42 protein-coding genes and 1 pseudogene are annotated in these 43873 nt (G+C 36.7%); 26 read left to right on the top strand and 17 right to left on the bottom strand.

Annotated elements, in window-relative coordinates; translation table 11 throughout:
- Window positions 1-188: 188 nt before the first annotated feature.
- A complete protein-coding gene (locus C8D70_RS19815; protein WP_110368426.1) occupies window positions 189-755 on the bottom strand; it encodes a hypothetical protein in 567 nt (188 codons plus the stop codon).
- 6 nt (window positions 756-761) lie between these two features.
- Window positions 762-2009: a peptidase T gene (gene pepT / locus C8D70_RS19820; RefSeq protein ID WP_110368427.1), complete on the bottom strand. Its 1248-nt coding sequence runs from the start codon at window positions 2007-2009 to the stop codon at window positions 762-764.
- Between the two features lie 187 nt (window positions 2010-2196).
- Between pepT and C8D70_RS19825 the strand changes: the two genes are divergently transcribed.
- Window positions 2197-3045: a hydroxymethylglutaryl-CoA lyase gene (locus C8D70_RS19825; protein WP_076595109.1), complete on the top strand. Its 849-nt coding sequence runs from the start codon at window positions 2197-2199 to the stop codon at window positions 3043-3045.
- A 113-nt stretch (window positions 3046-3158) separates the two neighbouring features.
- The gene (locus C8D70_RS19830; RefSeq protein ID WP_076595108.1) at window positions 3159-3995 is read left to right on the top strand and encodes a sulfurtransferase; all 837 of its coding nucleotides are present in this window, start codon (window positions 3159-3161) and stop codon (window positions 3993-3995) included.
- Between the two features lie 52 nt (window positions 3996-4047).
- Here C8D70_RS19830 and C8D70_RS19835 read toward each other — a convergent pair whose 3' ends face one another.
- From C8D70_RS19835 to C8D70_RS19850, 4 genes are read right to left on the bottom strand one after another with little or no spacing between them, the layout of a single operon-like run.
- A complete protein-coding gene (locus C8D70_RS19835) occupies window positions 4048-4374 on the bottom strand; it encodes an SUF system Fe-S cluster assembly protein (protein WP_076352964.1) in 327 nt (108 codons plus the stop codon).
- Window positions 4375-4377: 3 nt separating this feature from the next.
- The gene (locus tag C8D70_RS19840; RefSeq protein ID WP_110368428.1) at window positions 4378-5079 is read right to left on the bottom strand and encodes a 3'-5' exonuclease; all 702 of its coding nucleotides are present in this window, start codon (window positions 5077-5079) and stop codon (window positions 4378-4380) included.
- A 15-nt stretch (window positions 5080-5094) separates the two neighbouring features.
- Entirely contained in the window at window positions 5095-5442 is a 348-nt protein-coding gene (locus C8D70_RS19845; RefSeq protein ID WP_110368429.1) for a tRNA-binding protein, read from the bottom strand.
- Entirely contained in the window at window positions 5439-5948 is a 510-nt protein-coding gene (locus C8D70_RS19850; RefSeq protein ID WP_110368430.1) for a hypothetical protein, read from the bottom strand. The genes C8D70_RS19845 and C8D70_RS19850 overlap by 4 nt, the downstream gene beginning before the upstream one ends.
- Before the next feature lie 290 nt (window positions 5949-6238).
- Here C8D70_RS19850 and C8D70_RS21145 point away from each other — a divergent pair, with 290 nt between their 5' ends.
- From C8D70_RS21145 to C8D70_RS19915, 13 genes are all read left to right on the top strand, one after another.
- Complete coding sequence (locus tag C8D70_RS21145) at window positions 6239-9913, top strand: hypothetical protein (protein ID WP_228408069.1); 3675 nt, start codon at window positions 6239-6241, stop codon at window positions 9911-9913.
- A gap of 29 nt (window positions 9914-9942) precedes the next feature.
- The gene (locus tag C8D70_RS19860; RefSeq protein ID WP_110368431.1) at window positions 9943-11520 is read left to right on the top strand and encodes a hypothetical protein; all 1578 of its coding nucleotides are present in this window, start codon (window positions 9943-9945) and stop codon (window positions 11518-11520) included.
- Between the two features lie 119 nt (window positions 11521-11639).
- Complete coding sequence (locus tag C8D70_RS19865; RefSeq protein ID WP_110368432.1) at window positions 11640-12146, top strand: hypothetical protein; 507 nt, start codon at window positions 11640-11642, stop codon at window positions 12144-12146.
- Window positions 12147-12229: 83 nt separating this feature from the next.
- Complete coding sequence (locus C8D70_RS19870) at window positions 12230-12469, top strand: hypothetical protein (protein ID WP_110368433.1); 240 nt, start codon at window positions 12230-12232, stop codon at window positions 12467-12469.
- A gap of 32 nt (window positions 12470-12501) precedes the next feature.
- Window positions 12502-14967, top strand: a complete 2466-nt coding sequence (locus C8D70_RS19875; RefSeq protein WP_110368434.1) for a hypothetical protein — start codon at window positions 12502-12504, stop codon at window positions 14965-14967.
- 6 nt (window positions 14968-14973) lie between these two features.
- Window positions 14974-15408: a hypothetical protein gene (locus C8D70_RS19880; protein ID WP_110368435.1), complete on the top strand. Its 435-nt coding sequence runs from the start codon at window positions 14974-14976 to the stop codon at window positions 15406-15408.
- Window positions 15409-15532: 124 nt separating this feature from the next.
- Complete coding sequence (locus C8D70_RS19885) at window positions 15533-16114, top strand: hypothetical protein (RefSeq protein WP_146212908.1); 582 nt, start codon at window positions 15533-15535, stop codon at window positions 16112-16114.
- A gap of 7 nt (window positions 16115-16121) precedes the next feature.
- Window positions 16122-16367 carry a hypothetical protein gene (locus tag C8D70_RS19890; protein WP_110368437.1) on the top strand — a complete coding sequence of 82 codons (246 nt, stop codon included), beginning with the start codon at window positions 16122-16124 and terminating at the stop codon, window positions 16365-16367.
- 34 nt (window positions 16368-16401) lie between these two features.
- The gene (locus C8D70_RS19895; protein ID WP_110368438.1) at window positions 16402-17091 is read left to right on the top strand and encodes a hypothetical protein; all 690 of its coding nucleotides are present in this window, start codon (window positions 16402-16404) and stop codon (window positions 17089-17091) included.
- Between the two features lies 1 nt (window position 17092).
- Window positions 17093-17527, top strand: a complete 435-nt coding sequence (locus C8D70_RS19900) for a hypothetical protein (RefSeq protein ID WP_110368439.1) — start codon at window positions 17093-17095, stop codon at window positions 17525-17527.
- A 28-nt stretch (window positions 17528-17555) separates the two neighbouring features.
- Entirely contained in the window at window positions 17556-18221 is a 666-nt protein-coding gene (locus tag C8D70_RS19905; protein WP_110368440.1) for a hypothetical protein, read from the top strand.
- A gap of 12 nt (window positions 18222-18233) precedes the next feature.
- Window positions 18234-18413, top strand: coding sequence for a hypothetical protein (locus tag C8D70_RS19910; RefSeq protein WP_110368441.1), 180 nt, complete (start codon window positions 18234-18236; stop codon window positions 18411-18413).
- A gap of 286 nt (window positions 18414-18699) precedes the next feature.
- A complete protein-coding gene (locus C8D70_RS19915) occupies window positions 18700-19179 on the top strand; it encodes a transposase (RefSeq protein WP_228408070.1) in 480 nt (159 codons plus the stop codon).
- A gap of 559 nt (window positions 19180-19738) precedes the next feature.
- Here C8D70_RS19915 and C8D70_RS19920 read toward each other — a convergent pair.
- The 8 genes from C8D70_RS19920 to C8D70_RS19955 all read right to left on the bottom strand — a co-directional run bounded on the left by C8D70_RS19920 (window position 19739) and on the right by C8D70_RS19955 (window position 27532).
- On the bottom strand, window positions 19739-20929 hold the full coding sequence (locus tag C8D70_RS19920; protein ID WP_136522047.1) for a hypothetical protein: 1191 nt from the start codon (window positions 20927-20929) through the stop codon (window positions 19739-19741).
- Between the two features lie 648 nt (window positions 20930-21577).
- The gene (locus C8D70_RS19925) at window positions 21578-22588 is read right to left on the bottom strand and encodes a trypsin-like serine peptidase (protein ID WP_076595097.1); all 1011 of its coding nucleotides are present in this window, start codon (window positions 22586-22588) and stop codon (window positions 21578-21580) included.
- A 73-nt stretch (window positions 22589-22661) separates the two neighbouring features.
- Window positions 22662-23507, bottom strand: coding sequence for a caspase domain-containing protein (locus C8D70_RS19930; protein WP_110368442.1), 846 nt, complete (start codon window positions 23505-23507; stop codon window positions 22662-22664).
- Window positions 23508-23770: 263 nt separating this feature from the next.
- A complete protein-coding gene (locus C8D70_RS19935) occupies window positions 23771-24415 on the bottom strand; it encodes a response regulator transcription factor (protein WP_076595095.1) in 645 nt (214 codons plus the stop codon).
- Window positions 24412-25182 (bottom strand): sensor histidine kinase, encoded by a 771-nt coding sequence (locus C8D70_RS19940; protein ID WP_110368443.1) that lies wholly within the window; start codon window positions 25180-25182, stop codon window positions 24412-24414. Before C8D70_RS19940 ends, C8D70_RS19935 begins: the two co-directional genes overlap by 4 nt.
- 11 nt (window positions 25183-25193) lie before the next feature.
- On the bottom strand, window positions 25194-25838 hold the full coding sequence (locus C8D70_RS19945) for a hypothetical protein (RefSeq protein WP_076595093.1): 645 nt from the start codon (window positions 25836-25838) through the stop codon (window positions 25194-25196).
- A gap of 12 nt (window positions 25839-25850) precedes the next feature.
- Window positions 25851-26405 carry a hypothetical protein gene (locus tag C8D70_RS19950; RefSeq protein ID WP_076595092.1) on the bottom strand — a complete coding sequence of 185 codons (555 nt, stop codon included), beginning with the start codon at window positions 26403-26405 and terminating at the stop codon, window positions 25851-25853.
- Between the two features lie 302 nt (window positions 26406-26707).
- Window positions 26708-27532 carry a universal stress protein gene (locus C8D70_RS19955; RefSeq protein ID WP_110368445.1) on the bottom strand — a complete coding sequence of 275 codons (825 nt, stop codon included), beginning with the start codon at window positions 27530-27532 and terminating at the stop codon, window positions 26708-26710.
- Window positions 27533-27761: 229 nt separating this feature from the next.
- On the opposite strand from C8D70_RS19955, the gene C8D70_RS19960 reads away from it, so the two are divergent.
- Both C8D70_RS19960 and C8D70_RS19965 read left to right on the top strand, forming a co-directional pair.
- Entirely contained in the window at window positions 27762-28880 is a 1119-nt protein-coding gene (locus tag C8D70_RS19960) for a sensor histidine kinase (RefSeq protein ID WP_110368446.1), read from the top strand.
- Window positions 28877-29641, top strand: a complete 765-nt coding sequence (locus C8D70_RS19965; protein ID WP_076595089.1) for a LytR/AlgR family response regulator transcription factor — start codon at window positions 28877-28879, stop codon at window positions 29639-29641. Before C8D70_RS19960 ends, C8D70_RS19965 begins: the two co-directional genes overlap by 4 nt.
- Before the next feature lie 224 nt (window positions 29642-29865).
- Here C8D70_RS19965 and C8D70_RS21230 read toward each other — a convergent pair whose 3' ends face one another.
- Window positions 29866-29997 carry a hypothetical protein gene (locus tag C8D70_RS21230; RefSeq protein ID WP_262484559.1) on the bottom strand — a complete coding sequence of 44 codons (132 nt, stop codon included), beginning with the start codon at window positions 29995-29997 and terminating at the stop codon, window positions 29866-29868.
- 44 nt (window positions 29998-30041) lie between these two features.
- Here C8D70_RS21230 and C8D70_RS19970 point away from each other — a divergent pair, with 44 nt between their 5' ends.
- From C8D70_RS19970 to C8D70_RS20005, 8 genes are all read left to right on the top strand, one after another.
- Window positions 30042-31163, top strand: coding sequence for an efflux RND transporter periplasmic adaptor subunit (locus tag C8D70_RS19970; RefSeq protein WP_110368447.1), 1122 nt, complete (start codon window positions 30042-30044; stop codon window positions 31161-31163).
- Window positions 31164-31193: 30 nt separating this feature from the next.
- A complete protein-coding gene (locus tag C8D70_RS19975; RefSeq protein ID WP_110368448.1) occupies window positions 31194-34352 on the top strand; it encodes an efflux RND transporter permease subunit in 3159 nt (1052 codons plus the stop codon).
- Window positions 34339-35754, top strand: a complete 1416-nt coding sequence (locus C8D70_RS19980) for an efflux transporter outer membrane subunit (RefSeq protein ID WP_110368449.1) — start codon at window positions 34339-34341, stop codon at window positions 35752-35754. Before C8D70_RS19975 ends, C8D70_RS19980 begins: the two co-directional genes overlap by 14 nt.
- A 253-nt stretch (window positions 35755-36007) precedes the next feature.
- The gene (locus C8D70_RS19985) at window positions 36008-36586 is read left to right on the top strand and encodes a DUF4840 domain-containing protein (protein ID WP_076595085.1); all 579 of its coding nucleotides are present in this window, start codon (window positions 36008-36010) and stop codon (window positions 36584-36586) included.
- Window positions 36587-36692: 106 nt separating this feature from the next.
- Window positions 36693-37259, top strand: coding sequence for an RNA polymerase sigma factor (locus C8D70_RS19990; RefSeq protein WP_110368450.1), 567 nt, complete (start codon window positions 36693-36695; stop codon window positions 37257-37259).
- Window positions 37252-38640 carry a porin family protein gene (locus C8D70_RS19995; RefSeq protein ID WP_110368451.1) on the top strand — a complete coding sequence of 463 codons (1389 nt, stop codon included), beginning with the start codon at window positions 37252-37254 and terminating at the stop codon, window positions 38638-38640. The genes C8D70_RS19990 and C8D70_RS19995 overlap by 8 nt, the downstream gene beginning before the upstream one ends.
- A 40-nt stretch (window positions 38641-38680) precedes the next feature.
- Window positions 38681-39643: a T9SS type A sorting domain-containing protein gene (locus C8D70_RS20000; protein WP_076595082.1), complete on the top strand. Its 963-nt coding sequence runs from the start codon at window positions 38681-38683 to the stop codon at window positions 39641-39643.
- Window positions 39644-40064: 421 nt separating this feature from the next.
- A complete protein-coding gene (locus C8D70_RS20005) occupies window positions 40065-41600 on the top strand; it encodes a YifB family Mg chelatase-like AAA ATPase (RefSeq protein ID WP_110368452.1) in 1536 nt (511 codons plus the stop codon).
- 299 nt (window positions 41601-41899) lie between these two features.
- Here C8D70_RS20005 and C8D70_RS20010 read toward each other — a convergent pair whose 3' ends face one another.
- Window positions 41900-43126 (bottom strand): spondin domain-containing protein, encoded by a 1227-nt coding sequence (locus C8D70_RS20010; protein ID WP_110368453.1) that lies wholly within the window; start codon window positions 43124-43126, stop codon window positions 41900-41902.
- Between the two features lie 236 nt (window positions 43127-43362).
- Between C8D70_RS20010 and C8D70_RS20015 the strand changes: the two genes are divergently transcribed.
- The gene (locus C8D70_RS20015) at window positions 43363-43614 is read left to right on the top strand and encodes a hypothetical protein (RefSeq protein WP_110368454.1); all 252 of its coding nucleotides are present in this window, start codon (window positions 43363-43365) and stop codon (window positions 43612-43614) included.
- A 76-nt stretch (window positions 43615-43690) separates the two neighbouring features.
- On the opposite strand, the pseudogene C8D70_RS20020 reads toward C8D70_RS20015, so the two are convergent.
- Window positions 43691-43873: pseudogene (locus C8D70_RS20020) on the bottom strand (IS256 family transposase); the annotation flags it as partial.

Here is a 43873-nt window from a genome sequence, read left to right on the forward strand (position 1 = left end):
GGTTAAGTCTTCTCCATTTTTAAAGGACTTATAGAAATCCTTGTTGTTTAATAATTCTTCTTTGTCGATCATAACTATATAGGTTAAAAATAATAAAAAGTTATTTCCGTAAAATTTTTTGAGCTATGAGGGCTCAAAATTTTCCAGAATAACTTTTTAACTTACACAGTTAGTGAAACACTACCATATTATTTTCTGAAGGACATTGTTAAAGGAACAGAAACATTGGAAGAGACTGGTTTCCCTTTGTCTTCAGCGGGTTTCCATTTGCCTTTATCTTTAATGCGGTAAAAAGCGGCTTCAATGAAAGCGTTTACATCTTCATTATTTCCTTTTACATTGGGATTAAGAGCGTTCCCTTTAGAATCTACCACAAAACTTATTGTTGCTTTGTAGGTTTCCGAAGAAAAGTTCAGAAAGTCAAGATCTACAGCTTCATATAAAAGTTTTTGAAAAGCGGCTTTACCTTTATCATATTCTGCTTCTTTACTCACTTTTGTTTTCGTAGGAGGATCTGCAGTGATCATTTTCTGATCTTCAAGAGAAGCTTTATCCAAAGCGGTCTTGTAGGCAGTTATTTTATCCTCTGTCAAAAGCCATTCTTTCTTGGTTCTTAAATCATTAGGCTTAGGATATTTATTATACAGAGCCGTTTTCTTTCTTTCATAGCGTGAATCTGCCCTTTGAAATTCAGAAATCTGGGCACTGCTGAAAATAAAAGAGAAAATGAATACTGATGCTAAGACCTTTTTCATGATTTATTACGCTTTAACAATATTAATAATAACTTCAGTTGCTTTTTCCATACTTTCCAAAGCTACATACTCGTATGGTCCGTGGAAGTTGATTCCTCCTGCAAAAATATTCGGGCAGGGAAGTCCCATATAAGAAAGCTGAGCGCCATCTGTACCTCCTCTGATTGCTTTGATCTTAGGCTCTATACCTGCTTCAGTCATTGCTTTTGCAGCAAGATCTACAATGTGCATTTTACCTTCAAACTGCTGCTTCATATTTCTGTATTGCTCTTTGATCTCTACTTCAGCAGTTCCTTCACCGTGTTTTTGATTAAACTCGGCTACTTTTTCCTCCATGAATTTCTTTCTGGCTTCAAATTTATCTGCATCATGATCTCTGATGATATATTGAAGTTTAGCCTCAGAAATATCAGCTGTAATATCCATTAAGTGGTAGAATCCGTCGAAACCTTTTGTTGTTGAAGGAGTTTCGTTAGCAGGAAGCATTTGAGCAAATTCAGCAGCTAAAAGAGCAGCATTGATCATTTTTCCATAAGCATAACCAGGGTGAACACTTAATCCGTGGATTTTTACAACCGCTCCTGCAGCGTTAAAGTTCTCATATTCAAGTTCCCCCACTTCTCCGCCGTCCATAGTATAAGCCCATTCTGCACCAAATTTAGCCACATCAAATTTATGGGCACCTCTTCCGATTTCTTCATCTGGTGTAAATCCTATAGCAATTCTTCCATGTTTGATCTCAGGATGCGCAATAAGATATTCTGCGGCTGTTACAATTTCAGCACATCCCGCTTTGTCATCAGCTCCGAGAAGAGTTGTTCCGTCAGTGGTAATTAATGTCTGACCAATATATTTTTTTAAGCTTTCAAATCTTGAAGGAGATAATGTGAATCCTGTTGTCTGGTTCAAAAGAAGATCATTTCCATCATAATTTTCCCAAACCTGAGGTTTTACATTTTCTCCGCTAAAATCCGGTGAAGTATCATAATGTGAAATAAACCCGATAGTAGGCCTGTCATCATTTTCAAGATTAGAAGGAACATAGCCCATGATATAGCCGTTGCTGTCTATAGAAACATCTTCCAGGCCGATGGTCTTCAGTTCTTCAGTAATATAGTTGGCAATATCCCACTGACGTTCAGTAGAAGGTGTTGTTTCACTTTCTGCATCACTGGTTGAATATATTTTTACATAGCTAAGAAAACGGTTCAGTAATTTTTCTTTCCACAAAGGGTTGAATTCTATTGTACTCATCAGATATCATAAATTTTAACAAAGTTAGCAAATTTGATGCTGAGAATACGTTATTTGCGATTTAATATAAGGTATTGAAATTATAAATCAGATATAAATCTTTGAAAATCAAAATAGTGTTAGCTTTGTATGTACAGTATACTAAGTAGTTTAGTTTTATTATATTTGAGAAAATCAAAAAGTAAAAATGTTTCTTACCGAATGTCCTAGAGATGCAATGCAGGGATGGGGAGAATTTATCCCTACCAATAAAAAAATAGATTATATCAACTCCTTAATGGATGTTGGCTTTGATGTATTGGATTGTCTGAGTTTTGTTTCCCCGAAAGCGATTCCGCAGATGGCTGACTCTGATGAGGTGGCAAAAAATATCGACAAATCACGCTCCAAGACCAAAGTTTCTGCAATTATTGGTAATTACAGAGGTGCGGAAAAAGCATTGAAACATGAGTCTGTAGATATTCTGGGCTTCCCGTTTTCTATTTCTGAAACTTTTCAGCACAGAAATACCAATAAAAGTCAGGAAGAAGCTTTTGATGAAATCATTAAAATGCTTGAACTGGTAAAAAGTGAAGGAAAACAGCTTAATATCTATTTTTCTATGGCTTTTGGAAATCCATATGGTGAGGTGTGGAAGTGGGAAGATGTTGACCAATGGGCACAAAAATTCTCAGATATCGGTGTAAAAGATATCTTATTATCAGATACAACCGGTGTGGCCACTCCTGAAACCATTGCCCTTTTGTTTGAAAAAATACCTTCAAAATATCCGGATATCAACTTCGGAGGACACTTTCATAATCGTTATGAAGATTCCTATTCAAAATTAAAAGCCGCTTACGATCAAGGCTGCCGAAGATTTGACAGTGCTATCAAAGGAATCGGAGGATGCCCTATGGCTAAAGATGATCTTGTAGGAAACATGCCTACAGAGCAGGTTATCAACTTTATGAGCGTTGAAAAAGCAGAACATAAACTGAACCTGCTCAACTTTGAAAGTTCTTATAACAAGGCGAAGGATATTTTTCATTTTTAAATAGGAGTGAAGAATAAAATAATCAATAGGAGCGGGCTTTAGCCCGCTTTACTATATTGAAATATATATGGCTTTAGCCAAAACATAATTAAATTAACCCCAAAATCAACAAAATGTCTCCAATCATCTCACCAACCGAACTCAAAAAGATTCCAACCGAAAATCTTGTTATTCTTGATGCAAGAACAGGAAAAGACGTAAAACAAATTTACCTTGATAAGCACATTAAAGGAGCAAGATTCATTGATCTGGATAAAGATCTGGCTGAAATAGGAGAGAATGCAGCTTTTGGAGGGAGACATCCGCTTCCTTCCGTGAGAAAGTTTGCTGAAACACTTTCAGATCTTGGAATTTCAGAGGGTAATCATATTGTTGTATATGATGATAAAAATGCTTCGAATGCAGCAGCACGTGCCTGGTGGATGTTAAGATCTTTCGGATTGGAAAAAGTTCAGGTTCTTGATGGCGGAATGCAGGCTGCAGAAAAAGGAGGGTTAGAATTTTCTTCAGGAGAAGAGATCTTTGAGAAAACTTCTTTGATTGAAAAAGATCATTGGAGTCTGCCGGTTTCGAGCCTGGAAGTTGTTGAAAGTGAATTGAAAAACAATTCTTCTACGGTGATTGATGTAAGAGACGCTTACCGCTATAAAGGTGAATCTGAACCGATTGATCTGGTAGCGGGGCATATTCCGGGAGCGGTTAATATTCCTTTTTCTGAAAACCTGGATGAAAGCGGGAACTTTCTGAGTCCTGAAATCTTAAAAGAAAAATACAGCAAATTATTACAAAATAAGCCTGATCATCTGATCATTCATTGCGGATCGGGAGTTACTGCCTGTCATACTATTTTAGCTCTGGATTACGCAGGGTTTCCCATTCCGGATTTGTATGTAGGCTCATGGAGTGAATGGAGCAGGAGAGACGGAAAGGAAATCGCAAAAGATATTTAAAATAAAAACCCCAAAAATAATTTTTCGGGGTTTTATATTATTAAGGGTAATTTTAAAGCATTCCCAGCTCAAACTTCGCCTCTTCGCTCATCATATCCTTATTCCAGCTTGGTTCGAAAGTAAGCTCTAAATCTACACTTTTTACGTTTTCTACTTCAGCCACTTTATCTTTTACTTCCTGAGGAAGTGTTTCTGCAACAGGGCAGTTGGGAGTAGTAAGGGTCATTATAATTTTTACGTCAGCATCATCGGAGATCTGGACATCGTAAATCAGCCCTAATTCGTAAATATCTACCGGAATTTCAGGGTCATATACGGTTTTTAGCACACTAATGATTTCCTCACCAATGTCAGCAATTTGATCGTCTGTAAATTTCATTTTTTAATCTAGATTGATATTCCTTTTCAACAAATCTTCCTGACGCATACGCCGGAAAATATTTGCCAAAGTTAAGACATCTTTTTCACAATAGTCAACAATTCTCTGCAAGTCTTTCTCTATGTAGTAAATTGATGAAACCATTGAGCCGTCAATATCATCCTTCGGAGTAGGAATACCAAAGACATGAGCCAGTAATTCCAGGGATACAAAACTTTTATAATCACCGAACTTCCAGAGTTCCATTGTATCGATATGCGGAATTTCCCAGGGCTTTTTCCCAAACATCTGAAACGGTGCAGGAGGCTGCATTCCATTGATAAGATAACGTCTGGCAATCCATGGAAAATCGAATTCTTTTCCGTTATGAGCACAGAGAATCACGTTATAAAGCCTTGGGCTGTTGAAGATTTCTCCAAACTCCTGCAGCATTTTCTTTTCGTCATGCCCGGAAAAACTCTTTATTTTTAACGTTTCATTCTTTTCAACCATTCCGATGGTGATGCAGATGATTTTTCCAAACTCGGCCATGATGCCGGCTCTGTCATAAAACTCTTCTGCAGTCACTTCTTCCTTTCTCTGGAATTTTGTCTTTTTATCCCACAGGTATTGTTCTGTTTCGGATAACTCGTCCCATGATCCAGCCTGCGGAACGGTCTCAATATCAAGGAATAAAACTCTTTCTAAAGGGATGTTTTGTATCATATTGTGTTTTGTTGTCTATCCTACCTGCATTCCATTTTTTGTAGGCAATGAGGGGGTCAAAAGTGTAACATCTTTTTTGTCTTCTCCATACAGTCCTAGCACAAGACATTCGCTGAAGAAATTGGCAATCTGCTTTTTAGGGAAATTCACTACTGCTAAAATCTGTTTACCAATAAGTTCTTCTTTTTCATATAGAGAAGTAATTTGGGCGGATGATTTTCTGATTCCCAAATCACCAAAATCTATTTCCAGCTGGTAAGAAGGGTTTTTTGCTTTTTCAAAATCATTCACTGAGATTATCGTTCCGCATCTGATGTCTATTTTTTCAAAATCTGCCCAGGTGATATCTGGTTTTACTGTCATGGTAATTCGTTAATTAAATGTTCTACTTCTGTTTTCTGTTCTGCATATTTTTGTTGTAATACTGAGCCTTCGCCCATTCTTTTGTAATATTCCAGGGCTTTACCGCCAAAGAATTTTTTATGAAAATCCGAAACTTCAGGAATCTGCGGAAAAACTTTGTGAAAAAGCATTTCATAATACGCCTGAAATTCTCTTTCATTTTTGTCTTCGATAACTTGTCCCGGAGCTTTTTGTCTGACATGAAGCATTTCGTGGGCAACCATATTCAGAACAAGGTTCAGGTCAAAATCAAACAAATTTTTGGGGATCATTACAGTCTGTGGCCCTCCCATCTCCCCTTCTGCTGTAAGAAGCATTGAAGTAGGAGAAAGTTCTTCTCTAAAGCCGAACCCTGCAAAATTTTCATGTTCCAGGTCAAAAGAATGGATCAGGTATTTGGCTGCATCCAGAATCTGGTTGTGTTCTTTGTAAGCTTCAAGGTGTAAGTTGATCTGTTCAAAATTCATCTGAAATATGTTTTAAACAAATGTATTAAAATATTGAGAATACTAAAATGGTTTGTACCAAAGCCTTAGAATAGAAATGTGAAATTCTTTTTTATACGTCAAGTTCTGTCGCTTCCGCGATGGATATTTGCTTCAAGAAAAAACACAGCGTATGAAACTAGACTTCAAAATTCCAGGTGGACATCTTTTGCCGGAAACCACCTAAAAAAATAAGGCTAAAACCTGAAGACATTCTACTAAAAAGACCTTCAAAATCTTAACCTTTATAAATCAATACAAAATTACACAAAATGAACGATATGGAAAATAGTACTACAGATGTTCCTGTAGAAAATACACCATCACAAACACTTTTCAGATTTGTAAGCCTGAGAAGCCCTGAACTATCTGATGATACGAAGAAAGATAAAAGATTCATTGTTATTCCTCAGGATCTGAAAAATGATAACGCTTTTTATGTCCCGGTTGTTAATGGAACCGGAGCAAAACAAAAACTACTGAAAACATGTGCCGCTAATTATGCAAATAATTCGGAACGTATTTCAACGGACCCAAACAGCCCGAATAGTTTGGAGGGTTTCAAAAGAACCTATAAGGCTTACTATGTTTTTGGAACCTGGTTAGCAAAAAATAAAACGACATGTACTTATGAACAGGTAATTGCTAAAAGAGCCGTTTTGACAGATCCCCTGGCTACTCCTGCAACTCCTCCTCTGATCAGTTTATGGAATAATCTGATTTATCAGGTGGTAACTCAGAAAGATTTTTACGTTAAGGAAGTGGTCATGCAGGTGCTTCTGGCTCATCACATTCTTTCTGTTTCTGGCGAAGAGGAAATGAAGACAGCACTTGGGGCAAGAGTTGTTTTGCCTAAAGAACTGATGATGGATGATAAGACTCTTTCTCCCTTGCAAACTTCTTCAAGAATGGCTTCTGAAGGCCCTAAAGAAACTTTCCCAACACAGGAAATGCAACAGCAACAGCTTATCTCTACAGCAAAGATTAAACTGGGAAGATATGAAGCTTTAAAGAAAAACCTTTCCAGTATCGAAAGATTATATAAAGCAGAATATCAGAAAGAATATGCGGCAGCAGAAGAAATTCACCAGAAAGCAATAGCACCTCTAATTGAGCAGTATAATAAAGACCTAATCGCAAATAAGGATAGATACTGCCAGGTACGAAATCCGGATATTAAATATGATCCGGCAGATCCTTGCCAGCGAATTCCGGAAATCCCTAAACCGCAATTACCTAAACTTAATTTTCAGTTTAGACAGGAAATAGAGGCAGATTCTCTATTAAGAGCCATAAAGCCGGAAAATTTAGATACATTATTGGATGTACTGGGGTATGATTTTCAGAAAGATGCAGGAGAAGAACGCTCAGCTTCATTAAACTCTGCAGACCTTAATATTTTGCTAGAGGGTAGAAATACCTTTTCCGAGATTGATATCTTAGTAAAAGAAGCGGTTGAAAAATCCAACAATATTATTGTGGAAAATACTAATACGGAGCATGAAAGATATACCAGTATAGGAGGAGTTCTTATTCCGGTAGCAAGAACAGTGGCAGTTCCTTTTACCTATCAGATTTGTCCCAAATATGTTCATAAAGGATTTACTTTTGACATCGCACTTACCGTTCCGGATTCATCCTGGGAGGTTAGCAATATCTCTTACAATCTTACTCCAGGCAACGGTTCAGCAAACATCAATAGTGATTATTATGTAAAGTCCAGATCAGGAAATATTATTTTTCTCAATGATCTTTGTATGCCGGGATTAGACTTTAATACAATTCAGGATGCTTCTATAAGTGTTAAAATTATGTTCACGAATGGAAAGCTTGCCAATATGTATGCCAGTAAACTGCAGGCCAGAGCTTGTCTTTCTGATAACTTCTTACTTGAAGTAGATGAGGAAGAACCTGTAGATACTGAGGATGAAAATACCTTTATTCCGTCAGGATTCGGATTTAAACAAATTGGTATTGCAGACTATTTGAAAGTGGAGCAGACCACCCATGCCTATGTTGAAGGCGAAGTAGCCCATATTGAAAATATTATGGCCAGAGAGTACCGAGAAAAATCAACCAGAAGACTTAGGAGAAGTGAAAATACTACAACTACCTCCTCAGATACGGAAAGAGAAAAACTTACGGATACAACTACTGCAACCAGATTTGAAATGCAGAGTGAGATTGCCAAAATGATGCAGGAATCCAGAGACACTAATGTACAGGCACATTTCGATGCCAAATGGGACATGACAGGAGGAGGATCTATCAGTACAGGGATTGCAGGAGGATATGCCACTCATTCATCTAAAGAAGAAAGTACAAGACAGGCGCTTACCCAGGCTCAGGATGTTACTGCAAGAGCGTTAGACAGAGTCGTCACAAAAGTTCATGAGGAAAGGATTGAAAAGATCATTGAAGAGTTTGAAGAAAACAATAAGCATGGTTTTGACAACACAAAAGGAGATAAGCATGTAGTGGGTGTTTACCGATGGGTAGATAAACTGATGAAGAATCAGATCTATGATTATGGAAAACGGATGATGTTTGAGTTTATGATTCCTCAGCCTGCAAAACTGCATACACTGGGAATGACATTGAATGATTCTGCAACAAAAACAGATCTTGTAAAACCAGAAGACCCAAGAAATGCAAAGAATTTGCCCCTGGAAAATTATATTTCTTTAAATAATGAAGTTACGTTAAACTACTGGGTAAGTAAATATAATATTGAAATTGATGAGAGACCGGCAGAATCTTTTGCTATAAGCAAATCATTCAGTGCTCGTGATGGTAACTTTAATGGCAATGATGGTGGAAATATTCAGATTGTAAATGGAAATGGAGAAGTAGAAATTCCGGAAGGGTATTTATTAAAAGAAGTTGATTATGTTTTCCAAACCTATCCACACGGCTTTTATGGGCAACATCAGGCTTTCGTGACCATCGGAGGAGTGTCTGCTGAGTGGATTGACACCACATACAGTACACAGAAAGGAGGAAAAATTAAAGACCTGGATATCAAAAATAAGCTAGAGTTTAGTTTTGGTACAGGAGAAAGTCCAATCATACAGGGATCTCTGAAATTGAATTTGAAACTTACTCCTGAAGCAAGAAATGCATGGCTTCAAAAAACATTCAATGCTATTATTGAGGGATATGAAAAAGCATTAGCTATTTACGAACAGAAAATAGCAGACGAAAAAGCTGCCGGTATCCAGATTAAAGGATCCAATCCAGGGTTTTATCGTCAGATCGAGAATACAGTACTTCGTAAAAACTGTATCTCTTATATGATCAACAGAACTGCCAACTCTACCCATGGCTATGGAATGGCGGGGCTAACTACAGGAAGCACTTTTATGGATTATGAAACAGACCTTTCATCAGATCTGGATAAATACACAGCCTTCCTTAAGTTTATGGAACAAGCCTTTGAGTGGGAAAATATATCCTATTATCTGTATCCATATTATTGGGCTAATAAAACAGAGTGGTCTAATCTCTACCAGGCCGAAGATGTAGATCCGTTATTCAGAGCATTTTTACAAAGTGGTATGGCCAGGGTGGTTGTTACGGTACGTCCTGGTTTTGAGGATGCGGTACAATTTTACCTTGCGACCGGGAAGATCTGGAAAGGCGGAGAAGTTCCTGTCATCGGAGATGATCTTTATCTATCAATTGTGGATGAATTGAAGCAGCCAAAAGGTAAAAAACATGGAAAACCATGGATCACAAGACTTCCTACTCCTTTGAACATCCTTCAGGCAAAAAGTATAGGATTAAAGGTTGCTCATGCCCTGCCATTTACGGAAGAAAATCCAGATGAATTTGAAGTTCCTTCCGAAGTAATTACTGAGGATAGATTCAATTTTGAACCCAATGACAACCTTCTTGGAGTAGAATCACTTGAAGGTCAGAAAGTCATTTCAGGAGACTGGAAATAACATAATTATTAATCTAAAAAAATAAAAAAATGCCAATTATAGGAAAAATTATAAGAGTAAGCGAATTACCTCCCATTGGAGAAAGGGAAAAGAATGCTATTTATCAGGTAGCAGCTCCGGGTTCTCCATCTTACACAGATTATGCTGTTGATGAAAACGGTGATTTAAAGACCCATGCAGTTGTTGATGGAACTATTCCTCTGGAATTATCTGATAATCATGTCAGTATTTCAAATGCAGATCTTGTAGCAGAAGGAATGGCAAGCCAGGCTCAATACAATGTTAAAACAAAGGAGAAATTAGCTAAAAAATTAGAGATTCCTTTAACAGACGGAAATGCTCAGGATTATCCTAAAATCATAGGATTGAATGATAATGGAAATGTTGCCAAACTTCCTGCAGGTGATCTGGGGAAGAATATGATGAATGCAAATCTGTCCAACAGTGCAGTAAGAAGCCATACTCTTAACGCCTCATTTTCGATAAATACCTTAGGAAACCCTTATGTATTATCCGGGCTGCCCAATAAGAATTCTGACACCACTAATTTTCAAAAAGTTGTAGTTCAGAATACCGATGGCTTAAACGCTATTGTAGACAGTAAAAATCTACTGTTGGAAATGCCCAATCAAATGACAGAAGCTGAGAGAGCAGCATGGAAAACTAAAATGAACGGAGGATGGAGCACAGGAACAATGAGTGTTGCAGTCATATCTCCTCCGATTGTGGATAAAACAGACCGTCCGTTTTGGATTAATCTGAAAGGTGCCAACTTAAATCTTCCTTCCACAGGTTTTAAAGTGGAGCTATGTACTCAGGATAGTATTTCTGCGGATACTGCTACTGTTGTTGCCGTCATCCCTGGTTCACAGGTTCAGTTGTATACTAATGGAATTGATCTGACCTTCTATTACAATTTCAAAAATATTCCGGCAGGAGAATATAAAATAAGATTGTGGAATGGGGTAGCATGGTACTTAACAAGTTTTACCATCCGTGTGGCAAGCCAGATCCAGCGTGTTCCTCTCAATAATATTGTTTGGGAACAGAAAATATACAATAATGCTGTATCATCCGCCATTACGCAGGCAGGAGCCGCTGTAAGTTACAGTTCTGACAGTAATGTAAAGACTCCTGCCGATGATTCAAGTTTCATCGCAGCCAGAAAGACAAATCAATTGATTGGTGCAGATGAAGATTTTTACATGAATGTTGAAATTACAGGTAAAACAGCAACGATAAGTGGACCAAACGGCTTTGGTACGATGACCCATTTTGTAGGATTAGTAAATGCCGCCAATGGAGTAGATCTCTTAAATCAAACGGTTGCGAATATCAGGTTGGTTCAGTCCTACTGGTATCCTATGTGTAAAATATTCCCTGACAATTCAGCAGAGACAGTAACTACTGCGGAGCCTACCTATGCTCTTAGTGCAACATTTATAAGACGTGGAGGAAGCTGGACCGTCATTGTCAACTTCAATAACAAAACGGTTACCTATAACAAAACAGGGTATACAGGCCCGGTTGCCTTCGGAATGTATAACATGAATACAGGCGGAAATACAGGCGTAAGTGCCAATATCGTTGAACTGTACAAATTGTAACAAGTATCAAACTTTAAGATAAGATCAATAAAAGGCAGAGCCTGAAAATTCTGCCTTTTCATCAAGCAGTGTCTACGAATTGATAGATACTGATATTTAACCAACAAAATTTTAAAACAATGAAAGAAAAATTATTACTACCTGAACAGGTACAGCAGCTTTTAAACGAAATCAATACAACAGATCTTAACCTGGGTGAAATCCAGATCTCTGAACATCCTATGCTTCCATCATTTAACCGATTTATCCGAATCAATAAAATGGTAGTAGATACAGAGCTTCCAAGAACCTACCTTTTCTATCAGCAGGTTTTAAGGAACAAAGAAACCAATGAAATTGAACCTTCCAACCTTCCGACTCCGGAATGGATGATCGGGGAAGAAGAATGGTCAAGTCTGAGAGACGAAAGCTTTAACAGAATACTTGTTCCTGTAGTAGATGAAGAAACGCAGAACCCTGTTCCGGATGAGGAAGGAAATCCTAAAACATCTATTGTCAAAGTGAATACTCACCATTACATGCTTTGGCTTGTTAAGAATAATAAAATCGGTTTTCTGGATCTTCTGAAAAGCTATTTACAGGAATTTGTGGAGTTGAAAAGTAATGAACTCAATAAGCTGTCTTAGATACCAACAGGTTATTTAAATGACTTCAATAACTATTTTACTGGCAGGGCCTTAAAGCCCTGCCTTTATAAAAAAGGAAAATTATGGAAACACTTGAACTTAAAGAAACCAGCAGTAAAGAATGGCGTAAAGAGAATATGATCCGATTAAAAACATATCTCAATAAGAATATTGAGATTGTTGATCTGGTACAGTACAAACTTAAAAATACAAGGCTTCTGTTGAATGAAAAATATTATTTGGAGCTTTTGATATTGGGCGAAAGCCAAACCAAAAAAATTCACCGAGAATATGACCATCAAAGAACTTTTTCCTTTGAATGAATTGGAATGTTTAACAACTAAAAACAAAGAAAATGGAAAATTTTGATGACGAATTCGGAGATTTATCCGGATATAAAATACTCTCCTTTGATGAAGTAACCCAAGGGTTTGAAGGCAACAAAAATCCGTTGCAGGGAATAAAGAATCTTTCAAAAAATGAAATTGAGTATAAAGAAGACCCATATATTAATCTAAATCACCTTCTGGATGATATTAAGATTAGTAACAATGCCGGAAATGGTTCTCCAATGCAGTATACTTTTAATAAATATTTTCAGAATACTGCGCAATCATACATTATGGCAGGAGAAAAGCACATTGATGTTTCTGCAAAAATAGGATTGAAGAATGGAAGCATAACAACCTCTCAGAAATTATCAAGGGATAGGCCTTATATGGAAGTGTATTTTGATGAGGAGGACAGACTGACCTATTCTTTAACATTTCTGTACACAGATACCCGTCAGACGGGGATTGAGCTAAAAACTCACACTTTTACAGACTATAAAAATCTTCTTTTATATCTTGGCTACGGTAATGTAGAAACAGAAAGAGATGCCTCTGCGTTTTTCATCAGAGAATTTACAAATTTTCTGAAAGACTCTGAAAATGCGAAAGATCTTTATAAAGTATATTGGGATCTCCCTGAAAGTTTTATTAAGCATATTTTCCTTTCTACGGATACCGTAGCAAAACATTTGAGAATTCTTACTAAGGAAGATAATACCGGCTGGTTTAGCTGGACAAAAGACACCAGTTCACTTTTGGTGAAAATTTTAGCGATGTTCAGAAACTTTAAGGAAACCGGAGATTATTTCTGGAAAAACCCGAAGTTTATCACAGAAATTTATGATGATCTGGACGGTACTTCCGAAATACTGGGGATGCGGTTTCTGAACAGGCGTATTTTTGCCTCAATGCTTAATCATTATGCAAAAAGTGCTTCCAATGCGAAAGCAATAGTAACCAAAAATGCACTTTTCCGGGGAAAACAATATTTTGTAGAAACCAATATCACAGAACTGAATGACACACTGAACACCATTAAAGGAATCTTAAGTTTTGATTGGGACTTCGATTATAAAAACAGCATTTTCCTCCAACAGAAAAGAATCGTTACAAAAACGATTGAACAGCAGGAAACCGATGAATTCGGAAAAGGCGGGGTAACGACGGAACAGACCAAAACTGAAACCGAAGACATAGATCCCGGCTATCTTTACCACCCGATGCATCTTGTACATTATATGGACAGGGATATAGAAGGAGGAAAGGCACAAATGGTAACCGCACTTTTTATAAAAGCCATTGCAGATGAGAAGGAATGGGAAGAAGTGATGCACAACATCCGCGTAGGGGCAGATATTATAGCTATTATTGCAGGAATTCTGACCATGGGACTTACAGGGGAAGTCTCTGCAATAGCAATAGCGGATTTAACTCTGGCAAGCATTGATCTGTCTTTGATGGATGAGGACGTTAAAAAATGGCTCTCTCAATCTCCGGAGGGTAAATGGTTTGTTGAAAACTGGGATGTTATCTATGGCCTGATAGGAGCCGGAATCTTAAGTGCCGTGCTTATAGAAGGCATCCTTACATACGGGCCCGCTCTTTTGGAAAAGCTGAAAAACCTGAAAAACCTTAAAGGAAATTATCTTATTTTTACGAAACAGCTAGAAAAATTAATCACTGAGCTGGATGCCTACCAGGCTAGAAATGCTGCCAATGTTATAGAAGAAGTAACTTTAGTAGGAGAAAAGAATGGGCTTTTGAAGAAACTTCTGAGGTTAGTATCTTCTCCTGAAGAAAATTTACAGTTTATTGTAGAGGATATTGCCAAAAAAGGGCTTTCTGTAAGAAAAGTAGCAGAGAATGAGTATGAAATTCTTTATAAGGGTCAGGTTCTAAAGACAGGAAAAGATTATGAAGCAGGAGCTTTTCTGAGGAAGTATTTTTGGAAAAGTGCAAAAAGTACAGAGGAATTGCTTAACCAAGAACTTTTAAATGTTCTTAGGAAATTAGAAACATTTACTATAAGTCGCAATTTTAAAGGTATTATTTATGAAATGACAAAGAAAGGAAATACAATTATTTGGAGGTTTGCAGACGATTTGTCTACATTTCCTAATAGAGCAGATCTTTCAGAGGATGGGTTTATTAGCTTTAATTTCAGGATACCAGACAGACTTTTAAAAAAGCCTTACGGTGGATTTGGACAAAAATTTTTAGACGAAAGTTTTGAGATTTTTGATGATTCTATTAATGGAGCTGAAGCATATTGGGTAGAATCTCCACAATATCCAGGAGGGTCATCATTAGGCTATAAACAGTTTTATGAAACTTTTAATAAGACAAAAGATGAGATTAAATCTTTGAAATCTACTAAATTTTATGAGATAATGAATAAAAAAGGAATTTCTAAAATCACGAAAGAAAGTGTAGATATAGGTGAATATGATGACGTTTCAATAATAATATATAAGAAAAACTTTAAATAATAAAAAATGGCCAGAATAATAATTTTAAAAAATGGGAAAAGAAAGATTGATGCTGGAACAGAATGGGACTATGAGAGATTTAAAGCAATACATGGTTATTATTCAATAATCAATTTAATGTTGAAGCTTTTAGAAAACGAGCATAAATTATTTCGAAAAATAAGGAAAGAAGAAAATTTCATTTTGAATGAGGAAGAGAAAGGTATTCTTGCAAAAAAATTGGAAGAATACATAGAAAAAGACATTAGAAATTTTAAAGAAGCTCAAGATAATGATATCTATATAAGTATTCCATATAAAAATAGAATGTATAAAGCGCCTGTTAAACAGAACAATTCAACATTAGAAAAGAAACTGACAAAAGCAATATCTCTATACAATCAATTTAATGACCCAGAAAATTCTAATATTGTAGAGTTTAGATTTAATGAAGGAAAATAATTGCAACCGCTCTTTTTAAGGGCGGTTTTTGCTTTTAAATTTCCCGTTTTCCCCGTTCGCAGAGATTAGCAGAACCATCGTTTCTAAAATAGGAAATAGAGAGTTACGACAATCATCAAATAATTTGGATGAATTGTATAACGCCGCAAGAATTGCAAATAAAGAGCTGGAACAAACCACTAAGAAATTTGCCAGGGAAACAGGAGGAAAACCTGGATTAAGGCCGAAAGAGATAAATAATGGATTGAAGGGAAAAGAGAGAGCTTTAGAAAAAATTAATAGTGATTATATTAATCCTGAAACAAAGCTACCTGAGGCTGATAGATTGGTGGATATTGCAGGGAGTAAAATCGTATATACTAAAGTAAAGGATTTGTATGCTGCATTGGAGAAATTTAGTGGTGAATATAAAATCTTGAAAATAAAAGACAGAATACAAAAACCCTTAAACGGCTATCGGGATATTTTGATGAACATTGAAATGAAAAACGGACATATTGTAGAGTTCCGATTACACTTGAAAGAAATAGATGACGTTGCTGGTGGTATTGGACATAAGTTGTATGAGGAAGTTAGAACTATTGAAGCTAAAGTAAATATTGAAAAGAGAGATTTAACTTTTAATGAATTGAATAGAAAAATAAACTTAGAGTTAAGGATTAAAGAACTTTATGAAACTTCTTGGAAAAAAATAATTAATAAATAACATTAGTATGGAATATAAAACAAAATTTTGCATTGTTGGTTCAAGACCTGTGAAAGGTGTCAGAAATTCAGAAGGTGGATTAGGTATATATGCGTTTAATTGGGAAACAGGTGAGTTTGAGATCAATTATGATTATATGCAAAGAATATATATTGGAGATATTGATAATGGAGAAACTGTAGAAGTTACTGAAGAAGAATTCAATGCCTATGTAGAAAAACTGAGAAAAGGAAAAGAAAAAGGACTTGATTAAACCTTAAAACCCCATTCTTGAAGATCAGTAGAGAATGGGGTTTATTGTAGAGGATATTGCCAAAAAAGGGCTTTCTGTAAGAAAAGTAGCAGAGAATGAGTATGAAATTCTTTATAAGGGTCAGGTTCTAAAGACAGGAAAAGATTATGAAGCAGGAGCTTTTCTGAGGAAGTATTTTTGGAAAAGTGCAAAAAGTACAGAGGAATTGCTTAACCAAGAACTTTTAAATGTTCTTAGGAAATTAGAAACATTTACTATAAGTCGCAATTTTAAAGGTATTATCTATGAAATGACAAAGAAAGGAAATACAATTATTTGGAGGTTTGCAGATGATTTGTCTACATTTCCTAATAGAGCAGATCTTTCAGAGTATGGATTTATAGAATATAATTTTAAAATTCCAGATAAACTTTTAAAGAAACCTTTTGGAGGGTTTGGGCAGCAATTTTTAGATGAGAGTTTTGATATTTTTGGAGACTCTATTAACGGTGCAAAAGCAAGCTGGAATGAAAATCCAAATTATCCAGGTGGATCTTCTTTAGGATATAAACAGTTTTGGGAAGTTTATAATAAAACACAAAATGAAAGTGAAGCTCTCAAAGCAACTACTTTTTATAAAACAATGGCTAAAAAAGATATTTCAAAAATTGAAGAAGGATGTATTTCTATAGATCCTGAAGATAATAGTATATATGTAAGAATTTATCACAAAAATTTTAAATAAAATGGCAAAAATAACAATTTATAAAAATGGAAAATTGGCACTTTTATCTGGATTTTCCAAAGATTATGAAAAATCAAAAAAAGATACGGGAGCATATTCAATAATAGACTTAATGATTAAACTTTTAGAAGACAAGCCTAATTTACAAAATAAAGTTTTACAAGAACAAGATTTCGTTTTAAACAAAGAAGAAAAGGATATTATTGCAAAAAAGATGGAAGAATATATAGATAAAGACCTCCACAATTTTAAAGAGGCAGATGAGACAGAGGTTTACAAAAATATAATCTATAAAAATAAAACCTACAAAGCGCCTTTCAAGAGAAGTTATCTATCTTTAGAAAGAAAACTTATGCTAGCAATATCTTTATATAATAAATTTAATGACCCGGAAAATTCTAATGTTATAGAATTTAGGTTTAATGAAGGAAAATAATTGCAACCGCTCTTTTTAAGGGCGGTTTTTGTTTTCTAAATTCCCAGTTTTCGCGGAGATTAGCAGAACCATTGTTTCTAAAATAGGAAATAGAGAGTTACGACAATCATCAAATAATTTGGATGAATTGTATAACGCCGCAAGAATTGCAAATAAAGAGCTGGAACAAACCACTAAGAAATTTGCCAGGAAAACAGGAGGAAAACCTGGATTAAGGGCGAAAGAGATAAATAATAGATTGAAGGGAAAAGAGAGAGCTTTAGAAAAAATTAATAGTGATTATATTAATCCTGAAACAAAGCTACCTGAGGCTGATAGATTGGTGGATATTGCAGGGAGTAAAATCGTATATACTAAAGTAAAGGATTTGTATGCTGCATTGGAGAAATTTAGTGGTGAATATAAAATCTTGAAAATAAAAGATAGAATACAAAAGCCCCTAAACGGCTATCGGGATATTTTGATGAATATTGAAATGAAAAACGGACATATTGTAGAGTTCCGATTACACTTAAAAGAAATGGATGATGTTGCTGGTGGTGCGGGACATAAGTTATATGAGGAGTATAGAACTTTAGAAGCTGTATCAAAAACAAGAAGTTTAACAGATGATGAAGTAGCCAGAATGATATTTCTTGACAAGAAACAATTTGACTTATATGAAGCTGCTTGGAAACAGACTATTAACAAATAAAATTAAATAAAAATGAATAAAAAAGAATTTTATAAATATGGAACAAGACCTATATATTCTGAAGAAAATCCAAAAGGAATTATTAGATATTATGCATTCCAATGGGAAACTGGAGAATTTAAGGAAGATATGACCTATATGAGAAAAGTTAGATTTGATTTTTCAGGAGACAGGGAGGATTTGACTGAATAAGAATTCAATGCCTATGTAGAAAAACTGAGAAAAGAAAAGGGGAATTAACTAAATTACAAACCACTTCCGAAGTAAAGTAAGAAGTGTTTTTTTTAATAAAGTTCTCCAAAAGTTCTTCCACAAATATAAAAGATTAGCTAAAAAACAACTAAGATTATTATCTTCTCTTGAAGAAAATTTGCAGTTTATTGTAGAGGATATTGTCAAAAAAGGGCTTTCTGTAAGAAAATTTGCAGAGAATGAGTATGAAATTCTTTATAAGGGTCAGGTTATAAAAACATAAAAGATGAGCAGAAACTACAAATTTCATAACCCTGAAGGACTATACTTTATAAGCATCGCTGTAGTAGGCTGGTTAGATGTTTTTATTAGAAATGAATATAAAGAAATTCTTTTAGAAAGCTTAATGTTTTGCCAAAAGAATAAAGGATTAGAAATACACGCATGGTGTATTATGTCAAGCCATGTACATTTAGTTTTTCGAAGCACACAAGGGCAAAAACCAGAACTTCTTATTGGTGATTTAAAAAGATTTACAAGCAAGGCCGTTGTAAAAGTTATCAAAGAAAATCCTCAGGAAAGCAGAAAAAAATTTCTGCTGAATTTTTTTCTTCAGGAAGGAGCAAAAACATCCAATGTAAATCAATATCAGTTTTGGAGACATGACAATAAACCAATTGAACTTTGGAGCAATCATATAATCAGGCAAAAAATAAATTATGTACATCAAAACCCTGTTGAAGCAGGTTTGGTTTTCCGTGCATAAGATTACAGATATAGTAGTGCTGTAAATTATTCTGATGAAAAAGGACTTTGGGATAATATTGTTGTTTTTAGAATGTTTGGCTTGTGAGAAGACCACACGAAAGGATTTGTGCGTAAGCGAGGTGTTTTACATAAATTGGTTTTTCTAACATAATAACGATTCTTTTTTTTATCGTTATTTCAGGACGTGATAAGCTTTACAAAAAAGCAAAATAAATTAATACAGCTTGAAGAAGACCAGGATGGCTTCTTTGACCCCAGTAAATTTATAGTTTTATGAGGCTGTCCAAATTTTTTGGAAAGCTTCTTTATTGTTATGACGATATTTATCCTTTTGAGTTCCGTTAATTGCAATAATTAGATGCTGATTTACAGTGATTTATATTTTTTACAGTTTAATTTTATCGGTTCTTATAGAAAGTTGTTGAATTTTCAATTCAAATAAAAATTTAAGCAATTATGAATCAACGAATTAAAGAAGGCTCAGATTATAAATCCAAGCCTTAACTTTTTAACTTACACACTTTTCGGAATAGTGTCAAATTTAAACAGATTGAAAATTAATTTTTTGTTAATCTTAAAAAAAGCTTGTTTTTCCCGCCGCTGATGCCAATTTCGGAACTTACAACAATGTCAGCTTCTGTAGTGAAAGATCTTAGATTGCCTGTCGTTTTATCTACAAGTACAGTTGTAATTACAGCTCCTTCAGTATTATTAGTGCCACCAAAATCATACATTACGCTCCATGTATCTTGTAATAGGTTTGTATTTTTGATAGAGTATGTTCCACTGTTGCCGCTTCCTGAACCTACTCCCCAATATGAATAAGATATCATGACTTGATTGGCACCATATTTTTGTTTAACTTCAAGTTTTTGACTTGCCGTGGTTCCGTTGTATCTTACGCAGAAATTTCCCCCATCAAAACAGGTTACAGAAGCAGTAGGAGTTGTTCCGTCAATATTATATCCTGCAGAGGTTGTGCTTCCAGAAGGTGTAACTGTTCCAGCGCCAATATTAGACGTAGTACATGGTAGTCCTGTGTAAAATGGGATTAAAGTGGAATTAATTTCGATGTTACTTTCTGAGGGTGAACTTACCGTCGGAGTTCCTGTCACCGAAAAATAAAGATAACCATTACCTATGGCCAATGTTCCTGGATTTAGTTTAAAAAGCAAACCGTTCATCGTAGTGGTTGTTCCTCCTGCGTAATTTCCACCGTTTCCATCAGAATATGGAATGGCCAGAGTTCCTGTATATGGCACACCTGAAGTATAAGTTGGAGGATTAAGAGATGCTGATCCACAGTTAATTTGTGATAATAAAGGGGAAACAAGGGTAGAGTTTTGGAAAGATCTCCACTCAGAGCCATTCCAAAATACATATCCAATGTAAGAAAGTCCGGCTGCGCCCGTATTGTATACCAAAAGCCCATTAGCGGGTGATGCTATTGTTGTTGTATCTGTAGCACTTGTTAAAGCAACTCTTGGCAATAGTACTCCTTTATCTGGTGCAGTAATGTCCAAAACTGATGAGGCCGAAGGCTGAACAGTTCCTATTCCAACGACTCCTTCAGAGGTCACTATAAAATCATTTGACTGTTGTGTAGGTATAGGGAGTCCTGAAGAAGGATTGTCTTTTGCTCCATCTACGTGAAAAGTTCCTTGAGGATTTGTTGTATTAATTCCCACTTGTCCTAGCAAGCTGCTATAGACTGAAAGTATTGTTGCTATCGATAATATTTTTTTCATAGTATTTTAATTATCCTTTTTCATAAAGCTTTGATTTATCACATAAAAAACAGGAAAGAATTTTTATTCAAATTATATACACTCATTCACTTGGAAATAAGTTATTCCATTATCATATATTATTAATACTTTGGCTGGATTGGGTATCCTTATTAATTTGAGTATTTGTTATTGGATTTAACAGAAATAGGATTTATTGTTCTTGCATATGAGCAGGAAACACTATAAGGATACTGGAAGAATCAAGTGACGCTAAAACAATACCCACCTGATTATACGTATAAAGAGTACAAAAAGCTCTCCTAAGTAAAATCATTATTTTTATCATTTGTGTATTATAATTGTTCTTTATTTTAAAGATTATTATGGAAACAAAATTAGAATTTCGGGTAAACAAAACAAATAGTAGATTTACATCATTTTTATTTGTTACTTAAAGCCATATAGATAATGAAAAATAAATGTAACTTTTTTCAGGAGCAATCAATCCATTGAACGTCTGCAATATTCCTTTGTCCATTATTGTCAATATTTATCTCATGAAAAATTATACTGATGAGCATTATGTACAGAAAATTTCTTCAGTGATAAATAATAACCCCGGCCGCCTTCAAAGGCGGCCGGGGTTATTGAGGCTAAAAAACTGGATTAAGGATGTTCATTTCTCGCTCTGATGACCAGATTGACTAAATCTGAGCCGCCACTTGCAAAATTATCGCTTGGATTATGCGCGCTTTGCGTGGCCACAGCATATGGAGAGCCGTCCCAATATCCCCAGAAAGGGCCTCCGCTTTGTCCGGGCCATATATCTGCCTTATGGCTCATGCTTTCGTTGTCATCGGCACTCCAGAAATCTCCATCCAGGGCAATACCAGTCTGGTAAGTTGGTCGTTGCGTTCCTGTAAGGTCTCCCGGATAGCCTGCGTGGGTCCAGTAAGCGCCTCCATCCCATGAATCGGAGTAAGATTTTGAGCCTAACCATCCTGTGCTGTTTCCGATAGGTCTGTCCAATACAATCACTACATAATCATATTGTATTTCTGTAGAGTCAATAGAAGGTCCGGCAACTTTATATTTGTAGTACGTTAAGGTACCCCAGGCAGTTCCGTAAGGAGCACTTCCGTTGTAATACATCGGAGTGAATTTCAGCCATCCAGTCGTATTATTAGGCTGCCAGTCTACAATGTGAGAGCAGGTAAGAAGGTGTCTTGGGCCAATCATCACGCCGCTTCCTGAACCGAGAGAGCTTTCTACTCTGCCAACACATCTCCATGGATAAGCAGTAGAATTATATACTTTTCTTTGATCTGCTCCGAAAATAGTTCTTGCATTCTCTGGAGTAAGGAAAGAATCCCTTTCAATGAATTTGGGTTTACGGTCTCTTTTCGGTTCAAGCTTTGGATTGTACTCAAAATCAGCATGGTTAGGGTAGAAGTGATCCGTTTCCAGTGCTCGGTTTTCTGCTGTTTTTTCGTCCATAGGCATTCCTATTGTTTTCATCCCTTTAGGAAAAGTTCTTCCGTTAATGGTTTCCATAGCGGGAGCCAGCTTAAATAGTTTTTCAACTGTTTCAGGTTTTTCTGCCGATTTTGCTTTAACATTTCGGAGTCTTGACACTTCTTCAGCGGTCATTGGGTTGTTGTTTTCAATTTTTGACATGATTATTATTTTTAATCTGGTATATTCCTACTCTTTTGATGGCTTTTCGGATTCCGCCGGTAATGGTTATTGGTTAAGTGAATATTTTTTGTGAAAATTCTGCAGTGATGCTTTCTGTCTGGTTGATCTGGGCTGCTCCCATAGCAGCCAGTGCCATAGCAACTTGTTTATCAAGCGTTTTTCGGACGATGTTTCCATTGGTAGCACGCAATATTTTACAGAAATGATAGGTGAAATACCCTCGTATTTGTCCGCTCATATTGCCTTCCATTGATACCTGGTTGTCTTTCGCTGCAGCCCATAATGTATGATTCATTCCGGCAACAGGAACGAGAGCCTTAGTAAGCACAGTTGATTTTTTTGAACTTTTAGAAACCTCCATTTCACTGGCGTAAGTCATATAAAATTCATCCTCAAGCATAGGAGGAATGTAACGTGCGGTTTCGTTGAGAAAATCTGCTTCCAGCCCCAGATCCATTTTTCGGGTTCCTGTTCCGGAGTAACAGCAATCAAAGATAACCTCCATATTCACCCCTGCTTTTAGCTTGCTGAGAACTGCTTTAAAATCATCATCACGAATAACTCCACTACTGGCATAATCGTGCGGACAGACCGCTTCGTCCAGACCATCCAGTTCAAGATCAGATCCGATATTGGCCACTCTGGTTCCGTGTCCTGAATAATAAAAAACCAGAGAATCTCCTTTTACACTTGTGCTGATCATGGATTTCAGATAGTTCAATATATTCGCTCTTGTTGCATTTTGATTGGTCAGGATTTTAATCTTCGCGGGACTAAAACCACAGATCACCAACGTATTTGCCATATCTCGCGCATCATTTACACAGCCATTAAGGTCCGGACCTCCGTATCCTATGGGTGCATAATCATTAATTCCTACAATAAGTGCTTTTTTCATTGTATTAGTTTTAAAAATATTCCCTACTCTGTTCCGGCTTTTCGGGTGCTGCCTTTCTGTGTTTTTTTCTATGACAAAATTCTGTCATTCTGAAGGACAAAAACAGAGGGAAAAACTGTATTTTGAAAAAGGAAAAACACCTTTTTTGTTTGCATATGAGTGAGCTATGTAATGAAAATCCGGCAGCTTGAAAAGCTGCCGGATAGGTAAATAGAATGTAAAGATGTTTATTTTTCTGGTAATAAATAAGATTAAAAATTAAGTTAGCACAGATCATGTTTCAAAGCAAAAAGTACCAGACCTGCTCTGTTTTTTATATCCAGCTTTACAAAAACCGAGTCTCTGTAGCCGTCAATTGTTTTTGGGCTGAGGCACATTTTATCAGCTATTTCTTTGTAAGTGAGTTCACTGCAGGCCCATTTGATAAATTCTTTCTCCCTGTCTTTCAGCTCTGAAAGTAAAGAGGCGTTTTTAGCTTCTTCTGTTTTTACTTTCAATAACTTTTGAGCCACAAAATCAGTATAAAAGCTGCCTTTTTCAAATACCGTATCAATAGCCTGGAAAAGAATGGAGGGCTGCATGTCTTTCAGCAGATAGCCTTTAGCGCCTGCCTTTAACATTTTAATCAGTATTCTTTCATCATCATCCATTGTCAGGGCAATGACTTTAATATCAGGGTAATGTTCTGTAAGCCATTCTGTAGTTTCTATACCATTTTTATAAGGCATATTAACATCCATCAGTACCACAGCTGGTAATTCAGAAGCCTTTTCCACATCTGCAATAAATTCTTCTCCATTGGGGTGATTCATAATGACCCGATATTGAGTATTTTCTGTGATCATATTCTCCAGTGCTTTGGAGATTAAAGTATGATCATCAACGATCGCTATGGGAATAGTTTTCATAATAAATTTTTATGATAGGTTATCAAGGTTTGTGTTCCTTTATTCAGTTCTGATTGTATAGACAGTTCAGCATGAATCAGTTTGGCTCTCAGCTCCATGTTTTTTAATCCTGAGCCATCCTGAATGCTGTTGGTATCAAAGCCTCTTCCGTTGTCGGAGATACTGATGTGTAATTTTTCACAGTCATCCTCCATTTGTATGGAAACATTTTTAGCTCTGGAATGTTTCAGCACATTGTTGATGCTTTCCTGGATAATCCTGAAGAGGATCAGGCCATGTTTTGGAGAAATATCAATATCCTGTTTTTGAGTGATGAATTCTATTTGTAATAAATTCAGTTTTTTAATCCTTTGAACCTCTCTTTCAATGGATTCTGCCAGTCCGAAATGAATGATCTGTTCAGTGATTAATGTTTTAGACAGGTTTCTTATGTCCTGTATACATTCTCCCAATAATTCATTCAGCTCGATGAGGTCTTCTTTTTCTGAATTCCGGAGCTTGGTAATCAGCTGGTTTTGGCGCAAACGAACTACGGAAAGCTTCTGACCCAGATCATCATGCAATTCCTGGCCGATATAATTAAGAGTCTGTTCTTTCATTTCTACCTGTGAAGTGGCCAGTTCCTTTTCAAACCGTAGGTCTTTTTCTTTTTGTTCAATCAGCAGCGTTGTTTTTTTCTTGATAAAGACCGCATAAATGAAGATCATTGTTAAAACGATGATAAATAAAGTAACCGTAAAGATGATGACCAGATTATTCTCTTCCATTTGAAAAGGATTTATCTTATTCTTTCCTGTTTGTTCCAGATTAAACCTAATATGAGTATCCCATTACTGATCAGATTCAGCATAAATAAAATAAAGAAATAAATAGTCTCCGAAACAGTAGTTCTGAAAAAAAATATCGGAATACTTCCAATGAAAAATAGTAGTAAAGCTACTGATATCCAGAATGGTAAATAGTTTTTAATTTCTAGTATTTTATCGGAGTTAAAAGTTTGGTACAGAAACAAAATAATTGAAAATAGTAACAGAAGAATATCTACATACAGCATAGTAAAAGAAAAATGATGAAGCAGATCATCTTCTGTGTAAAACATAACCACAATATTGAGAAAAAAAAGAAACAGAATGATGGTCTGTATCTTTTTGAGTATCGGAACATACAGTAATTGGTAATAATAAAATAAGTATAGAAAGAATACGATCATTAAAAAGCCAATTACATAAAATATATCCGTAGGCAGATTGGTCAGCCTGAAATAGAAATAACAGGAAACATCAATCAGGGAAAACAACATATATCCTATGATAAAAAATAAATTCTCCTTTCCGGTTTTTCTATATTTTATAATCATTAGAATCATCACGACAATGGATATGACGATCGATATCTGTTTCCCTGTTTCAATATTCCAGTTCATAATTTTGTATTTTTATGGCATTGTTCCTGACAATGTTTTTGGCGGCGGCGCCAGATTGGTCATGTTCATAGATTCTATAGAAGATACATCTGTATTTTCTTCGGTGGCAGCTGACCTGGACATCGCTTTCTCCCTTTCTCTTTTTTGGGTCGTAGGAACTAAAAATATAGTCTGATAGCCTGCATATTCGGGTTTTGCCATTCTGTTTTTAGGATGATTCATCGGGTATTTCCCCATATAAATTCTGATTCCCGGATTTTTTAATTTTTGTTTTCTGGCATTTTCTTTTACGTATTTAATATATCCTTCCATATCTTCCAGCGAGAACCAGTACCATCGTGAATCGGGTTCGCCGTTTCTGTGTTTCATGAGAATTTCATGATTGGTTCTGGTATATTCATCAAAAAGAACCCGGCCTTCACGATAGCTGATCAGTTTCTTTTTATAACTATTGCTAACGGGTTCTTTAGGAGGTTCGGAGCAACCGGTACAGCTTAGCAGGCAAAAAGCCAGAATAAGCGCTGCACACAAGGGAGTTAAAATCTTAGTAAAAAAGTAAGTTTTCATTTTTATGGTGTTTAATTTATTGAACAAAATTAGCTAACGGCACAACTATAAAAAAGAGGGAAAACACTGTTTTTTATCCTTTACTAAATTTACGACTTTTTGATATTCAGGGGGATAGTATGTGCTGGTTTATTTTTATAAAATATTCCCATTGTATCGGTCATCATAAATAAGTCTTATTATATTTTGCTTAAAAAAAGACCGGAAAGTTAATTTCCGGTCCTGCTAAACAAGATTAAGTGTAAAATTTAGCCTTTAAAGGCAAAAGGATAATTCAAATGTGAACAGATTTTTATTGATTCTTAATCTATGTTTAAGGGAATTGATAGTAATGGTATTTTATTCTTATAGGCCATGATGGCTGTTTTGCTTCTATGGAAAAGAGATTCTACAAAATTGTATTGATAAGGAATCATGGTTAAAAGGTCTGGGCTGCTCAGTCTTATTTCCTCTTCAATCGCCTTAATCACTTCGATAGACTGAATCATTTTAAAGCTGTACTTAATATCATCCAGATCATACCCGGAATTCAGGTCGATATCATGAATAACTTCCGTAAAATCTTCTAAACTTTCACTTACATTGAAAACCTCAATCTCAGCATTAAAATCATTAATGAAATAATAAATGTCATTCATAGAAGACCAGGTCATACTTTTGTGCGTATCATATGCAAAAAGAATCTTTCGGATACCTGTATATTCTATGTGGGCAGGAATAATCAGTATTGGTTTTTTAATTCTGTGAATTGCCTTCGTTACACGGTTTCCTAAAAGCTTTTGTTCCAAAGTTTTCTCCGCCATTCCCATCACGACAAAATCACACCCGCATAGCTGTATACATTTTTCAAGCTCTTCAATAAAATTACCGGAAGCCAGATGATATTGGGTTTCAACGGCATATAATCTTTTAAGCTCTGCGGCCTTATCCTCTATTTTTTTCTGATTTTTAAGCGTTTGAGCGTAGAAAAAATCAGCTGAAACCTGTGCGTTCAGAGCATGGATGGAAACAGTTTGAAGATTGAAAAGCACAATCCTGTATGTATTTTCTTTAGCCATAGAAGAAGCATAATGAGTGGCGTTTTCAGCTTCCTGGGAAAAATCTGTGCAGACAATTATTGTTTTCATTGTACCGGATTTAATACCACAAAACTATGATAGACCGTTATTACCTTACTATAAAAATAGGGTGATGTTGCATAAAATGATGATGAAATGTCTTTTTCAGGTGATGAACCGTCACATTCATTTTAACGCTGCTATTTTACGTTTCAGGTATCGTTTTGGCGGTCTCGTCTAAAATAGAAGATACTCATAGAAAATCTATTTCTATATTTACATTCATAAAGTCCCGGATATGAATAGGATTTCTACCATCAGAAAAAATATAGTACGGAATAAGAAGATTCTTTCCACCATGAAAAGAAGGCTGGTGATCTGGGCGGTTGCGGTGGTTACCTTCTGTGTTTTCTCTTACCTTATCGATCCCTTTGATCCCGTTTGGAAAGGCTATCTGGATGCTCCGCTAAAGATGATTCTGGAAGATGCTACATGGATTATCTTTTTTTCGATCATTATTTCGGAGGTAAGTATATTTATAGACAGCACACTCAATAAGTGGCTTCCCTGGAGAAACAGGACCATAAAGCGATTGTTCATCCAATGTTTGCTTCAGATCGTGGGAAGTGTTTTGATTGTGATTATTATTAATGCAATCGTATACGGTACTTCAGTCACATTACCTGAGATGGATACCCGCAAAGAATATACACTTCTGGGACAATGGATTGCAACTAATATTGTCATATCGTTGATTATCAGCGCGTTTAATACCGTGGATTATTTATTGGAAAACTGGAAAAAAACGGCAGTAGAAGCTGCCCAGCACAAACTGAGAGCTTCCAAACATAAACAGGCAGCCATGGCGGCAGAACTTCAGGCGCTTAAGCTTCAGATAGATCCCCATTTTATTTTCAATAACTTAAGTGTTCTGTCTGAGCTTATTCTGGAAGATCAACAGTTAGGTTACGATTATTCCGAGAAATTTGCGAGAGTATACCGATACCTGCTGGTTAATTCCAAAAAAGACATAATCGCAGTAGAAGAAGAATTGAAGTTTTTAGAATCCTACATCTTTCTGATTGAAAAAAGAATAGGTGAAGGCGTTATATTCAAAATAGATATTCAGGAAGAATACAGGTCCAGATTTACCCTTCCGCTGTCTTTACAATTGTTGGTTGAAAATGCCATTAAACATAACCAGACTTCAAAGGTAAATCCTTTGGAAATTCACGTTTATACAAACCAGGAAGGAGAACTGGTAGTTTCTAATACATTTCTGCCTTTAATCAATAAGCCGGATTCCTCAGGAGTAGGGCTTACCAATATCATTGCACGATACGAAATCTTAGGATATCCTAAACCTGTAATCGAAAAAACTGAAGATAAATTTATTGTAAAACTCCCATTGATATGAAGATTAATAAAGTTTTAATCGTTGAAGACGAAAGACCCAATGCAGACAGATTAAAAAGACTGTTGTTGAAATTAAGACCCCATATTGAAATCCTGTCCGTGGAAGATTCAATAACCTCAACAGTACACTGGCTGGAAAATAATGTCGTTCCGGACGTGATCATGATGGATGTACGCCTTGCCGATGGCCTCAGCTTTGAAATATTTAATAAGCATGAAGTTAAAAGTGCAGTCATATTCACCACAGCCTATGATGAATATGCAGTACAGGCATTCAAATACAACAGTGTAGATTACCTTCTGAAACCTATCGAGGAAGAAGAACTGGATGCTGCTTTAAAACGCTACGAGACCTTTATGGAAGCCGTTCCGGTAGTAGGAACAGCTATTGAGGGACTTCTTAATTATATCCAGCCTAAAGACTACAGAAAACGTTTTCTGATCGCCCATAGAGACGGATATAAAACCGTTTTGGCGGAAGACATCCTATACTTCTATACCGAATTGGGAATCAGCAAAGCCATGCTGAATACCGGAGTCGTTGAGAATGTTCCACAAACCCTGGAAGAACTTGAAAAACAGTTGGATCCTAAATTCTTTTTCCGCGCTAACAGACAATTTATTATTCATATCAATTCCGTAAAGCAGATTTTTAATCATTTTAATGGAAAATTAAAACTGGAACTGAGGAAACACCCTGAGATGGAAGTCATTGTAAGCAGAGAAAAAGCTTCCATTTTCAAATCCTGGATGGATTATTAATTTCATAAAAATACAGACAAGACTGTCTCAAAAGTCAAATAATTTGACCTATGTCATTCTGACGAAGGAAGAATCTCATTAATATCCAAATACATGAGATTCTTCACTACATTTATGAACTTCGTTCGCAGACTTTCAGTCTGTGTTCAGAATGACACTTTTGAGACACCCTCTTTTTCGTTTTACTTGTGAAATCCATTAGTTTATCCTTAATAATTTCACTCTTATTTCCACATGAAAATCTCTTTTTTATCATAATTATAAAGGAAAATAGCTTCTTTCCTTTCATTTTTCCTATCATACGTTTCACCTGCGATTAATGACACTTCACCCAACTTCTGAATGAATATCACCATAAGATGAAGTTATTTTGCTCCTGTAAAATTTAAAAACCAATGTTATGAATTACAGAAAAGGATATCTGGTACTTTCACTTACAGTTGCAGCGATATTGTATTCATGCGGCTCCGGGAACGGCCAGGAAAATGCTCAGCAGATGCAGCAGGCATTGCCTACAGATTTTATCCAGGTAAAATCCGGAGATGCAGAGGTGTCTACAGGATATCCGGGAAGCATAGAAGGGCAGGACAATGTAGATATCAAAGCACAGGTAACAGGATATCTGGAAGCCGTATATATCAAAGAAGGACAGTATGTAAGCAAAGGACAGACCCTTTTCAGAATAAGCCCATCCGTATACAATGAGCAGGTAAATACCAACGAAGCAGCCTTGAAATCAGCGTTGGCTGCACAGGAAACAGCAAAACTTGAAGTAGAAAAACTGAAACCTCTGGTAGAAGGAAAAGTAGTTTCCGATATGCAGCTGAAAACCGCACAGGCAAATTATAAAGCAGCTTCAGCACAGGTTGCACAGGCACAGTCATCATTGGGATCATCAAAAATCAACGCCAGTTTTACCTACATCAAAGCACCGGTGAGTGGGTACATAGGAAGGATTCCAAACAGAGTAGGAAACCTCATCAGTCCGTCTGATGCTTCTCCTTTGACAACACTTTCAAGCATAAACAGCGTGAATGTGTATTTCTCAATGAATGAAGCTGATTTTATTGCACACAGCAGAGCTGCAGGATCAGGAAATACTACAGAAAATGTAGAGCTTATTCTGGCAGACGGTTCCACCTATTCTCTTAAAGGAAAACTTGAACATGCCAGCGGAAACTTCGACAGAAATACCGGAAGTATTCAGATGAAAGCCGTTTTTCAAAATCCGGATAAATTATTGAGAGCCGGAGGAACAGCCAGAGTGATGATTCACAATGTCTTAAATGGTGTGGTTAAACTTCCGAAAACATCCGTGAAAGATATTCAGGACAGATTCTTTGTCTATAAACTGAATGGTAAGGATAAAGTAAAAATGACTCAGATTACCGTTTCAGGAAGTACATCGCAGGATTATTTTATCAAAGAAGGAGTGAATGCAGGAGATAAGATTGCCATTAACAGAATTGATGCTCTTACAGACGGAGCGCAGGTTGTGGCGACAACAGTTCCTTTGAAATAGTTGTATAACCATTCTTAGAAAATTCGAAAAATGTTAAAAAAGATCATAGACCGTCCTGTACTGGCGACGGTAATATCCCTTATTATTGTTATTTTAGGGATTATAGGATTAAACCAGCTGGCGGTAACCAGATTTCCGGACATTTCTCCGCCTACCATCACCGTTTCAGGATCGTATCCCGGAGGAAACAGTGAAACCGTGATCCGTTCCGTGGTAACTCCGCTGGAAGAGCAGATTAATGGAGTGGAAGACATGGAATACATGAAATCCACAGCAAGTAATGATGGTACATTTTCCATCTCCATTATATTCAAACAGGGAGTGAATGCCGATCAGGCAGCGGTAAACGTACAAAACAGAGTACAGCAGGCTACCCCGATACTTCCGCAGGAGGTAGTGAGAATGGGATTGACCACCTCCAAGCAGCAGAACAGTATGGTATTGATTTTCAATATTTATACCGAAGATAATAAACAATATGATGAAACCTTCCTTCAGAACTACGCGAATATCAACCTTATTCCACAGGTAAAAAGGGTAAAGGGAGTAGGACAGGCCATGGTATTCGGGATTAAAGATTATTCCATGAGAATATGGCTTAATCCTCAGAAAATGTCATCGTATGGGCTTGAACCGGCAGACGTTTCGAGAGCCATTGCAGATCACAGTTTGGAATCCGCTCCGGGTAAACTGGGAGAAGAATCTGATGCTGCTTTAGAATATGTGATCCGTTATAAAGGAAAAAAGAACAAGCCGGAACAATATGAAAATATTATTGTTAAAAATACCGGAAGCCAGGTCATCAGGTTAAAAGATGTTGCCCGTGTGGAATTCGGAGCCATTTCAAATACTGGAGATAACCTTTCCAATGGGAAAAATGCGGTTACTGTTGCGATCATGCAGACTACAGGATCCAATGCCAATCAGATTGAGATAGGCGTAAACAAAGCCCTTGACCAGTTATCAAAATCATTCCCTCCGGGTATTGAATACACAAAGGTAATGAGTACCAAAGAAAGATTGGATGAAGCTACAGGACAGGTGAAATCTACTTTGATAGAAGCATTTATTCTTGTATTTATTGTCGTATTTATCTTCTTACAGGATTTCAGATCTACCATTATTCCTGCAGTGGCAGTTCCGGTGGCGATTATCGGTACTTTCTTCTTCCTTCTGGTCTTAGGATTCACCATTAATGTCTTGACGCTTTTTGCCCTTGTGCTGGCCATCGGTATTGTGGTGGATGATGCTATCGTAGTGGTAGAAGCTGTCCACAGTAATATGGAAGGGACAAACCTTTCAGGTAGAGAGGCTACTCACAAGGCGATGAGTGAGATTACAGGAGCGGTTATTTCAATCACATTGGTGATGTCGGCAGTATTTATTCCAATCGGATTTATGTCAGGTTCAGCTGGATTATTCTATAAGCAGTTTGCCTACACATTAGCCATAGCGATCATCATTTCAGCGGTGAATGCATTGACGTTAACGCCTGCTTTATGTGCTGTCTTTTTGAAAAATAATCATTCGGGAGAAGGTAAAAAGCCAAAAGGATTCGGGCAAAGATTTGCGGTAGCATTCAATGCAGGGTTTAATAATATGACTAACCGTTATGCAAAAGGAGTCCGTTTCTTAATAGGAAGAAAATGGATTGCAGGAGGATTAATTGTAGCCGTTATAGGTGTTGCTGGCTGGCTGATGTCAAGCACCCCTAAAAGTTTTGTACCAATGGAAGATGACGGATTCTTTATGTACACTTTAAGCATGCCTCCCGGGACAGCATTGACCAAAACGACAGAAGTTTCCAACAAGATCAATGAAATATTAAAAGGAGTAGATGCCGTTCAGGAAAATACTTCCATTACAGGATATAACCTTCTTAGCAACAGTGCTGGACCCGCGTATGCGATGGGATTTGTTAAGCTGAAACCTAAAAAAGAAAGAGGCGAAGTTCAGGATATTCAGGAAGTGGTAGATATGGCAACTGCAAAATTGGGCGTGATTAAAGAAGGAAGTGTAATGACTTTCAGAATGCCTCCTGTAGAAGGATACGGAATGACAAATGACGCAGAAATAGTGCTTCAGGACCGTATGGGAAGAGATCCTCAGGTTCTTAAAGCCAAAGCCGATGAACTGATTGGCCAGCTGATGCAGGTTCCGGAAGTGGCATTTGCCTACACCATGTTCAGGGCAGATTATCCTCAGATGGAGCTTGAAGTAAATGAAGATAAAGCAAAACAATTGGGAGTAAGTATTTCAAACCTGTTGGGAACCGTTCAGACCTATTTCTCAGGAGATCAGTCTCAGAATTTCTCAAGATTCGGGAAGTTTTACAGAGTGAATATTAAAGCGGACGGAGTTTTCAGAATGGATGAGCAGGCGTTCAACGATATTTTCGTAAAGAATGAAAAAGGAGATATGGTACCGGTAAATACATTAATCACTTTGAAAAAAGTCTACGGTCCGGAATCCGTTCAGCGTTATAACCTTTACAACTCATTAAATATCAATGTATCACCAAAACCCGGAGTAAGTAACGGAGAGTTGATGGGGAAACTGGAACAAACCTTAAGCAAATTGCCATCTGACTACAGTTATGAATGGACAGGCTTGAGTCTGGAAGAAAAATCAGCAGGAAATCAGACTATTGCCATCTTTGGACTGTGTTTGCTTTTTGTATATCTGTTGCTGGCAGCTCAATATGAAAGTTATATTCTTCCTTTGGCCGTAATGCTTTCCATCCCAACAGGAATTGTAGGAGCATTCTTAGGAATAAAAGCAATCGGGCTGGATAATAATATCTATGTACAGGTAGGATTGATCATGCTTATCGGGCTTTTGGCCAAAAACGCGATCCTGATTGTAGAATTTGCCATACAAAGGCGAAAAGCAGGGCTTTCCATTCTGGATTCTGCACTTGAAGGAGCAAAGGCGAGATTACGTCCCATTATCATGACTTCACTAGCTTTTATTGCCGGAATGATTCCGCTGATGATTTCTACAGGAGGAATGGCTTCAGGAAATAAATCCATCAGTACAAGTGCTGCCATGGGAATGTTGAGCGGAGTGGTTTTAGGTGTTTTTGTAATTCCTGTACTCTACATGTTCTTTCAGTATCTGGATGAGAAGTTCTCTGCCAAAAAGAAGTATAATACGATAGAAAATCAATTGACCAATGAGAATATTTAATATAAAGAATTTCCTTATTTCAGGCGCAATGGCATCACTGCTGATGTCTTGTGCCGTAGGAAAAAAATATACAAGAACAGATCTTCAGATTCCCGAAATCTACAAAGAATCTGTACAGGTAACAGGAGATACTGTAGTGCTTCCGTGGAAAACGTTCTTCAAAGATTCCAAACTGATTGGCTTAATAGATAAAGCCCTTTCAAGAAACAACGAAGTAAATGTCGCTTTGAAAAACATAGAACAGCTGGATCTGATCTATAAACAGGCTAAGCTGGGTCTGATGCCAACACTGGACTTCACTGCAGGAGCAAACAGAAGCTGGGCATCTGCCAATACGCTTAACGGATCTCTGAACGAACAGTTTGTGGGAACAAAATACATAGATGATTTCAGTGCTGCCCTGAGGCTTTCCTGGGAAGTAGACATTTGGGGAAAAGCTAAAATGCAGAAAGAATCCGCAGCAGCAGAATATTTTGGGCAAAGAGAAAATTTAAATGCCATCAAAAGCAGAATCGTAGTTCAGGTAGCTCAGGCTTATTATAATCTGATCAGTCTGGACGAACAACTGAAAATAGCAGAACAAAATATTGAGTTAAGCAATAACACGCTTACAATGATGAACCTTCAGTTTAAAGCAGGACAGATTAATTCATTGGCCGTTCAGCAATCGGAAGCACAGAAGAAAACAGCCGAGCTGCTGATCCCTTTGGCAAAACAGAATATTTCTATACAGGAAAATGCGTTGAGTATTCTTTGTGGAGAATATCCGGCAAAAGTAGAAAGAGAAGGAAACCTTAAAACAATGATTCCTGAAAACAGATTGTCTGAAGGATTACCGGCACAGCTGCTGAGCCGAAGACCAGATCTGAAAATGGCAGAGTTCAACGTGATCAGCTTAAACTCCAAAACCGGACTGGCAAAAGCAGCCATGTATCCAAGTATCAGTCTTAGCCCGCAAATAGGAGTCAATTCCAATAAGTTCAGCTCTTGGTTTGATATTCCCGGATCTATTACCAAAGCAATCGCAGCCAATCTGGCCGCACCGATTTTTCAGAAAAAAGAACTGAAAACAGCTTACGAGACAGCTTTGATTGAACAGGAAAAAGCAGCCATCAATTTTAAGCAATCTGTAATGACTGCCGTGGGAGAGGTTTCCGATGCTATGGCGAAATCTAAAGGTTCTTCAGAAAGACTGCAGCTTTTAGAACAGAGAACAGCCATTCTGAACAAAGGAATCAATGATGCACTGAAGCTGTATAAAAGTGGTATGGCAACCTATCTGGAAGTTATTACCGCCCAGAACAATAAACTTCAGAATGATCTGGAAACCATCAACGTTACCCTTGAAAAATTAAATGCTGAGGTAGATCTTTACAGGGCACTTGGCGGTGGAGTACAGTAAAATATACCTTAAAAATAATAAAGGAAACTATGTTATGTAGTTTCCTTTTTGCTGTTTTTGGCGTATCAATACAACTCAATTTTTACAACAGGTACAGAATTTGCAATGAAGTGATGAAATTTTACATTCACAAAATCAATCGGTTATAAAAATTTTCCTCTTTTTTATAAAAAAGTATGCAAGATTTTCAGAAAACAGGATTTATATAGATGAGTACTCGAAAATAATTAATGTTTAACGAAAATGTAATGCAATGAAAAAATTAACAGTACCCCGATTTTTTATGACAGTTTTAATGGTTTTGGCAGGATTGGCCTTATTCTCATGTAATGATAACGATGGACCGGACATTCCACCTGTAAAAATGGAAGAATTACCAGGGAACTATAAAGGAAAACTGATTATTGTACAGGGAAATACCAAAAGAGAAGGAATAAAAGAATTCAAAGTAAAGAAAGATACGATCTCTTTTGCCGAATTTCCAATAAGTGAAATTGTAAAAACAGTCGTAAAGGATCCTGCAAAAGCAGAAAATGCCATGAAATCAATGGGAAAGGTGAACTATGATATTAAATATGCAGCAGTGATCAATACCGCAAATAATGTGATAGAGCTTACCCTTACCCCAAAAACAATGGAGCTTCAGATTCCGGTAGACGGAGTGAATAAAAAGACAGTTGTGGAATTCGTTTCTAAGCAAAAAGGATATTATGTAGGGATGGATAGAACGCTCAGATATGCGCTCACAGCAGACAAAATTACAGTAGACGGAACAGTGGTTACTCCTTATGAAGTGATCGATTATAATTTTCCGTTCTGTATAAAAAATTAATGAATAGTTAGTATCATCAATGGATTGCGCTTTATTAAAAAGATGCAATCTGTTTTTGCTTGACGGTTTTATAACATCCCGGTGGATACGGAGGCAGTTGCATCATATGGAAGAAAGTAAAGAACAGATTTTGGTAAAGCACCTTCTGAAAAAGGAAGAGGCTGCCTGGAAAGAGCTTTTTGGGGCTTATTCCGGAAATCTGTCTTATGTGTGCTCCCGTTATGTGGCAGAAAAAGAAGATGTTCATGATGTGCTTCAAAACAGTTTTATCAAAATGTTCCGTTCGATAGAATCTTTTGAGTACAGAGGTAATGGTTCCTTAAAAGCCTGGATGACCCGTATTACAGTCAATGAATCCCTGAAGCATATTAAACAGAAAGGAGACTTTAAATCTGCTGTAGAAGTAGATGACCTTCCGGATATTCCTAATGAAGAAGAACCGGATTTTGAAGAAATCCCCCGTGATGATATTATGATGATGATCAGAGCTCTTCCTGATGGCTACAGAACTGTTTTTAACCTGTTCGTATTTGAGAAAAAAAGCCATAAAGAAATTGCCGTGCTGCTCGGAATTGCAGAAAATTCATCTGCATCACAGTTTCACAGAGCGAAAGGGCTGCTTGCCCGGAAAATAAAAGAATTTAAAATGTCAAAAAAAGCACAATATGAATAACGAATGGCTAAATAATCTGCGAAGCAGAATGGATGACCATGAAGAGGACGTTCCGGAAGGGTTGTGGGATGGCATTAAAGATGAATTATTTTCCGGAGAAGAAAACAACAGCATTCCCGGATTTATTCCTGAAGGTGGAACAAATAAAGAAAAGGGAACAAATGCGGGAAACAGATCCATATTTTATCGCGTTGGAGGAATTGCGGCGGCTATTGCATTATTGTTTTTGCTGATCAAAATACTGCCCCGGAATGATACTGGAAAAGCTCTGTCTCAGAAACCGGCAGATGTGAAAGGAGAAAAGGAAAAAGAATATTTAAAAACTACGGAAACTGAGAATATTTCAGGCAGTGAAGGCCAATCAAAAATAGATGTTTTTTTGGCTGAAAATAGATTGAATAACGCCGTTCCGGAGAAAATGTTGACACAAAGATATGCTCGTAATAGAGCAGAAAATCATGCTGGAAGCAATCATAAAAACCAGGATGTCTTCAAGTTTCCGACAGTAGCGGAGTCTTTTCAGCAGAAAAGTAAGATCACCCAGAAAACATCTCCTGTTGATGATACAGTGAAAGAACCGGTTGTAGAAAACAAAAATGATGAGGTGCTTTTTAAGCAGGAGAAAATAAAAGAAGTATACGCCGAACATACAGCGCATCATACCCAAAAATCCAGAGACAAAAAATCATGGATGCTGGGTATGCTTACAGGCAATATGGCTTCCAATTCTGCAGAACAGCAGTTTCCGGGATATGCTTCAATTACTGGAAAAGCAATGAATATTGAACAGGTATGGACTACTTCTGAATATCATGATGATCCTCTGAAAGCCATTTTACTGGCCAATCAAAGTCAGCACGTAGAAGCGAGAATAAGGCATAAAGTACCGGTAACGTTTGGGCTTTCCGTTTACTATAATTGGGGGAAAAGATGGGGAATAGGAACAGGACTGAATTATACCAAACTTTCTTCTGAACTGCATTCCGGAAGTGGTAATAATTATATAAAAGGAGATCAGACAGTTCATTATATAGGAATTCCTGTACAGATTAATTATAATATCATTCAAAAAGGAAAATTTACAGGATATATTACAGGTGGGGCTCTGGTGGAAAAACCAGTAGCAGGTAATATTACAACAACGTATGTTGTGAATGATGAGATAAAAGAATCCTCAAAGGAACGCCTGGAGCCAAAACCTTTCCAGTTTTCTGTGAATACGGCGGTAGGCCTTCAGCTGAAAATCATTGATAAGGTCGGAATTTATGCAGAACCGGGAATCGGATATCATTTTAAAGAAGAAAATGCTCCTAATACCATTTACAAAGAAAAACCTCTTCAATTTAATATGAAATTCGGAATACGAGTACTGCTGGATTAAGGCAGACCATTTTTGCAACACCAAACTTAATAATCTATATATGAAAACAAAACTAATTTTTTTAGTGGTTTTACTATTCGGTATTTTGAATATAAAAGCACAATGTACTCCTACAATTACCAGTGCTAGACTTGGGCAAAAATATCCCGGAACGATTTTATTCTGTAATACGGAAGATGAAATTCTTTCCACTACACAGACTTATGCAACTTATCAGTGGTACAAACAGGAATGGACCTGGCAGACACCCAATAACAACCCATGGGTCGCCATTCCGGGAGCTGCTTCACAGCAATTAATCATTAGTGGTAGTGATCAGCTGAATTATTTTAAAGTAGTCGTTTCTGAAGGTGACTGTACAGCAGAAAGTCCTGCAGCGTTTGCAGATGGCTTTGTATATGGGCTGCCGGCGATGATGACTACTTATACACCGGGTACGTATCAGGAAAATGGAGGAACAGTGAATGTCTGCAACGGAGCTTCTGTACAGTTTGATAATATTTTTCCTGTTGTATATGGTAAACATACCTGGTTCAGATGTGTGCCAGGCAGTAATCCGCCGGCGATGGGAGATCCTTGTATTATCCCGGGAGTAGTAGGAGATACCTATGTTGCAACAAGTTCAGGGAAATACGGATTTTATGCCTGTACGGAATATTGTCCGGATCAGTGTGAGATGTTAGATCCGTTTGCATTTGTAGAACTGAATTTCGGAGATTGGGAGTTCTGCAGCAATTTGGGAACAGGAGAGACAAAAATGAAAGATAATACTCTGAAAATTTATCCTAATCCTACTGCACAGCATCTTTATATTGGGAAAGAATCGGATAAAATCTATAAGGAAGTTATCATCATTGATATGTCCGGAAAACTTGTCCTTAAGAAAGTAGATCACAGATATAATCAGGCGATTGATGTAAGCGGTCTGGTACCGGGGAATTATATCATTGTTTCTAAGAGCACAGATGGAATTGAATATAAAAACAGATTTATAAAAAAATAATAGGATTATAAAGTCTGAAGAGGTTAAAAATTGATTGTGGGAAGGAAGATGGGATGTCTGAGGAGGGATGTTCCTTGTATTGAAGAAGAACTGAAGTGATTTATTTTAATACTTTACGATCATAGATGCATTTCATCCTTGTTAATCTAATGACGGTCATAATTACCCCCAAAAAGGAATTTCCTCTTTCCGGCATCCGGCTTCCTGACTTACACTTGATTTTTCAGTAATTCAGACGGCATAATCTTTTTCGTTAGTTTTTAATAATGGTTGAGTCGGTACAAAGTAATTTGTACCGGTTTTTTTATTCTGAAAATTTTTGAATTTCTTTTTTAATATTTCTGTCTGACTAGAATTTCATTAACATAAACATCAGAATTTCAAAATAGTATATTCATTACTTTTACTCCAAAAACACACCATGCTGATCAAAATTTATGGAAGTGCCATTCATGGAGTGGCTGCACAGACCATTACTATTGAAGTGAACGTAGATACCGGAGGAGTAGGATACCACCTCGTAGGTCTTCCCGATAATGCTATTAAGGAAAGCAGCTACAGAATTTCTGCAGCCCTGAAGAATGTAGGATTTAAAATTCCCGGAAAGAAAATTACTATTAATATGGCTCCCGCAGATCTTAGAAAAGAAGGTTCTGCCTATGACCTTAGTATTGCAATCGGGATTTTAGCTGCTTCAGATCAGATTCTGGCAGAAGAAATTGAAAGTTATATTATTATGGGAGAACTTTCTCTGGATGGAAGCCTACAGCCCATTAAAGGTGTTTTACCCATTGCCATCCAAGCCAGAGAAGAAGGCTTTAAAGGAATTATTCTTCCAAAACAAAATGCCAGAGAAGCAGCTATTGTAAACGATCTTGAAGTATATGGAATAGAAAATATCAGAGAAGTTATTGATTTTTTTAACGAGGGAAAAGCACTTGAAAAAATGACACTGGATACCAGAAAAGAATTTCATGAAAAGATCAACGATTTTCCTTTTGATTTCTCCGAAGTTAAAGGTCAGGAAACAGCCAAAAGAGCGATGGAGGTGGCAGCAGCAGGCGGACATAATATTATCTTGATCGGGCCGCCCGGAAGCGGAAAAACAATGCTGGCCAAAAGAGTACCCAGTATTTTACCTCCTTTGACATTGAAGGAAGCTTTGGAAACAACCAAAATTCATTCCGTAGCCGGGAAAATAGGAACTGAAACATCATTAATGACGGTTCGTCCCTTCAGGTCTCCACATCATACTATTTCCGATGTTGCTCTCGTAGGAGGAGGAAGTTACCCGCAACCTGGAGAAATCTCTCTTGCTCATAACGGAGTTCTGTTTCTGGACGAAATGCCGGAATTTAAAAGAACAGTACTCGAAGTAATGAGACAGCCTTTGGAAGATCGTGAAGTAACAATTTCAAGAGCCCGGTTTACGGTCAACTATCCGGCAAGTTTTATGTTGGTTGCTTCTATGAACCCAAGCCCAAGCGGTTTTTTCCCCGATGATCCTAATAATACATCATCTGTTTACGAAATGCAACGTTACATGAACAAACTCTCAGGGCCGCTTTTAGATAGAATAGACATCCATATCGAAGTGCAGAAAGTAGAATTTGAACAGCTTTCCGAAAAAAGAAAAGGAGAAAAAAGTAAAGAAATCAGAGACCGCGTTCTCAAAGCAAGAGATATTCAGAATAAAAGATATGAGAATCTCAATATCAGCAGTAATGCCCAAATAGGGCCTAAAGAAATTGAGGCATATTGTGAACTGGATGAAACTTCCTTCAGTCTCATCAAATTAGCTATGGAGAAACTTAATCTTTCGGCAAGAGCTTATGACAGAATCCTTAAAGTCGCCAGAACGATAGCGGATCTTGAAGGATCTGAAAATATCCTGTCTCATCATATTTCCGAAGCTATACAGTACAGAAGTTTAGACCGTGAGTTTTGGAATGGCTGATTTTGTTGTTATTTAGTTGATTTTAAAATAAATATAACGCTGTCTTTTATAAGTTTAACCAGGATAAACTGAGCAACCATGTAACGTGTAATTTAAATTATTATGTTAAATTTGATTGCCGGATTACTTAAAATATTAAATTATAAAAATCAAATTTTTAAATACAGAATAAAAATATATCCAAGTGCCGAAAAGTATATTTTATGCTTCTTCCTTCCTTTCGAATGTCATGAATAGAATAGTATTGAATAATTGAAAAAGGTCAAACAGTATTGTCTGACCTTTTCTTTATCTGAAGATTAATTAACAGTTACTTTAATCACATTCTGTACAGCAGGAACAGGATATTGGGTTCCCACTTTTGAAATAATCATATTTTCACTTTGTGGAGTTCCCCCAAACAAAGCCTGATGATTTCCAGCACCCGGATATTGATCAATACCCGTTCCGGAATCAAATAATGAAGTTTTCAAACTAAGATCTCCCGTGGTATTGGCATCAATATTTTGTTCATTGGCATAGAACCAGTCATTGGAAAAACCAAACATTGTTGCATAGGCAATTTTATCACCTGGCTCAGCATTAAAATTTGTTGTAACCTTACTTCCCGGAGCTACAGGAGCATTTCCGGCAATATATACCCCTTTTACATTAGGTAAAGATTTTAAACTGTTTTGAAGCTTGGCTGCATTTCCAAACTGTGCAATATCTTTCAGACCCATACCATTGTCTAATTTACCCAATTCGTAAATTGGATTTTTATCACCATGGTAAACAACTACCAGGGCAGGAGAAAGACCTGTCATAATTCCTGTATTGGCATTTAGTTTTGTCATCATTTTACTGATATTTCCCATTTGAGCAATATCTGTGATTTCCGGATTTGATAAAGCGTTCGGAGTAAAGAACGGAGCATTGTTTAGAAGCTGAGATCCATTATAATTGGAAACTGCCCATACACCGGGAGAAAAAGGAGTTTCATTGGCAGTTCCACCAGAGGTATTGGTAATAGTGAGGGTAAACTCTGATTTTACATCATTGTAAGCGAGGTTGAGTTTCATAAGCTGAGATGCATTGACACCAGAAACCTGCATAATTGGTTTGCTTTCTACCTGTCCTGTTGTATCATCTTTTGTACCGTTGTCCCATAATCGGACACTTGAAGAAACATCACCGGTAATAGCATTTCCATTGTTGTCAAACAATTTGATGCCCGGCTGTTGGGAGGCAAAAAACCAATCTTTTGAAGCTCCGTACATCGTTGCGAACATTAAAGCCTGTGCTTTTCCTGCACTGAATTTTACAGAAACAGATTGTCCCGGTAAAATAATGGGAGGAGTTCCTGTTCCCTGAAAACTTCCGCTTTCTACAAAATCTTTCGGAGTTACCACATTTTCAAAAGTAATGGTTCTTTGGAAAGAGGAATTCATCATCATGTCGTCATCCGAATCACGGCATGAAGAAAGAGTAAATGCGGCTACAGTTGCTGCTGCTAAAAATGATGTTCTGAAAATAAACCTGTTCATAAAAGCAAATTTTTTATAGTTATAAATTGATATCTGTAACTATAGTCGGCTACTTTTTGAGATCCTGACAAAATAATATTACTTTTTTTAAACAAATAAATAATACGTCAAGTTTTGGCGTGGTGCAGAGCGAGATTTGTTTCAAGAAAAATAAATAATAATATGAATTTTAATAATTTAAAAAAAAATAATTAATACACAAGATTTGTGGAAAACTTTTTGTATATATATTTGTAATGGAAAAACATGGAAAAATGGTAAGAATTGTTAATAATATGTTCTTTCTTATAGAATCTTTATTTAAAACTACAGCTTCATTAGTTGCAGAGGATACTTTATTTAATAAGGATTTTCTGGATAAATTTTCTGATCCTCAAGATAAAGAAAAACTTGAAAAAACAGTAGAAGAACTGAAGGCGAAAAATGATAATAAGCCACGTAAAATAACTTTAAAGAATAATGAAGAAGTTACAATAGTTGTAAATTAAATATATGGAATTTAATATAGCTTTAAATAGACACTATCCCACAAAGTGTGTAAGTTAAAAAGTCAGGGCTTGGATTTTATAATCTGAGCCTTTCTTCAAAAATAAGCATAAACTGGTTAAGAACAATACCCCAATTTTGAATTGGCATTGTCCATTTTTTAGTAGCTTCTTTTAAAGCGAGATACACTGATTTCATGACGGCATCATCTGTAGGAAAAGACATTTTGTTTTTGGTGTATTTTCTGATTTTTCCGTTGAG

The sequence above is a fragment of the Chryseobacterium sp. CBTAP 102 genome, from assembly GCF_003201365.1.
Lineage (GTDB): Bacteria > Bacteroidota > Bacteroidia > Flavobacteriales > Weeksellaceae > Chryseobacterium > Chryseobacterium candidae.

What these genes read in the sequence shown, in the direction of transcription:
- C8D70_RS19995 (WP_110368451.1), top strand. Translation starts at nt 37,252, where the DNA reads ATGAATAACGAATGGCTAAATAATCTGCGAAGCAGAATGGATGACCAT.
- C8D70_RS19875 (WP_110368434.1), top strand. Translation starts at nt 12,502, where the DNA reads ATGGAAAATTTTGATGACGAATTCGGAGATTTATCCGGATATAAAATA.
- C8D70_RS19860 (WP_110368431.1), top strand. Translation starts at nt 9,943, where the DNA reads ATGCCAATTATAGGAAAAATTATAAGAGTAAGCGAATTACCTCCCATT.
- C8D70_RS19830 (WP_076595108.1), top strand. Translation starts at nt 3,159, where the DNA reads ATGTCTCCAATCATCTCACCAACCGAACTCAAAAAGATTCCAACCGAA.
- C8D70_RS20010 (WP_110368453.1), bottom strand. Translation starts at nt 43,126, where the DNA reads ATGAACAGGTTTATTTTCAGAACATCATTTTTAGCAGCAGCAACTGTA.
- C8D70_RS19960 (WP_110368446.1), top strand. Translation starts at nt 27,762, where the DNA reads ATGAATAGGATTTCTACCATCAGAAAAAATATAGTACGGAATAAGAAG.
- C8D70_RS19815 (WP_110368426.1), bottom strand. Translation starts at nt 755, where the DNA reads ATGAAAAAGGTCTTAGCATCAGTATTCATTTTCTCTTTTATTTTCAGC.
- C8D70_RS19950 (WP_076595092.1), bottom strand. Translation starts at nt 26,405, where the DNA reads ATGAAAACTTACTTTTTTACTAAGATTTTAACTCCCTTGTGTGCAGCG.
- C8D70_RS19895 (WP_110368438.1), top strand. Translation starts at nt 16,402, where the DNA reads ATGGGGTTTATTGTAGAGGATATTGCCAAAAAAGGGCTTTCTGTAAGA.
- C8D70_RS19835 (WP_076352964.1), bottom strand. Translation starts at nt 4,374, where the DNA reads ATGAAATTTACAGACGATCAAATTGCTGACATTGGTGAGGAAATCATT.
- C8D70_RS19870 (WP_110368433.1), top strand. Translation starts at nt 12,230, where the DNA reads ATGGAAACACTTGAACTTAAAGAAACCAGCAGTAAAGAATGGCGTAAA.
- C8D70_RS19840 (WP_110368428.1), bottom strand. Translation starts at nt 5,079, where the DNA reads ATGATACAAAACATCCCTTTAGAAAGAGTTTTATTCCTTGATATTGAG.
- C8D70_RS19850 (WP_110368430.1), bottom strand. Translation starts at nt 5,948, where the DNA reads ATGAATTTTGAACAGATCAACTTACACCTTGAAGCTTACAAAGAACAC.
- C8D70_RS19970 (WP_110368447.1), top strand. Translation starts at nt 30,042, where the DNA reads ATGAATTACAGAAAAGGATATCTGGTACTTTCACTTACAGTTGCAGCG.
- C8D70_RS19925 (WP_076595097.1), bottom strand. Translation starts at nt 22,588, where the DNA reads ATGTCAAAAATTGAAAACAACAACCCAATGACCGCTGAAGAAGTGTCA.
- C8D70_RS19930 (WP_110368442.1), bottom strand. Translation starts at nt 23,507, where the DNA reads ATGAAAAAAGCACTTATTGTAGGAATTAATGATTATGCACCCATAGGA.
- C8D70_RS19880 (WP_110368435.1), top strand. Translation starts at nt 14,974, where the DNA reads ATGGCCAGAATAATAATTTTAAAAAATGGGAAAAGAAAGATTGATGCT.
- C8D70_RS19975 (WP_110368448.1), top strand. Translation starts at nt 31,194, where the DNA reads ATGTTAAAAAAGATCATAGACCGTCCTGTACTGGCGACGGTAATATCC.
- C8D70_RS19900 (WP_110368439.1), top strand. Translation starts at nt 17,093, where the DNA reads ATGGCAAAAATAACAATTTATAAAAATGGAAAATTGGCACTTTTATCT.
- C8D70_RS19940 (WP_110368443.1), bottom strand. Translation starts at nt 25,182, where the DNA reads ATGGAAGAGAATAATCTGGTCATCATCTTTACGGTTACTTTATTTATC.
- pepT (WP_110368427.1), bottom strand. Translation starts at nt 2,009, where the DNA reads ATGAGTACAATAGAATTCAACCCTTTGTGGAAAGAAAAATTACTGAAC.
- C8D70_RS19865 (WP_110368432.1), top strand. Translation starts at nt 11,640, where the DNA reads ATGAAAGAAAAATTATTACTACCTGAACAGGTACAGCAGCTTTTAAAC.
- C8D70_RS20015 (WP_110368454.1), top strand. Translation starts at nt 43,363, where the DNA reads ATGGAAAAACATGGAAAAATGGTAAGAATTGTTAATAATATGTTCTTT.
- C8D70_RS19935 (WP_076595095.1), bottom strand. Translation starts at nt 24,415, where the DNA reads ATGAAAACTATTCCCATAGCGATCGTTGATGATCATACTTTAATCTCC.
- C8D70_RS19985 (WP_076595085.1), top strand. Translation starts at nt 36,008, where the DNA reads ATGAAAAAATTAACAGTACCCCGATTTTTTATGACAGTTTTAATGGTT.
- C8D70_RS21145 (WP_228408069.1), top strand. Translation starts at nt 6,239, where the DNA reads ATGAACGATATGGAAAATAGTACTACAGATGTTCCTGTAGAAAATACA.
- C8D70_RS19990 (WP_110368450.1), top strand. Translation starts at nt 36,693, where the DNA reads ATGGAAGAAAGTAAAGAACAGATTTTGGTAAAGCACCTTCTGAAAAAG.
- C8D70_RS19825 (WP_076595109.1), top strand. Translation starts at nt 2,197, where the DNA reads ATGTTTCTTACCGAATGTCCTAGAGATGCAATGCAGGGATGGGGAGAA.
- C8D70_RS19965 (WP_076595089.1), top strand. Translation starts at nt 28,877, where the DNA reads ATGAAGATTAATAAAGTTTTAATCGTTGAAGACGAAAGACCCAATGCA.
- C8D70_RS19910 (WP_110368441.1), top strand. Translation starts at nt 18,234, where the DNA reads ATGAATAAAAAAGAATTTTATAAATATGGAACAAGACCTATATATTCT.
- C8D70_RS20000 (WP_076595082.1), top strand. Translation starts at nt 38,681, where the DNA reads ATGAAAACAAAACTAATTTTTTTAGTGGTTTTACTATTCGGTATTTTG.
- C8D70_RS21230 (WP_262484559.1), bottom strand. Translation starts at nt 29,997, where the DNA reads ATGGTGATATTCATTCAGAAGTTGGGTGAAGTGTCATTAATCGCAGGT.
- C8D70_RS19920 (WP_136522047.1), bottom strand. Translation starts at nt 20,929, where the DNA reads ATGAAAAAAATATTATCGATAGCAACAATACTTTCAGTCTATAGCAGC.
- C8D70_RS19845 (WP_110368429.1), bottom strand. Translation starts at nt 5,442, where the DNA reads ATGACAGTAAAACCAGATATCACCTGGGCAGATTTTGAAAAAATAGAC.
- C8D70_RS19945 (WP_076595093.1), bottom strand. Translation starts at nt 25,838, where the DNA reads ATGAACTGGAATATTGAAACAGGGAAACAGATATCGATCGTCATATCC.
- C8D70_RS19890 (WP_110368437.1), top strand. Translation starts at nt 16,122, where the DNA reads ATGGAATATAAAACAAAATTTTGCATTGTTGGTTCAAGACCTGTGAAA.
- C8D70_RS19955 (WP_110368445.1), bottom strand. Translation starts at nt 27,532, where the DNA reads ATGAAAACAATAATTGTCTGCACAGATTTTTCCCAGGAAGCTGAAAAC.
- C8D70_RS19980 (WP_110368449.1), top strand. Translation starts at nt 34,339, where the DNA reads ATGAGAATATTTAATATAAAGAATTTCCTTATTTCAGGCGCAATGGCA.
- C8D70_RS19915 (WP_228408070.1), top strand. Translation starts at nt 18,700, where the DNA reads ATGAGCAGAAACTACAAATTTCATAACCCTGAAGGACTATACTTTATA.
- C8D70_RS20005 (WP_110368452.1), top strand. Translation starts at nt 40,065, where the DNA reads ATGCTGATCAAAATTTATGGAAGTGCCATTCATGGAGTGGCTGCACAG.